Origin of the sequence: Actinokineospora spheciospongiae, from assembly GCF_000564855.1 — a bacterium.
In the GTDB taxonomy this organism is placed as follows: domain Bacteria; phylum Actinomycetota; class Actinomycetes; order Mycobacteriales; family Pseudonocardiaceae; genus Actinokineospora; species Actinokineospora spheciospongiae.
On record NZ_AYXG01000005.1, the window covers coordinates 1 to 49,457 of the forward strand.

The 49,457-nt window shown below is 73.2% G+C and carries 39 protein-coding genes and 2 pseudogenes; 27 read left to right on the top strand and 14 right to left on the bottom strand.

Features of this window, described 5'->3' with window-relative positions:
• Positions 1-337: 337 nt before the first annotated feature.
• Both UO65_RS01170 and UO65_RS35335 read right to left on the bottom strand, forming a co-directional pair.
• Positions 338-1,867, bottom strand: coding sequence for a recombinase family protein (locus UO65_RS01170; RefSeq protein ID WP_084175210.1), 1,530 nt, complete (start codon positions 1,865-1,867; stop codon positions 338-340).
• A gap of 23 nt (positions 1,868-1,890) precedes the next feature.
• Positions 1,891-2,025: pseudogene (locus UO65_RS35335) on the bottom strand (NADPH:quinone oxidoreductase family protein); the annotation flags it as partial.
• A 677-nt stretch (positions 2,026-2,702) separates the two neighbouring features.
• Here UO65_RS35335 and UO65_RS01175 point away from each other — a divergent pair.
• From UO65_RS01175 to UO65_RS01200, 6 genes are all read left to right on the top strand, one after another.
• Complete coding sequence (locus tag UO65_RS01175) at positions 2,703-4,400, top strand: S8 family peptidase (protein ID WP_035277860.1); 1,698 nt, start codon at positions 2,703-2,705, stop codon at positions 4,398-4,400.
• An 87-nt stretch (positions 4,401-4,487) separates the two neighbouring features.
• Positions 4,488-7,082: a CHAT domain-containing protein gene (locus tag UO65_RS01180; protein ID WP_035277862.1), complete on the top strand. Its 2,595-nt coding sequence runs from the start codon at positions 4,488-4,490 to the stop codon at positions 7,080-7,082.
• A 134-nt stretch (positions 7,083-7,216) separates the two neighbouring features.
• On the top strand, positions 7,217-9,010 hold the full coding sequence (locus UO65_RS01185; RefSeq protein ID WP_035277863.1) for an AMP-dependent synthetase/ligase: 1,794 nt from the start codon (positions 7,217-7,219) through the stop codon (positions 9,008-9,010).
• Positions 9,011-9,150: 140 nt separating this feature from the next.
• Positions 9,151-10,149, top strand: a complete 999-nt coding sequence (locus tag UO65_RS01190) for an efflux RND transporter periplasmic adaptor subunit (protein ID WP_052020398.1) — start codon at positions 9,151-9,153, stop codon at positions 10,147-10,149.
• A gap of 1 nt (position 10,150) precedes the next feature.
• Positions 10,151-10,849 carry an ABC transporter ATP-binding protein gene (locus UO65_RS01195; protein WP_035277864.1) on the top strand — a complete coding sequence of 233 codons (699 nt, stop codon included), beginning with the start codon at positions 10,151-10,153 and terminating at the stop codon, positions 10,847-10,849.
• Complete coding sequence (locus tag UO65_RS01200) at positions 10,849-12,168, top strand: ABC transporter permease (protein ID WP_035277865.1); 1,320 nt, start codon at positions 10,849-10,851, stop codon at positions 12,166-12,168. The genes UO65_RS01195 and UO65_RS01200 overlap by 1 nt, the downstream gene beginning before the upstream one ends.
• A 75-nt stretch (positions 12,169-12,243) precedes the next feature.
• Here the strand turns inward: UO65_RS01200 and UO65_RS01205 are convergent, their stop codons facing one another.
• From UO65_RS01205 to UO65_RS01215, 3 genes are all read right to left on the bottom strand, one after another.
• Positions 12,244-13,479 carry an MFS transporter gene (locus UO65_RS01205; protein WP_084175211.1) on the bottom strand — a complete coding sequence of 412 codons (1,236 nt, stop codon included), beginning with the start codon at positions 13,477-13,479 and terminating at the stop codon, positions 12,244-12,246.
• Between the two features lie 35 nt (positions 13,480-13,514).
• Positions 13,515-13,895: a MerR family transcriptional regulator gene (locus UO65_RS01210; RefSeq protein WP_035277904.1), complete on the bottom strand. Its 381-nt coding sequence runs from the start codon at positions 13,893-13,895 to the stop codon at positions 13,515-13,517.
• Positions 13,896-14,028: 133 nt separating this feature from the next.
• Positions 14,029-14,922 (bottom strand): serine/threonine dehydratase, encoded by an 894-nt coding sequence (locus UO65_RS01215; protein ID WP_035277867.1) that lies wholly within the window; start codon positions 14,920-14,922, stop codon positions 14,029-14,031.
• Positions 14,923-14,988: 66 nt separating this feature from the next.
• On the opposite strand from UO65_RS01215, the gene UO65_RS01220 reads away from it, so the two are divergent.
• Positions 14,989-16,020 (top strand): methionine synthase, encoded by a 1,032-nt coding sequence (locus tag UO65_RS01220; protein ID WP_035277869.1) that lies wholly within the window; start codon positions 14,989-14,991, stop codon positions 16,018-16,020.
• A gap of 85 nt (positions 16,021-16,105) precedes the next feature.
• Here the strand turns inward: UO65_RS01220 and UO65_RS01225 are convergent, their stop codons facing one another.
• Positions 16,106-17,032 (bottom strand): LysR family transcriptional regulator, encoded by a 927-nt coding sequence (locus UO65_RS01225; RefSeq protein WP_035277870.1) that lies wholly within the window; start codon positions 17,030-17,032, stop codon positions 16,106-16,108.
• Between the two features lie 70 nt (positions 17,033-17,102).
• Between UO65_RS01225 and UO65_RS01230 the strand changes: the two genes are divergently transcribed.
• The 3 genes from UO65_RS01230 to UO65_RS01240 are packed head-to-tail and all read left to right on the top strand — an operon-like array spanning position 17,103 to position 20,514.
• Positions 17,103-17,828, top strand: coding sequence for a succinate dehydrogenase cytochrome b subunit (locus tag UO65_RS01230; protein WP_084175212.1), 726 nt, complete (start codon positions 17,103-17,105; stop codon positions 17,826-17,828).
• Between the two features lie 2 nt (positions 17,829-17,830).
• Complete coding sequence (locus UO65_RS01235) at positions 17,831-19,771, top strand: fumarate reductase/succinate dehydrogenase flavoprotein subunit (protein ID WP_035277872.1); 1,941 nt, start codon at positions 17,831-17,833, stop codon at positions 19,769-19,771.
• Positions 19,768-20,514, top strand: coding sequence for a succinate dehydrogenase/fumarate reductase iron-sulfur subunit (locus tag UO65_RS01240; protein ID WP_035277873.1), 747 nt, complete (start codon positions 19,768-19,770; stop codon positions 20,512-20,514). The genes UO65_RS01235 and UO65_RS01240 overlap by 4 nt, the downstream gene beginning before the upstream one ends.
• 66 nt (positions 20,515-20,580) lie before the next feature.
• On the opposite strand, the gene UO65_RS01245 is transcribed toward UO65_RS01240, so the two are convergent.
• Both UO65_RS01245 and UO65_RS01250 read right to left on the bottom strand, forming a co-directional pair.
• Positions 20,581-20,766, bottom strand: coding sequence for a DUF397 domain-containing protein (locus tag UO65_RS01245; protein WP_035277875.1), 186 nt, complete (start codon positions 20,764-20,766; stop codon positions 20,581-20,583).
• Positions 20,756-21,694: a DUF5753 domain-containing protein gene (locus UO65_RS01250; RefSeq protein ID WP_152551918.1), complete on the bottom strand. Its 939-nt coding sequence runs from the start codon at positions 21,692-21,694 to the stop codon at positions 20,756-20,758. The genes UO65_RS01245 and UO65_RS01250 overlap by 11 nt, the downstream gene beginning before the upstream one ends.
• On the opposite strand from UO65_RS01250, the gene UO65_RS01255 reads away from it, so the two are divergent.
• From UO65_RS01255 to UO65_RS01270, 4 genes and pseudogenes are all read left to right on the top strand, one after another.
• Entirely contained in the window at positions 21,683-21,934 is a 252-nt protein-coding gene (locus UO65_RS01255; protein ID WP_152551919.1) for a hypothetical protein, read from the top strand. The two genes, UO65_RS01250 and UO65_RS01255, sit on opposite strands and share 12 nt — an antisense overlap.
• Positions 21,935-21,952: 18 nt before the next feature.
• A complete protein-coding gene (locus UO65_RS01260) occupies positions 21,953-22,597 on the top strand; it encodes a hypothetical protein (protein ID WP_035277877.1) in 645 nt (214 codons plus the stop codon).
• A gap of 59 nt (positions 22,598-22,656) precedes the next feature.
• Positions 22,657-24,813: pseudogene (gene ligA / locus UO65_RS01265) on the top strand (NAD-dependent DNA ligase LigA); the annotation flags it as partial.
• 495 nt (positions 24,814-25,308) lie between these two features.
• A complete protein-coding gene (locus UO65_RS01270; protein ID WP_035277907.1) occupies positions 25,309-25,809 on the top strand; it encodes a GNAT family N-acetyltransferase in 501 nt (166 codons plus the stop codon).
• Positions 25,810-26,538: 729 nt separating this feature from the next.
• On the opposite strand, the gene UO65_RS01275 is transcribed toward UO65_RS01270, so the two are convergent.
• Positions 26,539-27,189, bottom strand: coding sequence for an ACT domain-containing protein (locus UO65_RS01275; RefSeq protein ID WP_035277878.1), 651 nt, complete (start codon positions 27,187-27,189; stop codon positions 26,539-26,541).
• A 292-nt stretch (positions 27,190-27,481) separates the two neighbouring features.
• Here UO65_RS01275 and gatC point away from each other — a divergent pair, with 292 nt between their 5' ends.
• From gatC to gatB, 4 genes are read left to right on the top strand one after another with little or no spacing between them, the layout of a single operon-like run.
• Entirely contained in the window at positions 27,482-27,781 is a 300-nt protein-coding gene (gene gatC / locus UO65_RS01280) for an Asp-tRNA(Asn)/Glu-tRNA(Gln) amidotransferase subunit GatC (RefSeq protein WP_035277879.1), read from the top strand.
• Positions 27,778-29,292 (top strand): Asp-tRNA(Asn)/Glu-tRNA(Gln) amidotransferase subunit GatA, encoded by a 1,515-nt coding sequence (gene gatA, locus UO65_RS01285; RefSeq protein ID WP_035277881.1) that lies wholly within the window; start codon positions 27,778-27,780, stop codon positions 29,290-29,292. Before gatC ends, gatA begins: the two co-directional genes overlap by 4 nt.
• Entirely contained in the window at positions 29,292-29,486 is a 195-nt protein-coding gene (locus UO65_RS01290) for a hypothetical protein (protein WP_035277883.1), read from the top strand. The genes gatA and UO65_RS01290 overlap by 1 nt, the downstream gene beginning before the upstream one ends.
• Positions 29,483-30,988, top strand: coding sequence for an Asp-tRNA(Asn)/Glu-tRNA(Gln) amidotransferase subunit GatB (gatB, locus tag UO65_RS01295; RefSeq protein ID WP_035277884.1), 1,506 nt, complete (start codon positions 29,483-29,485; stop codon positions 30,986-30,988). The genes UO65_RS01290 and gatB overlap by 4 nt, the downstream gene beginning before the upstream one ends.
• Before the next feature lie 128 nt (positions 30,989-31,116).
• Here the strand turns inward: gatB and UO65_RS01300 are convergent, their stop codons facing one another.
• Together UO65_RS01300 and UO65_RS01305 are read right to left on the bottom strand one after the other, a co-directional pair.
• Positions 31,117-32,313, bottom strand: a complete 1,197-nt coding sequence (locus UO65_RS01300; protein WP_110081750.1) for a PQQ-dependent sugar dehydrogenase — start codon at positions 32,311-32,313, stop codon at positions 31,117-31,119.
• 11 nt (positions 32,314-32,324) lie between these two features.
• Positions 32,325-33,257 carry an alpha/beta fold hydrolase gene (locus UO65_RS01305; RefSeq protein WP_035277885.1) on the bottom strand — a complete coding sequence of 311 codons (933 nt, stop codon included), beginning with the start codon at positions 33,255-33,257 and terminating at the stop codon, positions 32,325-32,327.
• A 41-nt stretch (positions 33,258-33,298) separates the two neighbouring features.
• Here UO65_RS01305 and UO65_RS01310 point away from each other — a divergent pair, with 41 nt between their 5' ends.
• Both UO65_RS01310 and UO65_RS01315 read left to right on the top strand, forming a co-directional pair.
• Positions 33,299-34,219 (top strand): 2-hydroxyacid dehydrogenase, encoded by a 921-nt coding sequence (locus tag UO65_RS01310; protein ID WP_035277886.1) that lies wholly within the window; start codon positions 33,299-33,301, stop codon positions 34,217-34,219.
• 139 nt (positions 34,220-34,358) lie between these two features.
• Positions 34,359-34,997, top strand: a complete 639-nt coding sequence (locus UO65_RS01315; protein ID WP_052020409.1) for a DoxX family protein — start codon at positions 34,359-34,361, stop codon at positions 34,995-34,997.
• A 61-nt stretch (positions 34,998-35,058) separates the two neighbouring features.
• Here UO65_RS01315 and ilvD read toward each other — a convergent pair whose 3' ends face one another.
• Together ilvD and UO65_RS01325 are read right to left on the bottom strand one after the other, a co-directional pair.
• On the bottom strand, positions 35,059-36,903 hold the full coding sequence (ilvD, locus tag UO65_RS01320) for a dihydroxy-acid dehydratase (protein ID WP_035277888.1): 1,845 nt from the start codon (positions 36,901-36,903) through the stop codon (positions 35,059-35,061).
• Between the two features lie 93 nt (positions 36,904-36,996).
• On the bottom strand, positions 36,997-37,509 hold the full coding sequence (locus tag UO65_RS01325; RefSeq protein ID WP_084175213.1) for a PH domain-containing protein: 513 nt from the start codon (positions 37,507-37,509) through the stop codon (positions 36,997-36,999).
• 323 nt (positions 37,510-37,832) lie between these two features.
• On the opposite strand from UO65_RS01325, the gene UO65_RS01330 reads away from it, so the two are divergent.
• From UO65_RS01330 to ilvC, 3 genes are all read left to right on the top strand, one after another.
• Complete coding sequence (locus tag UO65_RS01330) at positions 37,833-39,659, top strand: acetolactate synthase large subunit (protein ID WP_035277889.1); 1,827 nt, start codon at positions 37,833-37,835, stop codon at positions 39,657-39,659.
• A gap of 139 nt (positions 39,660-39,798) precedes the next feature.
• A complete protein-coding gene (gene ilvN / locus UO65_RS01335) occupies positions 39,799-40,305 on the top strand; it encodes an acetolactate synthase small subunit (RefSeq protein ID WP_035277890.1) in 507 nt (168 codons plus the stop codon).
• A 47-nt stretch (positions 40,306-40,352) separates the two neighbouring features.
• Positions 40,353-41,366 (top strand): ketol-acid reductoisomerase, encoded by a 1,014-nt coding sequence (ilvC, locus tag UO65_RS01340; RefSeq protein ID WP_035277892.1) that lies wholly within the window; start codon positions 40,353-40,355, stop codon positions 41,364-41,366.
• 61 nt (positions 41,367-41,427) lie between these two features.
• Here ilvC and UO65_RS01345 read toward each other — a convergent pair whose 3' ends face one another.
• Positions 41,428-42,144, bottom strand: a complete 717-nt coding sequence (locus UO65_RS01345; RefSeq protein WP_035277894.1) for a hypothetical protein — start codon at positions 42,142-42,144, stop codon at positions 41,428-41,430.
• A 117-nt stretch (positions 42,145-42,261) separates the two neighbouring features.
• Here UO65_RS01345 and UO65_RS01350 point away from each other — a divergent pair, with 117 nt between their 5' ends.
• The 4 genes from UO65_RS01350 to UO65_RS01370 all read left to right on the top strand — a co-directional run bounded on the left by UO65_RS01350 (position 42,262) and on the right by UO65_RS01370 (position 48,973).
• Positions 42,262-42,537, top strand: a complete 276-nt coding sequence (locus UO65_RS01350; RefSeq protein WP_035277895.1) for a DUF397 domain-containing protein — start codon at positions 42,262-42,264, stop codon at positions 42,535-42,537.
• A gap of 2,955 nt (positions 42,538-45,492) precedes the next feature.
• Positions 45,493-45,999: a hypothetical protein gene (locus UO65_RS35340; protein ID WP_152551920.1), complete on the top strand. Its 507-nt coding sequence runs from the start codon at positions 45,493-45,495 to the stop codon at positions 45,997-45,999.
• A 109-nt stretch (positions 46,000-46,108) separates the two neighbouring features.
• Positions 46,109-47,704 (top strand): phosphoglycerate dehydrogenase, encoded by a 1,596-nt coding sequence (gene serA, locus UO65_RS01365; RefSeq protein ID WP_035277900.1) that lies wholly within the window; start codon positions 46,109-46,111, stop codon positions 47,702-47,704.
• Between the two features lie 231 nt (positions 47,705-47,935).
• Entirely contained in the window at positions 47,936-48,973 is a 1,038-nt protein-coding gene (locus tag UO65_RS01370; RefSeq protein ID WP_035277901.1) for a 3-isopropylmalate dehydrogenase, read from the top strand.
• Positions 48,974-49,457 lie beyond the last annotated feature (484 nt).

The window sequence follows — 49,457 nt, forward strand, 5'->3', positions numbered from 1 at the left end:
CATCCGGTTGAACACCTGTCCAGCGTCCTGGAGCTTGTCGGCGATTCGACAGCGAGTAGGGCGGCCACGTCGGATTAGTTCAAGGGAGACGGCGTGAACTGGCCGCGGACAGCCGCAAGTGATTTACCTGCCTGCTCACCGCGGCGCCGGAGGAGGCGTGAGCCCAGCGCGACCCCCCGACGACGGCAGCGCCCGCACGCCGGTCGCCCGCGTCTACGCACGTCTCAACGACTCTTCGCGGCCGTGATCGCCGCCCCGCTTGGTGGGGAGGAGTAGATCAGGACAAAGAAGAGCCCCGCCCGTGCGAGACGGGCGGGGCGGGGTGTGTTCGAGCTGATCAGGAGGCCCAGAAGTACACGCCGGAGGTGGTCAGGTCAACGACGTCCTGGACTGGGGCGGGGTGGCTGATAATTTCGAGCCTGGCGGGGTCGATTCCGTGCCGCCCCCGGACACCCTTCTTGACCGTCACCGCGGAGATCACTCCGCGCAGCAGTGCGGCCTTCCCGTCGTCGTCCGCCCGTTGCCACTCCTCGGCGAAGGTCGTCCCGGTGTTCCTCTGCATGGCACCTCGGGCAGCGGGACGCCTGTGAATCTCCCGGAGTCTCGCTCGCAGCGCTCGCCGCTGAGTCAGGAGGATTGCCTCCTGGTCGTCGTCCGCATCACGGAATCGGGCCACGACAGCGTCGAGAGCGGCCTCCAGTTCGAGCGCCTCGTCATCCTCTTGGTCATCCACGATGATCTCGACCCCTTGGACGTCGCCGACGGCTGAGAGCACGCGCTCTACCAGGTACTCCTCAAGTCTGGCGCGGGAGATCACGACCCCCGGGCACTTCTGGCCGTCCGCGAGTCGGGGCCTCCGTGTGCAAGACCAGACGGGCGGTTTGCCCGGTTGGCTGACCGCGTGGAGGGTCGAAGTGCAGTAGGCGCACGAGACCAGCCCCCGGAGAAGCATGTAGGGCGCGTCCACGGTCTTGGTAGACGGTAGCGAGCGCTTGTCAAGGGCGCTCTGGAGCCGCGCCCACTCGCTGGGCGACGTCACCACCGCGTCGTGCGGTTGGGTGGGGAGCCCGTCCTTTCCCCGCACGACCTCGCCTCTGTGCACCTGCCACCCTCGGAGGATGGGACGACGGAGAAGACGTCGAAGAGCGATGTCGGTCCAGCCTCGGCGGTCAGTCTCGGAGGGTGCCGACCGACGACGCCCGCCCTTGCCTCCGGGTGCTGGGAGACCGCGCTCGTTGAAGTCGTCCACGATGGCGGAGATCGGCTCGCCCGCGCAGACGCGATCCACGGCCTCCCGGACCACGGGTACCCGCTCGGGATCGAGTTCCAGGCGGTAGCCGGGTCCGTCCGGCCGGGGGGCAGCCCGCCAGCCGAAGGCGGCGAGCCCCCCGCGGTGGCGTCCCTCACGAACCATGTAGGCGACCGCCTCGGTCGTCCGGGCGGAGATCATGGCGGCTTCCATCGCGGCGAACGCTTGAAGAATGGTCGCCACAAATCGGCCACTCGGAGTGGACAGGTCGAGATTCTCAGCGACCGACACCAGCGCCACGCCGTTCCGGTCAGCCTCCTCGCGGAGGGCCTCCCAGTCGGCGACGTTGCGCGCGATGCGGTCGAGCTTGGCGAAGATCAAGACGTCCGTCAAACTCCACTGGTCGCGGACTTCACGGAGGCCGGGTCGGCCGAGACGGAGCCCCTTGTCTGAGCCGGACACGTCGAGGTCGGAGACCACCCCCGTGACCTGCCATCCGTGCGCCGCGGCGTAGGCCCGGCACACCTCCTCTTGACGCGCGGGTGATGTGGTCGTGTCGGTATCTCCGACGTAGGACGAGAGTCGGACGTAGATTAGAGCGCGGCGCGGGGCTGTCATATAGGCAAAATAACATTTCGGTTGTGCGTGTCCGCGTAGTTGATGCCCGCGCGCGAGACCTCCACCAGCACCTGGCCCGCGCCCGCGGTGGGGTCGGGGAGGTCGGCGGGGACGAGCACCTCGGGTCCGCCGAACTCGGTGATCTGGATGGCGCGCACGGGTTCCTCCTCGGCTCGACGACTGCCAGGGAACCCTAACCCCGGGTCTCAGCCCTGGCCCGCCCACGGCCAGTCCGCCGGTCTGTCGTCCTGCCCACCGGCTCCGCCCAGCATGACCAACCCCCTCCGCCCGACCCGCCTGCGCATTCCGGGGCTCAGCCTAGGGCGCCGCACCCGCGTCGTGATTCCCTTGTGGAGCCCGCAACCGCAGGTGGTGCGGCGGACCCGCGTCAAGCTCACCCTGGGTGACAGGTGTCCCGGTCCGCCTGGGCGCCCGGTCCACTCGAACAGCCGTTGTGATCACGGCGGGTTGCGCCAACTGCCCCACAGTCCGCCTCGCCATCGGTGAGCGGCGGCGGAAAAGGTTGACCCGGTCGGGGGGAATGCGGATTCACCCTCACCCCGGGCCGAGTCACCGGAATTACCCGGGTGGGCCGCCGGTCCGTGGGGGATTCACGCACGTCAGCCCGCATTGGGCTGTTCGGGTGGGTGAGTGAGTTGATCACTCACGTTTGGTGATCGGGTCAGAACGAGAGCTTCTGCACGTTCACCCGTTACGCAGGGACTCTCCACATCGACGTATCTGATGCCCACACCTTTGCTCTACTACCAATGAGCAGGTCGGTGTGAGTGCACATACCGACCGTGACCGACGACCTGTACCGGGGTGGCACTTCATGGCGAGCATGGACCCATACGGCGATCAGCACACCACAGACCTGGGCGGCGGGGAGGCCGACGGGGTCTGCGAGGTGGCCGGTCCCCCGCCAACCGTCCTCATGCGTCACCGGGCGAGGTTCCTCGACCCGTCCACCGCGCTGCCCGGCCGCGGCCACCGGCGGCCGGATTCCACGGCGTACCGCACCGACACCCTGCTGGTGCCGCTGCGCCTGGCCCGCGACGCCGCGCTGATCGCCCGGTTCAACGAGGCCATCGCCTCGCTGGGCGCCGAACTGGTGGTGCGCCTGCCGCGCACGCCGCGGTGGGCCGCCGCGCTGGAGTCCTTCGACGACGGGTTCGCCGTGCCGGTGCTGGTGCGCTGCCTGGAGGACTCCGACGCCGACGAGAGCCCGGACCCGTGGTGCGTGCTGGTGCGGCTGCGCCGCCGGTTCCCCGACGCCGACCTGGAGGGGATCGGCCTGGAGCACCTGGCGCTGGCGGCGTCGGTGCGGATGGAGGGCGCACCCTTCGGCAGCGGGGTCCCCTTCGGCAGCGGCGTGCCGTTCGGCAGCGGCGTCCCCTTCGGCAGTGGTGTTCCGTTCGGCAGTGGAGTCGGGGGTGGCGGCGTGGCGTTGGCGACCGGGAACCGCAATCCGGTCCGGGTGTTCCTGCCCGAACCGCGCCGGGTGGCCGACCCGGCCGATCTGGTCGCCGGGCGGCGGCCGGTGGTGGCGGTGCTCGACACCGGCATCGGCGAGCACCCGTGGCTGACCGTCGGCGACCCCTGCGACGACCCGGTGGTGCAGGTGTCCGTGGAGTTCCAGGGGCTGCTGGCCGACCTGGAGGCGACCATGGTCGACGCCAGCGGCGCGGTCATGCCGCCGCTGGTGTCCCCGAACGACCAGCGCGACGTGCTGCAACCGCTGCTGGGCGTCACCGACTCGCACTCCGGGCACGGCACGTTCGTCACCGGCCTGGTGTTCCAGAACTGCCCGGACGCGCGCATCCTGTCGCTGCGGGTGCTGCACACCGACGGCATCACCACCGACGCGTCGGTGCTGCTGGCGCTGGAGTGGCTGCGCGAGCGGGTCCGCAACGCCCTGGACAACGGGATCGCCGAGGACCTCGTCGACGTGGTGTCGGTGTCGCTGGGCTTCTACCCGGAGCACGCCGACCGGCAGACCGGGCTGCTGCTGGCCGAGGCGGTGCGCAAGCTGACCGACCTCGGGGTGGTCGTGGTCGCCGCCGCGGGCAACGACGCGACCACCCGCCCGTTCGTCCCGGCGGCGCTCGCGCTCAACCCGGACGGTTCCAACACCGGCAACCCGCTGCTGGTGGCCGTCGGCGCGCTCAACGCCTCCGGCCGCACCGTCGCCGCGTTCTCCAACGAGGGCGACTGGGTCACCCGGTGGGCGCCGGGCAACGCCGTGGTCAGCACCGTGCCGCTGTGGCAGGGCCCGGAGGGCTCGGGCCTGGGCACCCCGGGCGACGGCACGCCGAACATGACCCGCACCTCCCCCGACCCCGACGACCTGACCACCGGGTTCGCCGTCTGGGCCGGGACCTCCTTCGCCACCCCGGTGGTGGCCGGGATGCTCGCGGCCAACCTGGCCGTCGCCAAGGACGCCACCACCGACCAGGACCGCTGCGTCCGGGCGGCCGACGCGCTCGCCGCCACCGACGAGCAGTTGCGGAAGCTGGGCTGGCTGTCCTGACCGCCGGTGCCGCCCGCGCGGCGGGACTGATCCCGCCGCGCGGGCAGTACTGTCTACTGCCATGGCCGGTCGTCCCAGGGCAGCGCGGTGAGCGCGGGGAACGCGCGCACCCTGCGCCGGGCGGGCGCGCTGTGGCGGCGGGCCAGGGTGGCCGTCTACGCCTACGAGTTCGCCAGGGCCCGGTCGCTGTCGGAGCAGGCGCTCGACGCCCTGGACAACGCCCCGGAGCCCACCGACCAGGACCTGATCCCGATGCGGGTCCGGGTGCTGGTCACCGCCGCCTACGCCGACACCGAGGTCGGTGAGGTCGAGCGCGGCCTGGGCAGGCTGGACACCGCGGGCGGGCTCGTCGCGGCCATCGCCGACCCGGCCAGCCGCTCGGAGCTGGAGCTGCTGTCCCGGGAGCAGCGCGGTTTCCGGCTGATCCGGGTCGGCCGCACCGAGGAGGGGCTGCGCACCCTCGACGAGATCGCCGACAAGCTGGAGCGGGAGCTGGCGACCGGGGTGGGGGAGCCCAGCGTGCTGGCGATCCTGCACCTCAACCGCAGCCTGGCCTACATCGGGCAGGCGCACACCGCCGCCGCGGTGGCCGAGGTCAACCGGTGCATCGAGCTGACCGAACAGTACGAGATGGACCCGACCATCGCGATCAAGGCCAGGCACAACCTCGGCTACGTGGCCTACATGTCCGGGGACATGCCGACCGCGCTGCGGCTGTTCGAGGAGTCGGCTCGGACGTGCACCGAGCAGGCGCCGACGCTGCTGCCGGTCGTCCGGCTCGACCAGGCCCGCGCGCTGCTGGCCGCCGGGCTCGCCGAGGAGGCCGCGCGCAGCCTGGACGAGGCGCTGCCGGTGCTGCGCAAGCAGCGCGGCGGGCAGGACGCCGCCGAGGCCGAGGTGGCCCGGGCGGCGGCGGCGCTGCTCGACGGCGACGCCGCCTTCGCCCACCGCCGGGCCACGTCCGCGCACACCAGCTTCACCAAGCGCGGCAACCGGCGCTGGGCGGCGATCGCCCGGCTGGCCGCGGTGCGCGCGCAGGCGCAGTCCGCGCTCGACGACCGCGGGCGCACGGTGCGGCGCACCCTGGTCGACACCGCGGTCCGGCTGGCCGACGACCTGCGCGAGCTGATGCTGGAGGACGAGCGGGCGCTGGCGCTGCTGCTGGCCGCCCGGTTGCAGATCCGCCGCCGGGACCTGGGTTCCGCGCGCGAACTGCTCGACGCGGTGCCGCCGCCGCGGTCGACGACCCCGATCGACCACCGGATGCTGCTGCGGCTGTGCCGGGCGGAGCTGGCCATCGCCGCGGGCAGCCCGCGCCGCGCGTTCGCCCAGGCCCGGTCCGGGCTCACCGAGCTGGGCCGGGTGCGCGACAAGATGGGCGGGATGGAGCTGGTGTGCGGCACCGCCGTGCACGGGCAGGAGCTGGGCGAGCTGGCGGTGCGGCAGGTGCTGCGCAGGCCCCGCCCGGACGCGCGCGGCCTGTTCGGCTGGCTGGAGCGGACCCGCGCGCAGGTCTACCGGTACGAGCCGCTGCCGGTGTCGCTGCCGCGGGAGGTGGCGGCGAAGGCGGCCGAGCTGCGCAACGTGCGCCGGGCGGTGCAGTCGGCCCGGGTGGCGGGGCAACCGGTGGCGCAGTTGGAGAAGCAGACCGCGGCGCTGGAGCGGGAGGTGTCGCGGCAGGGCTGGTCGGCCGGGGCGCTGGGCAGCCCGCGCCCGGTGGCGGCGCTGGGCGAGGTGGCCGAGGCGCTGGGGCAGCGGGCGCTGGTGTCGTTCGCCAAGCCCGACGGCGCGGTGGTGGCCGTGGTGGTGACCGCGAACAGCACCAGGATGGTGCGCCTGGGCGACTCGGCCACCGCCGCGGAGTGGGCCGCGCGGCTGCACGCCGACCTCGACGCGCTGGCCCCGGACACGCTGCCGCCGCCGGTGGTCGAGGTGGTGAAGGCGTCCGCGGCGCGCAGCGCGGGCGCGCTGGACGCGCAGCTCATCCGGCCGCTGCTCGACGCGGTCGGCGACCGGGACCTGGTGGTCGTGCCGACCGGGCCGCTGTACGCGGTGCCGTGGGGGAGCCTGCCGTCGCTGCGCGGCCGGTCGGTGGTGGTCGCCCCGTCGGCGACCGCGTGGCTCTCCGCCGAGCGCGCCGACCCGCCCGGGGGCAGCACGCTGCTGGCCCGCGGCCCCGGCCTCACCGGGCTGGTGGCCGAGGAGGAGCACCTGCTGGCGGTCTACCCGGGCGCGGTCACCCTCGACGGCGGTCGGGCGACCGTGGCGGAGGTGCTGGCCGCGCTCGACGGCGCCGACCTGGCGCACCTGGCCGCGCACGGCGAGCACGAGCCGACGAACGCGCTGTTCTCCCGGCTGGAGCTGGCCGACGGCCCGCTGTTCGCCTACGAGGTGGCCCGGCTGCCGCAGCCGCCCCGGCAGGTGGTGCTGGCCGCCTGCGAGCTGGCGCTGAACTACGTGCGCCCCGGCGACGAGGCGCTGGGCTACGCGGGGGCGCTGCTGGCGGGCGGGGTGCGCACGGTGGTGGCGGCCACCAGCCGGGTCGGCGACGAGGCGGCGGCGACCGCCATGGCCGACTACCACCGCGGTCTGGCCGAGGGGGTCACCCCGGCCCGCGCGCTGGCCGCCTCGGTGGCCCGCGACCCCTACCGCAGGCCGTTCATCTGCCTCGGCGCGGGCTGAGCGCGGCGCCCGCGGCCCGCCTGTGGACAGGCGGTGGACAGCCGGTCGCCCGGCTCCCTACGATCATCGAACTGTGTTGTGGGCCACACCGACGTGGCCCGCGTCCCGCCCCGAATCCCCATGGAGGCAGTGCGATGAGCAGCCCTGTCACGCTCTGCGCGGCTTTCCAGGCCACCGCCGAGCGCAACCCCTACCTGGTGGCCCTGCGGACCCCCGGGGACGCCGTGTCGATCACCTGGCGCGAGTACGGGCGCCGGGTCCGCCGGATCGCCGCGGGCCTGGCCGCCCTCGGGGTGCGCCGCGGCGACGCGGTGGGCCTGATGCTGACCAACCGCCCGGAGTTCCACCTGATCGACGCCGCCGCGCTGCACCTGGGCGCGGTGCCGTTCTCGGTCTACAACACCAGTTCCGCCGAGCAGTTGGAGTACGTGTTCTCCAACGCGGGCAACGGGATCGTGCTCACCGAGCGGGCCTTCGTGCCGGTGCTGCGCGCCGCGGGGCCGAGCCTGGACGTCATCTGCGTGGAGGAGGGCGTCGAGGGCACCACCCCGCTGGCGGAGCTGGAGGCGGGCGGCGCCGAGGACTTCGACTTCGAGGCCGCCTGGCGCGCGGTCGAGCCGACCGACCTCGCGACGATCATCTACACCTCGGGCACCACCGGCCCGCCCAAGGGCGTCGAGCTGACCCACGCGAACGTCCTGGCGGTGTCCGGGGCGCTGGACGACGCCTACGACATCACCGCGGGCGACCGGGTGCTGTCGTTCCTGCCCTCGGCGCACATCGCCGACCGGGTCGTGGCGCACTACGCGTCGATGCTCTACGGCACCCTGGTGACGACGGTGGCCGACGCCAGGCAGCTCGCCGCCGCGCTGCCCGACGCGCGGCCGAACGTGTTCTTCGCCGTGCCCCGGGTGTGGCAGAAGTTCACCCTGGCCATCGACACCGCGCTGGCCGCGGAACCCAGTGCCGCCAAGCGGAAGCTCGCGCGGTGGGCGATCGGCGTGGGGATCAGGCGCAGCGCGCTGGTCCGCGCGGGCAAGCCCGTCCCGCCCGCGTTGGCGTTGCAGCACCGGATGGCCGACGCGGTCGTGCTGTCGAAGCTGCGCGAGAAGCTGGGCCTGGACGAGGCGAAGCTGTGCCTGTCCGGCGCGGCGGCGATCCCCGTGGAGACGCTGGAGTTCTTCTGGGGACTGGGGATCGAGGTCTACGAGATCTGGGGCATGTCCGAGACGGCCGGGCTGGGCACCTCCACCCGGCCGGGCAAGCTGCGGTTCGGCACCGTGGGCATGGCCGTGCACGGCACCGAGGTGCGCCTGGCCGCCGACGGCGAGCTGCTGATCCGCGGCGGGTCGGTGATGCGCGGTTACCGCAACGACCCGGTGCGCACCGCCGAGGCGGTCGACGCCGAGGGGTGGGTGCACACCGGTGACATCGGGGTGGTCGACGGCGACGGGTTCGTCACCATCGTCGACCGCAAGAAGGAGCTGATCATCAGTTCCTCGGGCAAGAACATGTCGCCGACGAACATCGAGAACGCGGTCAAGGCGGCGAGCCCGCTGATCGGGCAGGTGGTGGCGATCGGCGACGACCGGCCGTACGTCTGCGCGCTGGTCGTGCTCGACGCCGACGCCGCCGCCGGGCTGGCCGCCAAGCACGGGCTGCCCGCGGACTCGCCCGCCGCCGTGGCCGGGGACGAGCGGGTCCGGGCGCTGGTCGCCGACGCGGTCCGCGCGGGCAACGCGAAGCTGTCCCGGATCGAGCAGGTCAAGCGCTTCCGCGTCGTGCCGGGCTTCTGGGAGCCGGGCGGCGACGAGCTGACCCCGACGCTCAAGCTGCGCCGCAAGCCGATCGCGGAGAAGTACGCGCACGACATCGACGACCTGTACGCGGGCTCGCCGACCGGCGAGACGGTCGACCTGGGCGGCTGATTCCCGCTCGGCGGCAACCTCGGTGGGGTGACCGGCGTCTTCCTCGGTGGAGACGCCGGTCCCACCCGTGCGACCGCCTCTATCCCCCTTGTGTATACACTCGGTGTGTACCGGTTGACATCGACCTCTGGGGGGTACCGGTGACCACACGTCCACTGATCCCGCTCTTCGCTTCGCTCGTCTTCTCCGCCGTGCTGTTCACGGCGGGCTGCTCCACGGCGGACTCCGCCACCCCGGTCCCCGAGCTGGCCGAGCGCGGGACCACGCTCACCTCGGCCAAGCTCGGCAGGCAGGACATGACCAACAAGGTCAGCCTGACCGGCAAGGTGACCATCAACCCGATCTTCGGCCTGGTCGCGCCCGCCGACGGCGAGATGCGCTACGTCGAGGTCAAGGACGCCAAGGGCACCCCGACCAAGCCGACCCGCGCGGGCGCGGTGTGGGTGGGCGGCAAGCCGACCAACGTCGACGTGCCCGCGGGGGCGACCTTCGCGGGCAGGCTGGTCGACGACCGGGCCAAGGTGACCGCCGGGATGCCGGTCGTGTCGGCCAAGTTCGGCGGCTACGGCATCGTCGCCGACATCGACGGCGCGCAGGCCTACACGCTCTCCGACGGCCTGGCCGCGATCAAGGCGCAGATCAAGAACGGGCCCGGCCCGTTCGACTGCGCCGTGCTGGGCACCATCGCCGCGCTGCCGCCGGGCACCATCCCCGACCCGCCCGCGCCGCCCGCCGCCCCGCCCGCGCAGTCGAACCCGTCCGGCCCCCCGCAGGCCCCCGTCGCCCCGCCCGCCGAGCAGCCCAAGGACACCCGCTCGCCGTCGGAGGCCACCGGGATGCGCCTGGTGTGCACCCCGCCCGCGGACGTCAAGCTCATCAACGGCGCCGAGGCGACCCTGGAGGTCATCACCGCGCGGGCCACCGGCGTGCTGGTCGCCCCCGTGGAGGCGGTGGCGGGCAGGCAGGGCGCGGGCAAGGTCGACGTGCTCGGCCCCGACGGCGCCCGCCGCACCGTGGACGTGCGACTGGGCCTCACCGACGGCCGCGTGGTCGAGATCCGCGGCGGGCTCACCGGCGACGAGACCCTCGCGGTCCCCGGCCCGAACCTGCCCGAGGCGCCGCAGAAGCCGGGGAACTGACGTGACGCCCCTCATCCAGATCTCCGGCCTCACCAAAACCCTGACCGGACAGGGGGAACCGCGCCCGATCCTGTCCGGTGTGGACCTGACTGTCCACTCGGGGGACAGCGTGGCGATCCTCGGTCGCTCCGGCTCCGGCAAGAGCACCCTGCTGAGCCTGATCGGCCTGTTCGACCGCCCCGACGGCGGCCAGTACCTGCTGGGCGGCAAGGACATCACCCGCGTCCCCGAGCGGCGCGCGGCCCGGCTGCGCAGCGAGGAGTTCGGCTTCGTCTTCCAGCGCTTCTTCCTGCTCAAGCACCTCACCGCCGCGCAGAACGTGGCCATGGCCCTGGTCAACGGCCAGGGCTGGGCCGCTCGCCGCAACCGGCGGGCGAAGGTCATGGCGGCGCTGGAGCAGGTCGGCATCGCGCACCTGGCCAAGCAGCGCCCACCGCGGATGTCCGGCGGCGAGCAGCAGCGGGTGGCCATCGCCCGCGCCCTGGTCCGCCAGCCGAAGATCCTGCTCGCCGACGAACCCACCGGCGCCCTCGACACCGAGACCGGCGCGCTGGTCATCGACGTGCTGCACTCGGCCACCGACCGAGGCTGCGGGCTCATCCTGGTCACCCACGACCACGCGCACGCCAACCGGATGCGGCGCGTCGTGCGGCTGACCGACGGGGTGCTGCGGCCCGAACCCAGGGGGGTGCTGATCTGATGGCGCTCTCCGGGAAGCTGCGCTCCGCGGTCGTCATCGGCGGCCAGGGCATCCGCGCGCGCAAGCTGCGCACGTTCCTGTCCATGATCAGCCTGTTCCTCGGCGTGCTCGCGGTGGTGGCGGTGCAGGCCGGGTCCGAGATCGCCAACCGCGCCCTGCTGGCCGACATCGAGCTGCAGCAGGGCAAGGACGGCAGCGTCAACGTGAGCCTGCCGCAGCACGCCAAGACGGTGGAGATCACCCAGGAGGTGCTGCGCGGCCACCCCGAGGTCGTCGGCGCCACCGGCACCAAGGCCACGATCGGCGAGCCGGGGGTCATCGCGATCAACCCCGGGCCCGTGCCGTTCAAGTACGCCGACCGCTCCCAGGGCGCGTACGAGGTCGTCTGCGAGTCGAACGGCTACTGCGAGCAGCGCAGGGTCGAGAACCCCGCCCCGCCCGGGCAGGCGATCGAGCTGCAACTGGTCGGCCTGACCGGTGACATCCGCCAGTTCCGCCCGTTCCAGGTGCGGGCCGGTCAGTGGCTGGACTTCGGCGGCGAGCCGTCGCTGTCGCCGGGGCTCGTGCTGAACAAGGAGGCCGCCACCGGCTTCGCCCAGAACCGCGTCCCCGCGCAGATGCGCGTCGAGGGCGGCACGGCCGACGCCACCCCCCGCATCCTCGGTGTCGTCGACGACGGCTCGTCCACGCCCACCGCGTACGTGCGCGCCGACGAACTGTTCACCTGGCTCTCCCCGGGCGCGGCCACCCCGGACCCGCGCATGGGCGGCGGCGCGTCGATGACCCTGTACATGTGGCCGTCGAGCCAACCGGTGGTCCAGACCCTCACCGCCCGCCTGACCGGGGCGGGGGCGGACCCGTCGCAGGTCTACAGCAACGCGGTCGACTCCCGCGAGCGGATCGGCTCCGAACTCGACCTGATGCGGTGGATCTTCCTCGGCATGGCCGCGCTGGTGCTGCTGATCGGCGTCGCGGGCATCCTCAACGTCGGCCTGGCCACGGTCGGGGAGCGCATCGAGGAGTTCGCCCTGCGCCGCGCGGTCGGCACCCCGAGGCTGCTGCTCGCGGGCATCGTGCTGGCCGAGACCCTGATCATCGGCCTGCTCACCGCCGCGGCGGCCATCGGGGTGGGCGTGGTCGGGCTGCAACTGGCGGGGAAGGTCCTCGGGTCCCGGACCCAGTTGTTGCAGGACGTGGCGTTCCCCTGGCAGGCGGGCGTGGCCGGGGTCGCCGCCGGTCTGATCGCCGGAATCCTGGGCGGGTTGCTCCCGGCCATCCGCGCCGCCCGCATCCCGATCGCCACGGTCATGCGCGCCTGAACCAGGACCCGCCCCGGAACCCGCTTCCACAGCCGTTCCGGGGCGGGTCCCAGCGGCCCGCCCACCCCGCGTGGCCTACAGCCCCGTGTCAGACCCGGTGGGCTCAGCCCGTTCCCGGTGCTGCTGCTCGACGAGCCGTTCCTGACCGGCACGGACCGACCGCGCCGGGGGGAAACCCGTCCGGCGGGCCAGTGCCACGACCACGACACCGACGGTGGCCAGACCCGCGGCGACCCAGGGTGTCGCGGCCACCCCCGCGGTGTCGAGCACCGCACCGCCGAGCAGGGAACCCCCCGCCATGCCGATGTTCCACCCGGTGACCCAGATGGAGTTCGCGGTGTCGGCGGCGTGTGGGGCGGCGCGGACCCCCGCGGTCTGCATGAGGACGGGCACCGCGCCGTGGGTGAGGCCCCACAGCGCCGCGCACCCGAGCAGCGCGGGCGCCGACGACGCGACCACCCCGAAGCCCGCCAGGCACAGCGCGCACAGGCCCAGCACGGTGAGCGTGGTCAGGCGCGGCGCGCGGTCGGCGGTCGCCCCCGCGGCCCACACCCCGGCCAGGGACCCGAGGCCGAAGACGAACAGCACCGTCCCCGCCGCGACGCCCCGGCCCGCCACGAACGGCGCGATGTAGGTGTAGAGCACGTAGAAGCCGAGCACGACCGCCACGGACGCGCCGTTGACCGCGGCCACACCGGGGGTCCGCAGGACCGCGGCCATGCCCGCGCCGCGGGTGGGCGGGGGTGCCGCGACGGGCGGCAGCACGCGGAGCCCGACCACGGCGAGCACCGCGGCCATCCCGCTGAGCAGGCCGAAGGTCACCCGCCAGCCGACGAGGTCGGCCAGCGCGGTGCCCGCCGGGATGCCCAGTGACAGCCCGATCGTCATGCCCGCCAGGGCCGTGGCGATGGCCCGGCCGCTCCGCTGCGGGTCCAGCCGCGCCGCGTAGCCGGGCACCAGCGCCCAGAGCACCCCCGCCGCGACCCCGGAGAGGACGCGGGCGGCCAGCGACAGCGGGAAGGACCCGGACACCGCGGTGACGAGGTTGGTCGCCGCGAACGCGACGAGCAGGGCCACGAGCAGCGCCCGCCGGGGAACCCGCAGGGTCAGCGCCGTCACGGGGATGGCGGTGACGGCGGCGGCCAGCGCGTAGCCGGTCACGAACAGCCCGGCGCGGGACTCGCCGATCGCGAGGTCGGCGCTCAGCGCGGGCAGCACGCCCGCGGGCAGCGCCTCGGTCAGGATCGTCACGAACGAGGCGGCGGAGAGGACCAGCAGACCGGTGCGGGACCGGGGTGGAGGTGGAGTCATGCCCCGACGGTGCAACCCTCACACTCGCGTGAGGGTCAAGCGGGTGTGAGCCGCGTCGCGGCCGCGCGCGCGTCGCGCAGGTAGGCGTCGAGCGCCTCCCGGTTGCGCGTCAGGCACCGGATGCGCCGGTCCAACTGCTCCCGCTGCGCGGCCACCTGGTCGATCATCTCCTGGCACGGGACCCGCGGCAGCAACGCGGCCGGGCCGTCGAGGTAGGGCAGGATGTCGCGGACGATCCGGGTGGGCAACCCGGCTTCGATGAGGCCGCGGATCTGCCGGACCACGTCCTCCGCGCCCGCGCAGTACTCCCGGTAGCCGTTGTCCCCGCGCGCGGGGCGGATCAGGCCCTCGTCCTCGTAGTGGCGCAACGCGCGGACGCTGACCCCGGTGGCCCGCGCCAACTCACCGATCCGCATGCGACCCACCCCCGCCGTCGTGCCCACGCCAGGGCTCCACCGTACTCGCCAGATCCGACAACGAAAGCCGTTCCGGGATGAGCCCCCACCCGCCGTCGGGCTGCCACACGCGTGACCGCGTCGTCTCCAGAAGTCACGCCTCGGCGGGTTCCCAATCGGAATTGGCGCCGCACAGGACGAGGGCGGGGACCTCGGCATCGATGTCCCCGCCCAGCCACGCCGCGAACGGCGCCGCCGCCGCGGGTTCCACGGCCAACCGGAACTCGTCCCACAACCGGTCCCGGGCGGCGAGGATCGCGCCGTCGTCGACGAGCACCGACCGGGCGCCCGCCGCGCGCAGGACGTCGAACGGCAACTCCCCGACCCGGGTGGCCCCCAACGCCGAAGCCGCCACCGAATCGGTGGGGGAGTCCACCGGCCGCCCCGCCGCCAGCGCGTCGTGCAGGGACCGGCACCGCGTCGGCTCCACCGCGAACACCGGCAACCCGGTCAACGCCGACCCGGCGGCCAACCCGCCCCCGCCGACGGCCACCACCACCGCGTCCACGTCCGGCGCCTCGGCGACGACCTCGGCCACGCAGGTCCCCTGTCCCGCCACCACCAACGGGTGGTCGTAGGCGGGCACGTACAGCGCCCCCGCCGACCCGGCCTCCGCCAGCGCGGCCCGCGCCGCCTCGGCGTACCCGGCGCCGTGGCGCACCAGCTTGGCCCCCGCCGCCTCGATCCGCGCCGCCTTCGCCGCGGGCACCGCCTCCGGCACGAACACCGTCGCGGGAACGCCGAGCAACCGGGCCGCGGTGGCCACCGCCGCACCGTGGTTGCCACCCGAAGCCGTCACCACGTGCGCGGGCAACTCCCCACCGAGCAGGGCGTTGAGCGCACCCCGCAGCTTGAAGGACCCGCTGAGCTGCAGGTGCTCCAACTTGAACACCACCGGCCGCCCGTCCACCTCCGCCCGCAGCAGCGGCGTCCGCCGGGCGTAGGGGGCGATCCGCCCGGCCGCGGCGGTCACGTCGGCGTGGTCCACGGGGCTCCTCGGGTCCGATGAGGGGTGGCCCCCACTGTAAGCCGACCGATCCACCACACTGCAGCGGTGACCACCGCACCCTGGGCTCCCGGCTCCGCCACCGGCGTCGGCTCCCTCCCCGGCCAGGACCCGCGCGAGGCCGCCGCCGTGGTCCTCGGCGAACTGCCCGACCTCCCGCACCTGCCCGAACTCCCCGGCCGGGGCACGGGCTCCGACACCATCGGCCGCACGGCGGCGCTGCTGGTCGACCTGGCGGTCGAACTCGTCCCCTCCGGCTACCGGGTCACCGCCCACCGCGGCATCGACCACCGCCGCGCCGAAGACCACCTCCGCCGCGACCTCGACGCCATCGAGGAGGCGGCCGAGACGACCGGGCCGAAGCTGCTCAAGCTCCAGTTGGCAGGCCCCTGGACCCTCGCCACCGGCGTCGAACTCCCCCGGGGCCACCGCGTCCTCACCGACCGGGGCGCCCTCCGCGAGTTCGGCGAATCCCTGGCCGAGGGCCTGACCCGGCACGTCGCCGAGGTCCGCCGCCGCACCGGCGCCGAGGTCGTGGTCCAACTCGACGAACCCAGCCTCCCCGCCGTCCTGGCGGGCTCCCTGCCCACCCCCTCCGGCTACGGCATGGTCCCCCCGGTCCCCGCCCCGGACGCCCGAGACACCCTCGCCACCCTCGTCGACGCCGCCAAGTCCGCCACCGGCCACCCGGTGGTCGTCCACTGCTGCGCCCCCCGCCCCCCGGTCGCCCTCCTCCGCTCAGCGGGCGCCGAAGCCCTCTCCCTCGACGCCACCCTCCTGGCCACCATCCCCGCCACCCTCTCCGACGACATCGGCGAAGCCTGGGACGCGGGGACCACGTTCTTCCTCGGCCTGGTCCCCAGCACCGACCCGACGTCCCCGGTCACCCTGCGCGGCCTGGCGGACCCGGCCCTCAAACTGGTCGACCGCCTGGGCTTCCCCCGCACCCTGCTCGCGGGTTCGGCGGTCGTCACCCCCACCTGCGGCCTCGCCGGGGCCACCCACGCCTGGGCCCGCCGGGCGCTGTCGCTGTCGAGGGACCTGGGCAAGGCCTTCGTGGAACCCCCGGAATCCTGGTAGCCCCACCCACGGCGAACCCGGCGACCACCGCACGGGAGGTTGCCGGATCGGCGGTGCCCGATCCGTCCACAGCGGTCGAGCCGCGTCAGCGCAGCGGCTCGACCCCCACCGGCAGCGCCCCCGCCGCCACCAGTCCGTCCAGGTGTCCCAGCAGCACCGATCGGAACGCCCGGGCCGCCGCCGTGGGTGGCACGTCCGTCCGGTGCGCCAGCGCCACCGTCCGCCGGATGCCCGCCCCTGCCAGCGGTGTCGCCCGCAGCCACGGCCGCCCGGGCAGCACCAGGCTCGGCACGATCGCCAGCCCCAACCCCGCTTCCACGAACCGCAGCACCGCGTCCATCTCCCCGCCCTCCACCGCGAACAGCGGTTCGAACCCGGCGGCGCGGCACGCTTGGAGGGTGGTTTCCCGCAGGTCGTAGCCCACGCGGAACATCACCATCGGCCGGTCCCGCAGGTAGTCCAAGGGCACTGACGCGGGCAGCGGGGCGGCGTCGGCGGCTGAGGCCACCACCAGGTGTTCGCGCAGGATCGGGGTCGACGTCAGCGCCGGGTCGATCCCCTGCGGGGGGACGATCACCAGGGCGAGGTCCAGTTCCCCGCCGAGCAGGGCCGCCGTCAGGTCGCGGGAGCCGCCTTCCTCGACCACCAGCCGCACCCCCGGGTACGCGTCGTGGAAGGTGCGCAGGACGTCGGCGAGGACGCCGACGCAGACGCTGGGGGTGGCGCCGAGGCGGATGCGGCCCCGGCGCAGGCCCACCAGTTCCGCGACCTCCAGGCGGGCGGTGTCCACGTCGGACAGGATGCGCTTGGCGACGGGGAGCAGCGCCTCCCCGGCGGGGGTGAGGGTGACGTTGCCGCGGGCCCGGTTGAACAGGGGGGCGCCCAGTTCGGCTTCGAGGCTGTGGATCTGCTTGCTCAGTGAGGGCTGTGCCACACGCGCGCGCTCGGCGGCCCGGGTGAAGTGGCGGGTGTCGGCCACTGCCAGGAAGTATGCGAGCTGCTGCAACGTCATAGTCTGAGGCTATCGTGTCCAGCACATTCATGTATTGGACGACTTGTGGGGCCGCTCCTACGTTGGCGGCATGGCAGTCAGCACCGCGCCGGGAACCCCGGCGCCGCAACGGGTTCGGCGGTCGACCGCGGGGCGGGTGTGGTCGTCGACGGTGGGCAAGAAGGCCGTCATGGCCGTGTCCGGGGCGATCCTCTTCCTCTACGTCGTCGCGCACATGGTGGGCAACCTCAAGGCGTTCGCGGGGGCCGGGGCGCTCGACGACTACGGGGTGTTCCTGCGGGAGTTCCTGTCCCCGGTCCTCGGCTACGGCGGGTTCCTGTGGGTGGTGCGGGTCGTTCTCCTGCTCGCCGTGGTGCTGCACATGGTGGCCGCGGTCCAGCTCGCGCGGCGGGCGCGGAAGGCGCGGCCGGTCTCCTACGCGCACCGGCCGAAGGTGCAGGGGAGCTACGCCGCGCGGACCATGCGGTGGGGTGGGGTGATCATCGCCCTGTTCGTGGTCTACCACCTGCTCGACCTGACCGCGGGCGTGCTCAACCCGAACGGCGTCGAGGGGGCGATCCACGCCAACGTGGTGGCCGACTTCCAGCGCTGGTACGTGGTGCTCGCCTACACCCTGGCCGTGGTGGCGCTGGGGTTCCACCTGCGGCACGGGCTGTTCAGCGCGCTGCGCAGCCTCGGTGTGGCCAGCGCCCGCCGGGCCGCCGCCGTGCGGGGCACCGCGCTCGGTGTGGCCGTCGTGATCACCGTGGGCTTCCTCGTCGTGCCGTTCGGCGTCCTCTTCGGAATCGTGAGGTGACCATGTCCTGCTCCGACTACACCAACTACTCCGAGGGTGAGCCGATCGCCGACACCCGGGCCCCGGACGGCCCGCTGGAGACCCGCTGGGAGCGGCGGCGGTTCGCCGCCCGGCTGGTCAACCCGGCCAACCGGCGCAAGCTGACGGTGATCGTCGTCGGCACCGGCCTCGCGGGCGGCTCGGCCGCCGCGACCCTGGGCGAACTGGGCTACAACGTCCTGTCCTTCTGCTACCAGGACAGCCCGCGCCGCGCGCACAGCATCGCCGCGCAGGGGGGCATCAACGCCGCCAAGAACTACGCCGGCGACGGCGACAGCGTGCACCGCCTCTTCCACGACACCGTCAAGGGCGGCGACTTCCGCTCCCGGGAGTCCAACGTCCACCGGCTCGCGCAGGTCAGCACCCAGATCATCGACCAGTGCGTGGCCCAGGGCGTCCCGTTCGCCCGCGAGTACGGCGGCCTCCTGGACACCCGCTCCTTCGGCGGCGCCCAGGTCTCCCGCACGTTCTACGCGCGGGGGCAGACCGGGCAGCAGTTGCTCCTGGGTGCCTACCAGGCGCTCTCCCGGCAGATCCACGCGGGCACCGTGCGGATGCACCCCCGCACCGAAATGCTCGACCTGGTCGTCGACGACGGCCGCGCGCGGGGTGTGGTCGTGCGGGACCTGGTGTCCGGCGAGGTGAGCACGCACCTGGCGGACGCCGTGGTGCTCGCCACGGGTGGCTACGGCAACGTCTTCCACCTGTCCACCAACGCCAAGGGCTGCAACACCACCGCGATCTGGCGCGCGCACAAGAAGGGCGCCCTGTTCGCGAACCCGTGCTACACCCAGATCCACCCCACGTGCATCCCGGTCAGCGGTGAGCACCAATCCAAGCTGACCCTGATGAGCGAGTCGCTGCGCAACGACGGCCGTGTCTGGGTTCCCGAGCGGGCGGGTGATCCGCGTGCCCCGCGCGACATCCCCGAGCAGGAGCGCGACTACTACCTCGAACGCCTCTACCCCGGTTTCGGCAACCTCGTCCCCCGCGACATCGCCTCCCGGGCGGCCAAGACCGTGTGCGACGCCGGGCGGGGCGTGGGGCCGGGCGGTCTGGGTGTCTACCTGGACTTCGCCGAGGCGATCGAGCGCCTGGGCCGCGACACCGTGTCCGCCCGCTACGGGAACCTCTTCGAGATGTACCAGCGCATCACCGACGAGGACCCCTACGAGGTCCCCATGCGCATCTACCCGGCCGTGCACTACACGATGGGCGGCCTCTGGGTCGACTACGACCTGCGCAGCACCATCCCCGGCCTGTTCGTCATCGGCGAGGCCAACTTCTCCGACCACGGCGCCAACCGGCTCGGCGCGAGCGCGCTCATGCAGGGCCTCGCGGACGGCTACTTCGTCCTCCCCGCCGTCATCGGCGACTACCTCGCCGACGGCCCGTTCGGCCCGGTGCCACCCACCGCCGTCGAGGACGCCGAGGACGAGGTGCGCCAGGGCATCGCCGCGCTGCTGGCGGTGGACGGCGACCGCACGGCCGAGTCGTTCCACCGCGAACTGGGCAGGCTCATGTGGGAGCTGTGCGGGATGGAGCGCAGCGAGGAGGGCCTGCGCAAGGCCCTGGAGCAGATCCCGCAATTGCGCGGGGAATTCTGGCGACGGGTCAAGGTGACCGGTGCGGGCGGGCAGCTCAACCAGGAGCTGGAGAAGGCGGGCCGGGTGGCCGACTTCCTCGAACTGGCCGAGCTGATGTGCCTGGACGCCCTGCACCGCACCGAATCCTGCGGCGGCCACTTCCGGGTCGAGTCGCAGACCGCCGAGGGCGACGCCCGCCGCGACGACGACGCGTTCTCCTACGTCGCCGCCTGGGAGCACACCGGCGGAGCCCCGGTCCTGCACCGCGAACACCTGGAGTTCACCGCCGTCCGACCGAGTGTGAGGAGCTACAAGTGAGGTACACGCTGCGGGTCTGGCGCCAGCGCGGCCCCGAGGAATCGGGCGGGCTGGTCGACTACGACGTCGACGGCATCAGCCCGGACATGTCGTTCCTGGAGATGCTGGACGTCCTCAACGAGCGCTTGGTCCTCGACGGCGAGGAGCCGGTGGCCTTCGACCACGACTGCCGCGAGGGCATCTGCGGCATGTGCGGCCTGATGATCGACGGCGTCGCCCACGGCCCCGAGCGCGCCACCACCACCTGCCAGCTCCACATGCGCCACTTCGACCCGGCCGAGCCGATCGTGGTGGAGCCGTGGCGGGCCGCCCCCTTCCCGGTGGTGCGCGACCTGATGGTGGACCGCTCGGCGCTGGACCGGATCGTGGAGGCGGGCGGCTACATCAGCGCCCCGGCCGGCGCCGCCCCCGACGCGCACGCCGTACCCATCCCCAAGGCCGACGCCGACGCCGCGTTCACCGCCGCCGCCTGCATCGGCTGCGGCGCCTGCGTGGCGGCCTGCCCCAACGGGTCGCCGATGCTGTTCACCGCCGCCAAGGCCACCCACCTCGGGCTGCTGCCGCAGGGCCAACCGGAACGCTTGTCCCGGGCCGAGGACATGCTCACCGCCCAGGACGACCTCGGCTTCGGCGGCTGCACCCAGACGGGCGAATGCACCCTGGTCTGCCCCAAGGGAATCCCCCTGGAAACCATCGCCACCCTCAACCACGACGTGCTCACCGCCGCCCTGCGCGGGCGCTGAGGCGCCACCGGCGTGGAGAGGCCCCGCCCGGTTGTCCCGGACGGGGCCTCGCTGTTCTGCTTCGGGCTACTCAGCGCCCACGCGCTTGGCAACCGCGAGGAAGGCCGCGAACCCCCCGGCCGGGATTGTCAGGGAGCCACTTTCCCGGCTCTTGGTGTCGCGGATGCCCGTCGCCGTGGCCGTGACCCGCAGCTCCACACAAGAGGCCAGGTTGCCGCTTCGGGTGCTCTTGCGCCACTGGTCAGTGTTCACTGTCCCTCACCTCTCGGATGAACCGGCGTGATTCGTCCGCCGGAAGGCATTGCTGTTGGACGTCGAGCCACGCGTCGGAGAAGCGCTTGACGTCGTCCTCATCCTCCACCGTGGAGGTGCCGCCGCCTTGCAAGTCCATGTGGACTGAATCGGGTTCGTCCGCTTCGGGGAAGCTCAGGATGAGGAGTTGACTGACCATCGTTTCATAGGCCCCGGCCACGAACGGCAGGACCTGGATCGTGATGTTCTCGGCCTCGGACATGGTGAGCAGGTGGTCCAACTGCTCGCGCCACGCTGCTGTCCCGCCAAGTCGGCGCCGGATGGCCGCCTCGTCGATCAGGGCGTGGAGTTCGAGCGGGTGGGGTTTCCTGGTCAGCACCGCCTGGCGTTCCCGCCGCTCGGCTGTCGCGCGATCTGCCTCCCAGTGGCTGGGGGACAGGATTCGGGAGCGTTCGGACAGTGCTGCCACATAGCCCGTGGTTTGCAGCAGGCCGGGGATCAGGACGGTGTCCACTGTCCGTGCGCGTGACGCCTCGGACTCGTCGGCGCGCAGGCGCGCGTACGCCTTCGGCAAGCTCTCCGCGTCGCTGATCTCGGCGGTGGCCGCCTCGGCGAGGTGGTAGACCTCGATCGCCTTCTCCCGCTCCGCCCTGTCCATGCCGAGCGCGGTCAGGACGCTGATGAACCGGTGGTAGCTGATGAGGTTGTCGCCGTTGAGCAGGCGGTAGATCGACTGTCGCGAGACGCGGGTCTCGGCGGCCAGTGCCGCGATGTCGTCGAGGTACCCGGCCCGTTCGACGTACGGCTCCTGAACGAAAGGCCTGCCATGCAGTACGGGTACTTCCTGCTGAAGATCGTCGGCTCCGACGGCGCCAAGATCGAGGAGTGGGACCTCCTCGACTTCTCGGAGGTGCCGTTGGACGGACACGACCCGAACGGCCCGGCCGTGTCGGAGGCCATCGCTTCGCTGTCCCGGTGGGGTGACGAGCGATTGGCGGCGCACTCGGGCTACTACGAGCTGTTCAACATCTGCCTCGCCTCCCGCGCGGAAGGCGAGGAGGGAGAGGGCTACCCGCACGAGGTGATCGCGGAGGAGTACCGGGTCATGTTGTCCGGCAAGCGCTTGGACACCGCCGGTGTCCTGGATGTGCGCCCCGGCAAGGGGTGATCCGGCGATACTGGGCGCATGAAGTGGTTCCGCCGCGCAGCACCCGAGCCCGCCCCGCAGCCGACCCCGGACCCGGCGGCGGCCGCGGCCCGGTTCTGGGCGGACTGGCACGAGCTACTGCCCGAGATCTCCGCCGCCCTGGGCGACAACGAGCCCAACCGGGTGGAGAACGCGCTGTGCGAGCTGGTCGCCGCCCTGCACCCGGACCTGCACTTCTCCCTCGACCGGGGGCACCGGTCGATCTACTCGTTCGTGGTGTCCGGCCAGGAAGACCCGCTGCTGCGCCCCACCACCGACGCGTGGAAGGCCGCCGCGCCGCCGGACACCGCGATCTGGGAGTTCCACGACTCGGTGCCCCCGGTGCCGGACCCGACCGGGGTGACGGTGAACCTCGGCCCGCACCGGGTCGCGCTCGCCGACATCCGGGTGCACGCCCAGGTCGACCGGGCGGCGGGGCTCGTCGACGTGGCGGTGCACCACCCGGTGCTGGCCGTGCTCGACCCGGCCGCCCGGGCGGCGATGACCTTCCTGCCGCTGGACGCCACCCTGGGCGAGCGCGTGGCGGGCGCCCGGCTGCGCCGCGTCGAGGCCGCCGACGTCGAGCCCGAGGACAGCATCGACCTGCTTGAGCTGCGCAGACTCGTCGACACCCTGGACGGCTGAGCACGCGGATTGTCGGACCCTGTCGATAGTCTGTCCGCGTGACCGGAGTTGATCAGGACCTGCCGCAAACCACCGCCGCCGAGGCCGCGGACAGCGTCGAGGGCGTCGAGGACGTGCCCACCGACGTCCGCGAGCGGCACGCCGCGCTGAGCGAGGAGCTGCTGGGCCACCAGTTCGCCTACTACGTGCGCGACTCGCCGACGATCACCGACGGCGAGTTCGACGCGCTGCTGCTGGAGCTGGCGGGCATCGAGGAGCGGCACCCGTCGCTGGTCACCCCGGAGTCGCCCACCCAGCGGGTCGGCGGCACCTTCTCCACCGAGTTCGCCGCCGTCGACCACCTGGAGCGGATGCTCAGCCTGGACAACGCCTTCGACGTGGACGAGCTGGGGTCCTGGGTCGACCGGGTGCGCAAGGAGGTCGGCGACGCCGCGCACTACCTGTGCGAGTTGAAGATCGACGGCCTGGCGATCAACCTGCTGTACCAGGACGGCCGCCTCGTCCGGGCGCTGACCAGGGGCGACGGCCGCACCGGCGAGGACGTCACGCTCAACGTGCGCACCATGCGCGACGTGCCGGAGCGGCTCACCGGCACCGACGAGTTCCCGGTGCCGGAGCTGGTCGAGGTGCGCGGCGAGGTGTTCTTCCGGGTGGAGGACTTCCTCGAGCTCAACGCCGGGCTGGTCGAGGCGGGCAAGCCGCCGTTCGCCAACCCGCGCAACACCGCCGCCGGGTCGCTGCGGCAGAAGGACCCCAAGGTCACCGCGAGCAGGCCGCTGCGGATGATCTGCCACGGCCTGGGCAAGCGCGCGGGCTTCGAGCCGACCGCGCAGTCGGAGTCCTACCGGGCGCTGGCGGCCTGGGGGCTGCCGGTCTCCACCCACACCAGGGTCATCACCGACCCCGAGGGCCTGGCCGAGCACATCCGGTACTGGGGCGAGCACCGCCACGACGCCGAGCACGAGATCGACGGCGTCGTCGTCAAGGTCGACGAGGTCTCGCTGCAACGGCGCCTCGGCACCACCTCCCGCGCCCCGCGCTGGGCGATCGCGTTCAAGTACCCGCCGGAGGAGGCCACCACCACCCTGCTCGACATCCGGGTCAACGTGGGCCGCACCGGCCGGGTCACCCCGTACGCGGTGATGACCCCGGTCAAGGTCGCCGGGTCCACCGTCGAGCTGGCCACCCTGCACAACGCCTCCGAGGTCGAGCGCAAGGGCGTGCTCATCGGCGACCGGGTGGTCATCCGCAAGGCCGGTGACGTGATCCCCGAGGTCCTGGGCCCGGTCATCGACGCCCGCCCGGCCGACGCCCGCCCGTTCGTCATGCCCACCGAGTGCCCGGAGTGCGGCACCACCCTGCGCCACGAGAAGGACGGCGACGCCGACATCCGCTGCCCCAACGCCCGCTCCTGCCCGGCGCAGCTGCGGGAGCGGCTGTTCCACCTGGCCGGTCGCGGCGCGTTCGACATCGAGGTCCTGGGCTACGAGGCCGCCACCGCCCTGCTGTCCTCCGGCGTGATCACCGACGAGGGCGACGTGTTCACCCTCGACGAGGACCAGCTCGCCGAGGTGGAGCTGTTCCGCACCAAGGCGGGCGAGCTGTCGGCCAACGGCCGCAAGCTGGTGGCCAACCTGGAGACGGCCAAGGACCGTCCCCTGTGGAAGGTGCTGGTGGCGCTGTCCATCCGGCACGTCGGCCCGACCGCCGCCCGCGCCCTGGCCCGCGAGTTCGGCTCCATCCAGGCCATCGCCGACGCCGACGAGCAGGCCCTCGCCGACGCCGAGGGGGTCGGCCCCGCCATCGCCACCTCGGTGTACGAGTGGTTCGAGGTCGACTGGCACCTCGACGTGGTGGAGAAGTGGCGGGCCGCGGGCGTGCGCATGGCCGAGGAGCGCGACGACTCCACCCCGCGCACCCTGGAGGGCCTGTCCATCGTCGTCACCGGCAGCCTCGACGGCTTCTCCCGCGACGAGGCCAAGGAGGCCATCGTCAGCCGGGGCGGCAAGGCCTCCGGCTCGGTCTCGAAGAAGACGGCCTTCGTCGTCGTCGGTGAATCCCCCGGCTCCAAGCACGACAAGGCCATGCAGCTCAAGGTCCCGGTCCTGGACGAACAGGGCTTCGGTGTCCTCCTGGCGGACGGCCCCGAGGCCGCCGCCGCGGTCGCCACCATCGGCGACCCCGACGCCCCGGTCGAGGAGGAACCCGCCGCCGAGGAGAAGCCCAAGCGCAAGCCCGCCAAGCGCAAGCCCAAGGCCACCCCGCCCGATGAGGACCGGGCAGCGGACGAGCGGGCCCAGGAGGAGCAGCAGGCGGAAGAACAGGCGGCAGAGGGGCCCCCGGCAGAGGAATCGCCGGTGGGGGAGCCGGTACTGGAGGAGCCCGCCGGAAAACCCTCAGCCCGCGCCAAGAGCACCGCCGCCAAGAGCACCGCCGCCAAGAGCACCGCTGCCAAGAGCACTGCCGCCAAGAGCGCTGCCGCCAAGAGCGCTGCCGCGAAGGCTGCCACCGGGGACACCGCCACCGGAGATGCCCCAGCGGCCGATCCCGCTGAGGCGGAGTAGGCCACCACCCGAGAAAAAACCCCCGAACGGGGTATGTCCCGACGAGCGCCTTCCCACTACGGCGGGGAGCGCCCACCCGGCTGAGCCGACTCGGCCCGCCGGGCGCAGAGCAGGGCAACAGCACAACCGGAGGAGTTGGTGGTCGAGTTGGGCGACGTGTCCGTCAGACCAGCGCGGGTGGACGAACTGGACCGGGTGGGCGTCCTCACCACCGAGGCCTACCGGGCCGACGGCTACATCGACGGTTCCACCACCGGCTACGCCCAACACCTCGCCGACGCCGACTCCCGGATGCGCGCGGCCGAACTGCTGGTCGCGGTGGACGACACCGGCACCCTGCTGGGCACGGTCACCATCGCCCTCCCCGGCACCCCCTACGCCGAGATCTCCCGCGAGGGCGAACTGGAGTTCCGGATGCTCGCCGTCGGCGTCGAGGCCCGGGGGCGCGGGGTGGGCGAACAGCTCGTCCGAGCCGTCTTCGCCCGCGCCCGCGAACTCGCCCTGCCCCGGGTGGTCCTGTGCACCTCGTCGCAGATGGCCACCGCCCACCGCCTCTACGAACGCCTCGGCTTCACCCGCCTGCCCGACCGGGACTGGAGCCCCGGCCCCGAGGTCCGCCTGATCGCCTTCGCCACGGACACGCCCTGAGGCGCCACCGCCCCACTCCGAGGCCACCCGGACCAACGAGGCCCCGACCACCCCGAAAACCGCCGCCGCCCAGCCGCCAGCCACCCGAACACCGCGGCACAGCCGCCGACCACCCCGAAAACCGCCGCCGCCCAGCCGCCAGCCACCCGAACACCGCGGCACAGCCGCCGACCACCCCCGAAACCGCTGGCCCGGCCACCAGCCGCCCGACGCCACCAAGCGCAGCGACAACCAACCACCCGGCAAACCGCCGCCCCGGCTACCAGCCGCCGAACCCCACCGACTCAGCAACAACCAGCCAGCCACCCACCCACTCCTACAAGCCGCCGACCCGGCTACCAGCCACGCCGATCCCCACCGGCGCAGCCGCCGACCACCCCAAAACCGCCGGCCGGCTACGGCCATGCCCGGGTGGGTGGATGTGTTTGGCCGGGGGTGGCGATCATGTGCAAGCCTGCCTGGGCGGTGGGGCATCCCTTCAGCCCCACCCTGTCACGCTGGGCCACATGATCGCCGTAGGGGCCCCGGCCAAGCACATCCACCCAGCCGGGCACCCCACAACAATGACCGGGCTCGGCCAGCCGGGCACCCCACAACAATGACCGGGCTCGGCCAGCCGGGCACCCCACAACAATGACCGGGCTCGGCCAGCCGGGCACCCCACAACAATGACCGGGCTCGGCCAGCCGGGCACCCCCAACAATGACCGGCACCGAGGAGCACACAGCCTCAGTCCGGCAGGACCACCGCGACGATCCCCGCCAGGTGGGCCAACCGCGCCACCTCGGCGGCGCGGAACATCGGCCCGCCCGGCCGCCCCACCAGCAGCACCCGGTCCGGCTTCCCCAGCGGCGTGGCCGCCAGTTCGGTCCCCAGCTCCCGCCACGTGTCCGGCACCCACGGCTCCTCGCCGTCGAGGACCGTGGCCCTGGCCAGCGGCATGAACGGCAGTTCCAGCCGCTCGATGTTCGGTGCGGCCGTGGAGGCGGCCAGCTTCGCCCCGCCGGAGTCGGTGCCGACCACCAGCGCCCACCCGGCGCGGACGATCTTCGGCACGCCCTCGGTGAAGATCGCCAGCCCGTTCTTGGGTTCGGCGGCGACGTCCTCGACCAGTTCCAGCTCGCGGTGGGTGTCCAGCACCCCCGCGTACGGGCGCACCGCGTCGACCTCGACGCCCTCGATGGACTCGGCCGCGGTGATGAGGACGTCGGGGAGTCTGCCGCCGGGGAGTTCGACGACCAGGTCGTCGATGGCGGTCCCGCCGACGCGTTCGACCACGTCCACGCTGAGGATGTCGGCCCCGATCGCCCCGAGGGCGGTGGCGACCGCCCCCAGGGTGCCTGGGCTGTCCGGTAGCTGGACCCGGATCAGGAACGACAAGGCGAACGCCTCCCGCTACCCACTCGGTGCGCGGAACCCTGCCGCCCACGCCCTACGCCGATCGCCGATTGTCGCAGACCAGGTCACGCGCGTCCGGGCGGACCGGATCGCGGTATCAGGGGACCGGTCTAGCACCCCGGCCGCCGGGGAACAACCCGTGCGGGCCTTCCGCGACCCGCGAAATAGACTCCCGTGGTCAGGTCGGGACCTCTCCCGGCGTGGCGGACCCGAGCAGCGCCGCTGCCCAGACCGAACGCACACCGCAACGCAGACAACCCCGGGGGTTCGTCGAGTGCCCAGCATTTCCCGCAGCGAGGTCGAACACCTCGCCCGACTGGCCCGGTTGGCCGTCACCGAAGAAGAACTCGACCTGTTCGCGGGTCAGCTCGAGAAGATCGTGCAGGCGGTCGCCAAGGTCGGGCAGGTCGCCGACCAGGACATCCCGCCGATGTCGCACGCCGTCCCGCTGACCAACGTGTTCCGCAGCGACGTGGTCCGCCCCGGGCTGACCCCGCAGCAGGCGCTCGCCGCGGCCCCCGCCGCCGAGGACGGCCGCTTCCGCGTCCCGCGCATCCTGGGAGAAGAGGCATGAGCGACCTGATCCGCCTTCCCGCCGCCGAGCTGGCGGCGAAGATCCACGCCGGGGAGGTCTCCTCGGTGGGGGCCACCCAGGCGCACCTCGACCGGATCGCCGCGGTGGACCCCGCCGTGCACGCCTTCCTGCACGTCGACGGCGAGCGCGCGCTCCAGGCCGCGAAGGCCGTCGACGAGGCCGTGGCCGCGGGCCGCACCCCCGCGTCCCCGCTGGCCGGGGTGCCGATCGCGGTCAAGGACGTGCTGACCACCCAGGGTTCGCCGACGACCTGCGGGTCGAAGCTGCTGGAGGGCTGGCACGCGCCGTACGACGCCACGGTCACCCGCAAGCTGCTGGACGCGGGTCTGGTGATCCTCGGCAAGACCAACATGGACGAGTTCGCCATGGGGTCCTCCACCGAGAACTCCGCCTACGGCCCCACCCGCAACCCGTGGGACCTCGACCGCATCCCCGGCGGCTCCGGCGGTGGTTCGGCCGCGGCGCTGGCCGCGTTCGAGGCGCCGCTGGCCATCGGCACCGACACCGGCGGCTCCATCCGCCAGCCCGGGGCGATGACCGGCACCGTGGGCGTCAAGCCCACCTACGGCACCGTCTCCCGGCACGGTCTGGTCGCCTACGCGTCCTCGTTCGACCAGGCGGGCCCGTGCGCGCGCACCGTGCTGGACGCGGCGCTGCTGCACGAGGTCATCGCCGGGCACGACCCGATGGACTCCACCTCCATCGACGCGCCCGTGCCGCCGGTGCTGGCCGCGGCCCGCCAGGGCGCCGACGGCGACCTGCGCGGCGTCAAGGTCGGCGTGGTGCGCGAGCTGGTCGGCGAGGGCCACCAGCCCGGCGTGCTGGCCTCCTTCGAGGCGGCCGTGGCGCAGCTCCGCGAGCTGGGCGCCGAGGTCGTCGAGGTGTCCTGCCCGAGCTTCGACCTGGCGCTGGCCGCCTACTACCTGATCGCGCCGAGCGAGGCGTCGTCGAACCTGGCCCGGTTCGACGCGATGCGCTACGGCCTGCGGGTGGGCGACGACGGCTCGCACAGCGCCGAGGAGGTCATGTCGCTGACCCGCGAGGCCGGGTTCGGCCCGGAGGTCAAGCGGCGCATCATGATCGGCACCTACGCGCTGTCGGCCGGGTACTACGACGCCTACTACGGCTCGGCGCAGAAGGTGCGCACCCTGGTGGCGCGGGAGTTCGACGCCGCGTTCGCGCGCGCCGACGTGCTCGTCAGCCCGACCAGCCCGGTGACCGCGTTCCGCATCGGCGAGCGGGTCGACGACCCGGTGGCCATGTACCAGGTCGACCTGTGCACCATCCCGTCGAACATGGCGGGCAACGCGGCGATCAGCGTCCCCAGCGGGCTCTCCGCCGACGACGGCCTCCCCGTGGGGCTCCAGGTTTTCTCCCCGGCTCTGCAAGACCACCGGGGTTATCGGGTGGCCGCCGCCTACGAGGCCGCCCGAGACGCCGCACAGGGCGGCGCTCTCATCCACCGTGTTCCCGAACTGGAGGTCGTGTGATGGCTGCTCCGAAGAAGGTCAAGGGCGTGTTCGGCATCGTCGGTTCCGTCGCCGCGGCGTCCAGCGCGATCAACGGGCTCAAGACCGCCCGCGCCGACAACGACAAGCTCGCGCTGCTCAACGCGCTGGCCGGGGGCATCGCCGCGATCACCGGCGTGCTCATCGCGGTCCGCGCGCTGCGGAGCGGCAAGTGACAGCGGTCGTCGAACTGATGGACTACGACGAGGTGCTGGAGCGGTTCGACCCGGTCCTGGGCCTCGAGGTCCACGTGGAGCTGTCCACGAAGACCAAGATGTTCTGCGGCTGCCCCACCACCTTCGGCGGGGAGCCCAACACCCAGGTGTGCCCGGTGTGCCTGGGGATGCCCGGGGCGCTGCCGGTGGTCAACGGGGCGGCGGTGGAGTCGGCCATCCGGATCGGCCTCGCGCTCAACTGCGAGATCGCCGAGTGGTGCCGCTTCGCGCGGAAGAACTACTTCTACCCGGACATGCCGAAGAACTTCCAGACCTCGCAGTACGACGAGCCGATCGCCTTCAACGGTTGGCTCGACGTGACCCTCGACGACGGCGAGGTCGTGCGCGTGCAGATCGAGCGCGCGCACATGGAGGAGGACACCGGCAAGTCGCTGCACGTGGGCGGGGCCACCGGCCGCATCCACGGCGCCGACCACTCGCTGCTGGACTTCAACCGGGCGGGCGTGCCGCTGGTCGAGATCGTCACCAAGACGATCGAGGGCACCGGCGCCCGGGCGCCGGAGGTGGCCCGCGCCTACGTGCGCACCCTGCGCGAACTGCTCCAGGCGCTCGACGTGTCGGACGTGCGGATGGACCAGGGTTCGCTGCGCTGCGACGCGAACGTGTCGCTGATGGCCAAGGGCGCCACCGAGTTCGGCACCCGCACCGAGACCAAGAACGTCAACTCGCTGCGCAGCGTCGAGCGGGCGGTGCGGCACGAGATGACCCGCCAGGCGGCGATCCTGGTCGAGGGCGGCACCATCCGCCAGGAGACCCGGCACTTCGAGGAGGTCTCCGGCACGACCCGCGCGGGCCGGGCGAAGGAGACCTCGGAGGACTACCGGTACTTCCCGGAGCCCGACCTGGTGCCGATCGCGCCGTCGCGGGAGTGGGTCGAGGAGCTGCGCGGCACCATGCCCGAGCCGCCCGAGGAGCGCCGCAGGCGGGTGCAGGCGGAGTGGTCGCTGTCGGACGCGGAGCTGCGCGACCTGGTCAACGCCGGGGCGGTCGACCTGGTCGCGGCCACCGTCGCGGCGGGCGCGCCCTCGGGTGAGGCCCGGTCGTGGTGGGTGTCGTACCTGGCGCAGTCGGCGAACACCCGGGGCGTGGAGCCGGCCGACCTGCCCATCACCCCGGCCCAGGTCGCCAAGGTCATCGCGCTGGTGGCCGACGGGTCGCTGACCAACAAGCTGGCCCGGTCCGTGGTGGACGGGGTGCTGGCCGGCGAGGGCGAGCCGGAGCAGGTCGTGGAGTCGCGCGGGCTCAAGGTCGTCTCGGACGACTCGGCGCTGTACGCGGCGGTCGACGAGGCGCTGGCGGCCCAGCCGGACGTCGCGGACAAGATCCGGGACGGGAAGGTCGCCGCCGCCGGTGCCATCGTCGGCGCGGTGATGAAGGCGACCCGGGGGCAGGCGGACGCGAAGCGGGTCCGTGAGCTGGTCCTGGAGCGCTGCGGGGTCTGAGCGGTGTGACGGGAAGGGCCGGTCTCCGCACGGGGGACCGGCCCTTCCGCGCGTCGCGTGCTGCCGACCGCCGAGGTTCCCGGTCGCGGCCTGCGGTCCGGGGTGATCAACCGTTCCCGGGCCGAGCCCTAGTCGACCCCGCCGCCGCCCGCCTGGGGCTGGACGAGGATCGCCACCGCGCGGTCGTCGCTGGAGAGGGGGGTGCCGCCGCGCTTGTTGACCGTGCCCGCGACCGCCACCTGGTCGGTCATCAGGTCCAGGCCGTCGACGCGGCCGTAGCCCTCGGTGTCGGCGAAGGAGACCGTGGGTTTGCCGGTGAAGGAGCCGTCCGGGGCCTGGGGGAGGCTTTGCAGGTGGCCCGCGGTGGACATGGCCACCCACAGCAGTTGGGTCGTGGCCGCGCAGCCCGCCACGCCGGGGCGGTCGGTCCACTTCCAGGCGGGGGTGCCCAGCGGTTTGCCCGCCTCCACCTGGTAGATCACGTCGGCGGCCGGGGTGCGGTCGGTGACCCAGGTGCGCGACCCGTCCAGGGAGGCGCAGACGCCGCCGGGGGAGACCAGGCCCGCGGCCAGGACCGGGCTGCCCGGGGTGGGGTTGTCCGCGGCGGGTTTGCCCTCGCCGGTGAGGCGCAGGACCTTGCCCGCCAGTGAGGCCGGGTCGGCCGCCGCCGTGGGGTTGCCCGCGGTGCCGGTGGCCAGGAGCAGGGCGCCCCTGTGGTCGTTGGCCAGGGAGCCGCGGTTGCCGGTGGTGCCGCGCGGGATGCCGGTGAGGACCGGTTTGGGGGTGTCGCCGGGGGCGATGCGGACCACGCGGTTGTCGGTGGGGGTGGTGACGTAGGCGAAGACGAGTTGGTCCTCGGCGTAGGTGGGGGACAGCGCCAGGCCGGTGAGGCCGCCGTCGCCGGTGCCGTCGACCGGGACGGTGGCGAAGAGCGCGGGTTCGGTGTCCTTGCGGACCAGCAGGATGCGGCCGGTGGTGCGCTCGCCGACCAGGGCGGTGGGGTTGGTGCCGTCGCCGGGGAGGGCGGCCACGGCCATCAGCGTGTCCAGGCAGGTGGCCAGCACCGAGTCGTGGAAGTCCTTGCAGCCGTCCGGTGGGGGGACGGAGGTCTGCGGGCCGCTCGGTGCCCCGCCGCCCTGGCCGCCGCCACCGCCGCCGGAGCCGCCCTCCTGGGGGTCGGGTGCGGCCTGCGGGCTGAGCTGCGGCGCTTCCGACCAGTTGCCGGGGGCGGGCTGGTCGGTGAAGGAGGCGCACGAGGACAGCAGCAGTGCCGCCGCCGCGGTCGAGGCCGCGAGCACGCGGGACCCGCGCGGCATACCGGACATGCTCACCGACCCTAGGCGGGGGGTCGTGAACCCGGGGTGAGCGCGGCGGGGTCCGCGTCGGCCCTGGCCCGTTCCACCGCCGCCACCCGCCGCACCAGCATCCCCAGTTCCGCCACGATCACCTCCGGCGCCTCCAGCGGCATGAAGTGGCTGGTCGGCACCACCCTGGTCCGCGCGTGCGGCAGCCCGGCCACCGACTCCAGGGCCCGCCGGGGGTCGGCGACGACGTCGTACTTCCCGGCCAGCACGGTCACCGGGACGCCGATGCCGGTCAGGTCCCGCTCCGGCACGTCGGCCAGGGCCAGCGCCAGGGTGACGTACCAGCGCGAGTCGTGGCCGAGGAAGCGGCGCACCGCCTCGGCCACCTCGTCCGCCTCCGCCCCGCCGGGCAGCATGAAGCCGGTGTGCTGGAGCAGCGTCGCCGTGGCGCGGTTGACCGGCACCCGGTGCAGCACCGCGTCGACCAGCGGGCCCAGCCCCTTGACCGCGTGCGCGGCCAGCAGCCCCAGGGCGCGCCCGAGCGGCCGGGGGACACCGGCCACCCCGAGCAGCGCGCCGAACATGTCCCCGGGCACCCCCGCGGCGAGCATCAGCCCGGACACCCGGTCGGGGTACCGCTGGGCCAGCTCCGTGGCCACCATCACACCCATCGACCAGCCCATCACCACGCACCGCCGCACGCCCGCCGCGTCCAGCACCGCGAGCGCGTCGGCGACGTGGTCGGCGAGGGTGATCCGGCTCTCGTCGGCCGGGCGGTCCGAGCCCATCGTCCCCCGGTGGTACCAGCTCAGCACCCGCACGCCGGAGTCCGGCAGCAGCAGGGCGGGCCAGGCCTCGGGGATGGTGCCCAGGCCGGGGCACAGCAGCACGACCGGCCCGGTGGAGTCGGTGTGCCAGCCGCGCACGCGGGTGCCGTCGGCGGAGAGGACGTCGTGTTCGCGCACGAGAACCGAGTCTGCCGCACCGGCCGCCGCCCGCGCTTAGTGTGTGTGCTGTGACAACCACCGTTCTGGTACCGGACGAGCAGGGACTGGTCACCCTCGGCGCCCTCGACGGCGTCCGGGCGGTCCGCTACGCCGCGGGGGCCGACCTGCCCCCGGAGGCGGCCGACGCCGAGGTGCTGGTGCCCGACTTCCTCGCCGCCGACCAGGCCGCGCTCGTGGCCGCGCTGCCCAGGCTGAAGCTGGTGCAGTTGCTCACCACCGGTGCCGACGCCTGGATCGGCAGGCTGCCCGACCACGTGATGCTCTCCACCTGCCGGGGCGCGCACGGCGGCAGCTCCGCCGAGTGGGTCGTCGGCGCCCTGCTGACCGTCTACCGGGACCTGGTTGGCTTCGCCGACGCGCAGCGCGCCGGGCGGTGGACCACGCACGTCACCGAAACCCTCCAGGGCAAGCGGGTGCTGGTGGTCGGCGCGGGTGACCTGGGCAGGCAGTTGGAGCGGCGCCTGCTCGCCTTCGACGCCGAGGTCACCCTGGTCGCCACCTCCGCCAGGCCCGGGGTGCGCGCGCTCGCCGAGCTGCCCGCCCTGCTGCCCGAGCACGACGCGGTGGTGCTGGTCGTTCCGCACACGCCCGCCACCAGGGGCATGGTCGACGCGGGGTTCCTGGCCCGGATGCCCGACGGCGCGGTGCTGGTGAACGTCGCCCGTGGCCCGGTCGTGGACACCGGCGCCCTGCTGGCCGAGCTGACCTCCGGGCGGTTGCGCGCCGCGCTGGACGTCACCGACCCCGAGCCGCTGCCCGAGGGCCACCCGCTGTGGTCGGCACCGGGCCTGCTGCTGACCCCGCACGTGGCGGGGAGCTGCACCGGGCACCGCGAGCGCGCCTACCGGGTCGTCGCGGAGCAGGTCGCCCGGTTCGCGGCGGGCGACAAGCCGCAGAACCTCGTGCAGGGCGACTACTGACCGCGTTCTTGTCATCCCGGCCACATCCGCCCCGGTCGGGAAGTCGGCAAAAGGCGAGGTCAGGTCAGGCAGGCGGGAATCGGCGATCGAGGTCACGCCTGGTGGGCACCGGCCTCCCCCATCGTTTAGTGTCCGGCCCGTGAGCACCGATGACTTCTACCGGGCCTCGGAGTCGAAGACCTCCGGACCCGGCTACGACAAGGTCGCCTACGACGACGGGGCCACGGCCGCGTTCAAGGCCCCGCACGACGAGGTCTACCCGGAGGAGCGCAAGCCCGCCCGGGAGCCGCACGAGTGGCACTTCGGCGCGGACCTCGCGCTGTTCGTGCTGCGGGTGACCCTCGGCGCGCTGATCCTCGCGCACGGCCTGCAGAAGGTGTTCGGGCTGATGGGCGGCCCCGGCATCGGCGGGTTCGCCGAGTTCCTGGGCACCCAGGGCTTCCAGCAGACGACCCTGCTGGCCTGGGTCACCGGCGGTACCGAGCTGGGCGCGGGCGCGCTGCTCATCCTGGGCCTGTTCACCCCGGCCGCCGCGGCGGGCGTGCTGGGCGTCATGGCCAACGCGATCTGGATCAAGGTCGAGCCGCAGGAGTTCGTCGGCGCGGTGGAGCTGGAGGTGCTCTACGCCGCCGCCGCGTTCGCGCTGCTGTTCGCGGGCGCGGGCAAGATCTCCCTCGACCGCAACACCCCGTGGTTCCGCCGGGCCCCCGCGTTCGGGTTCATCTTCCTGCTCATCGCCGCCGGGCTGTCCGTGGTGACCCTGGTCGTCCTGCGGTAGGAGTGCCGACGAGAAGGGCCGCACCCCCACGGGGGTGCGGCCCTTCTCGCGTCTTCGCCGACTACCGCGACGGGTCGCGCACCGCGCCGGTGGAGGCGTCGGTGGCCATCCGCGCGTAGGCGCGCAGCGCGCTGGTCACCGGGCGGTCCCGGTCGACCGGCTGCCACGGGCGCTCGCTGGCGTCCATCTTGGCCCGGCGCTCGGCCAGCACCGCGGGCTCCACCAGCAGCTCCAGCAGGCGGGCGTGCACGTCGATGCGGATCTGGTCACCGTCCTCGACCAGGCCGATCGCGCCACCGCCCGCCGCCTCCGGGGAGACGTGGCCGATGGACAGGCCGGACGTGCCGCCGGAGAAGCGGCCGTCGGTGACCAGCGCGCACTTCTTGCCCAGGCCGGTGCCCTTGAGGTACGCGGTCGGGTGCAGCATCTCCTGCATCCCCGGCCCGCCCGCCGGGCCCTCGTAGCGGATCACCAGCACCTCACCCGGCTGGACGACCTTGTTGAGGATGACCGACACGGCCTCCTCCTGGCTCTCCACCACCCGGGCCGGGCCCTGGAAGGTGAACAGCTCCTCGTCGATGCCCGCGGACTTGATCACCGCGCCGCGCTCGGCCAGGTTGCCGTGCAGCACCGCCAGGCCACCCTCGGCGGTGTGGGCGTGCTCGACGTCGTGCACGCAGCCGTTCACCGCGTCGGTGTCCAGCGACGACCAGCGGTTCTGCGTGGAGAACGCCTGCGTGGTGCGCACCCCGCCCGGGGCGGCGTGGAACAGCTCGATCGCGGCCTCCGACGGCGACTCGGCGCGGATGTCCCACGCGCCCAGCCACTCCTCGATCGTGGCGCTGTGCACGGTGTGCACGTCGGTGTTGAGCAGCCCGCCGCGCCACAGCTCGCCCAGGATGGCGGGGATGCCACCGGCCCGGTGCACGTCCTCCATGTGGTAGTCGGAGTTCGGCGCGACCTTGGACAGGCAGGGCACCCGCCGGGAGATCGCGTCGATGTCGGCGAGGGTGAAGTCGACCTCGCCCTCCTGCGCCGCGGCGAGGATGTGCAGCACGGTGTTGGTGGACCCGCCCATGGCCATGTCCAGCGCCATCGCGTTCTCGAACGCCTTGCGGTTGGCGATGGTGCGCGGCAGCGCGGTCTCGTCGTCCTGCTCGTACCACCGCCTGCACAGCTCGACCACGGTCCGGCCCGCCTGCTCGAACAGGGTGCGGCGGGCGGCGTGGGTGGCCAGCGTGGAGCCGTTGCCCGGCAGGGCCAGGCCCAGCGCCTCGGTGAGGCAGTTCATCGAGTTCGCGGTGAACATGCCCGAGCAGGACCCGCAGGTCGGGCAGGCCGAGCGCTCGACCAGGTCGAGCGCGGCGTCGTCGACCCCGCTGTTGGCCGAGGCGGAGATGGCGGTGACCAGGTCCGACGCGGGGTGCGCGACGCCGTCGACGACGACCGCCTTGCCCGCCTCCATCGGCCCGCCGGAGACGAACACCACCGGGACGTTGAGCCGCATGGCCGCGTTGAGCATCCCCGGGGTGATCTTGTCGCAGTTGGAGATGCACACGATCGCGTCCGCCTGGTGGGCGTTGACCATGTACTCCACCGCGTCGGCGATGACCTCCCGCGAGGGCAGCGAGTAGAGCATCCCGCTGTGGCCCATGGCGATGCCGTCGTCCACGGCGATGGTGTGGAACTCCCTGGGCACCCCGCCCGCCGCGCGGACGCCCTCGGCCACGATGTCGCCGAGGTCGCGCAGGTGGACGTGCCCGGGCACGAACTGGGTGTAGGAGTTGGCGATGGCCACGATGGGCTTGCCGAAGTCGCTGTCGGTCATGCCCGTGGCGCGCCACAGGGACCGGGCTCCGGCGGCGTTGCGGCCGTGGGTGGTGGTGCGGGAGCGCAGCGCTGGCACGGCTCCTCCAGATCTCGTCAGTACTCGGGGGGCGGAAAGCGGGGACGGCGGCCGGGTCGGCGGTCGTCGGTGCCGGGAGCGGTACCCGACAGGTTACTCCGGTCCGGCCGCCCGCTCGCCCCGCGCGGCGCCCGGTTCCGCCGCCCCGACCACGGGGGCGGACTCGTCCACCGGCTCGGCGTCGGGTTCGGGCACGGGGTCGGCGCCCGGTTCCGGCGCGCGCTCGGTCGGGTCCGGGACGAGGCCGCCGCTGATGAACGACAGGGCGGGCAGGTGCCGCACCCGGACCTGCGGCAGGGCCACCTCGGTGCCGTCGTCGAGCACCGCGGTCACCCCCGCCTTCCCGGTCAGCCGCAGGCCGCGCAGCAGCCGCCACGGCACCCGGCGCGACCCGGTCAGGGTGTTGGCGACGAGGCCCTCGGTGTCGGCCACCGTGCGCACCCGCAGCACCCACACGATCAGGGCGACCGGGATCAGGTAGATCCACAGCAGGTACGGCGCGGCGGCGGCCACCGGTGTGGCGCAGATCGCCAGCAGCAGCGCGGCGAGCACCGCGATGCCGGGCACGCGGAACACGAGACGGGTCGGGACCTGCTGTTCAGCCACCCCCTGATGGTGCACCGGGCGCCCGCGCGCCCCGCGCCCGGGTCCGCGCGCGTCCCAGGACGCGGTCCAACATCCGAGACACGCGTCTCGCAGAGTTGACGCTCTACTGCGAACGAACTAACGTCCCCGACGTGCCTGCTCAGTCCATTCTCGTACTTCCGCCGCGCGTTCGCCGCTGACGGAAGCCGACTCAGCATCGAACGCGCGACCCTCGTGCGACCTTTGAGGTCGACGGGGGTTTTTTCGTGCCCAGAGCCGCCCCACCCGACCGACGACCGCCCCCGCACCGCCCACTGGAACCACGAACCCACGAGGCAGAACCGATGACCAGCGCAACTTCTCGGCCCAGCGCGGCCGCGGCGAACCCCGCCACCGCGCACGCCCCCCGACCCAAGCCCGCGCCGCCGACCGGCACCCCGGTGCGGGTCACCGGGGCGCAGTCGCTCGTCCGGTCCCTCGAGGCGGTGGGCGCCGAGATCGTGTTCGGCATCCCCGGCGGCACCATCCTCCCGGCGTACGACCCGCTGCTGGACTCCACCAAGGTCCGGCACGTGCTGGTCCGCCACGAGCAGGGCGCGGGCCACGCGGCCACCGGCTACGCCCAGGCCACCGGCAAGGTCGGCGTCTGCATGGCCACCTCCGGCCCCGGCGCGACGAACCTGGTCACCCCGCTGGCCGACGCCAACATGGACTCGGTCCCGGTCGTGGCCATCACCGGCCAGCAGACCCGCGCGCTCATCGGCACCGACGCGTTCCAGGAAGCCGACATCTGCGGCATCACCATGCCGGTCACCAAGCACAACTTCCTCGTCACCGACCCCGCGGACATCCCGCGCACGATCGCCGAGGCGTTCCACCTGGCCAAGACCGGTCGGCCCGGCCCGGTCCTGGTGGACATCCCCAAGGACGTCCTGCAGGAGCTGACCTCCTTCTCCTGGCCGCCGGAGCTGCGGCTGCCCGGCTACCGGCCCACCACCCGCCCGCACGGCAAGCAGGTCCGCGAGGCCGCCAAGCTCATCCGCGCCGCCAAGCGCCCGGTCCTCTACGTCGGCGGCGGCGTCATCAAGGCCGAGGCGTCCCCGGAACTGCTGGAGCTGGCCGAGCTGACCGGCATCCCGGTCGTCACCACGCTGATGGCCCGCGGCGCGTTCCCCGACTCGCACCGGCAGAACCTGGGCATGCCCGGCATGCACGGCACCGTCCCCGCCGTCGGCGCCATGCAGTCCTCCGACCTGCTGATCGCCCTCGGCGCCCGCTTCGACGACCGGGTCACCGGCGCGCTGGACAGCTTCGCCCCGCACGCGCAGGTCGTGCACGCCGACATCGACCCGGCCGAGATCTCCAAGAACCGCCGCGCCGACGTGCCGATCGTGGGCGACTGCAAGGAGATCATCACCGAGCTGATCGCCGCGGTGCAGGCCGAGGCCGAGCCCGCCCAGGACCTGGCGCCGTGGTGGGCCACCATCGACGAGTGGCGCCGCACGTTCCCGCTGGGCTACGAGTGGCCCGAGGACGGCACCCTGTCCCCGCAGTACGTCATCGAGCGCATCGGCGCCATCGCCGGACCCGACGCCGTCTACACCGCGGGCGTGGGCCAGCACCAGATGTGGGCCGCCCAGCACATCCGCTACGAGAACCCGCGCACCTGGCTCAACTCCGGCGGCCTGGGCACCATGGGCTACTCGGTGCCCGCCGCCATGGGCGCCAAGTTCGGCCGCCCGGACGCGGTGGTGTGGGCCATCGACGGCGACGGCTGCTTCCAGATGACCAACCAGGAGCTGGCCACCTGCGCCATCGAGGGCGCCCCGATCAAGGTGGCCGTCATCAACAACGGCAACCTGGGCATGGTCCGGCAGTGGCAGAACCTGTTCTACTCGGAGCGCTACTCCCAGACCGACCTGGGCACGCACAAGCACCGCATCCCCGACTTCACCCTCCTCGCCGAGGCCCTGGGCTGCGCCGGGCTGCGCTGCGAGACCAAGGAGGACGTCGACTCGGTCATCCAGCGGGCCATGGAGATCAACGACCGCCCGGTCGTGATCGACTTCGTGGTCGGCAAGGACGCCCAGGTGTGGCCGATGGTCGCCTCCGGCACCGGCAACTCCGAGATCATGGCGGCCCGGGGCATCCGCCCCCTGTTCGACGAGTGAGCGAGCGGAGAGCTGTGTTGAATTTCTCCCACCACCCGCCCCCTCGTCCCCGCCCGGCATCGTCCCCGACTCGCGTCGGCGGACTGCGGACCGGGGCCGCGGACCTGGACAGCCCGAAGCGTGAAAGCGGAGAGAGCGCATGAGCACCCACACCCTGAGCGTCCTGGTCGAGAACAAGCCCGGCGTGCTCGCCCGCGTCTCGGGCCTGTTCTCCCGGCGCGGGTTCAACATCGAGTCGCTGGCCGTCGGCCCGACCGAGCACCCGGACGTGTCCAGGATGACGATCGTGGTCGCGGTCGAGGAGCTGCCGCTGGAGCAGGTCACCAAGCAGCTCAACAAGCTGGTCAACGTCATCAAGATCGTCGAGCTGGAGCCCTCGGTCGCCGTGCAGCGCGAACTGCTGCTGGTCAAGGTCCGGGCCGACGCCACCGTGCGCAGCCAGGTGCTGGAGACCGTGCAGCTTTTCCGGGCCAAGGTCGTCGACGTGTCCCCGGAGGCGCTGACCATCGAGGCCACCGGCACCCACGACAAGATCGAGGCGCTGCTGCGGATGCTGGAGCCCTACGGGGTGCGCGAGATGGTGCAGTCCGGCATGGTCGCCATCGGCCGCGGCCCGCGCTCCATCACCGCCACGGCGGTCCGCTAGACCCCCTGTTTTCTCGCGAGTTCCACCGAAGGGAAGTACTGAGCACCATGTCCGTCGAGATCTTCTACGACGCCGACGCCGACCTGAGCATCATCCAGGGGCGCAAGGTGGCCGTCATCGGTTACGGCAGCCAGGGCCACGCCCACGCGCTGAGCCTGCGCGACTCCGGCGTGGACGTCCGGATCGGCCTGCCCGAGGGGTCCAAGTCCAAGGCCAAGGCCGAGGAGCAGGGGCTGCGCGTGCTCACCCCGGCCGAGGCGTCCGCCGAGGCCGACCTGATCATGGTCCTGGCGCCGGACACCAAGCAGCGCTTCATCTACAGCGACGACATCGAGCCCAACCTCAAGGACGGCGACGCGCTGTTCTTCGGCCACGGCTTCAACATCCGCTACGACCTGATCAAGCCCCCGGCGGGCGTGGACGTGGCCATGGTCGCCCCCAAGGGCCCCGGCCACCTGGTCCGCCGCCAGTTCGTCGACGGCAAGGGCGTCCCCGCACTCATCGCCGTGCACCAGGACGCCACCGGCGGCGCGCAGGCGCTGGCCCTGTCCTACGCGGCGGCCATCGGCGGCGCCCGCGCGGGCGTCATCAAGACCACCTTCACCGAGGAGACCGAGACCGACCTCTTCGGCGAGCAGGCGGTGCTCTGCGGCGGCGCGTCCGCCCTGGTGCAGACCGGCTTCGAGGTGCTGACCGAGGCGGGCTACGCCCCCGAGATCGCCTACTTCGAGGTCCTGCACGAGCTCAAGCTCATCGTCGACCTGATGTACGAGGGCGGCATCGCCCGCCAGCGCTACTCCATCTCCGACACCGCCGAGTACGGCGACCTCACCCGCGGCCCGCGCGTCATCACCCCCGCGGTCAAGGAGGAGATGAAGAAGATCCTGGGCGAGATCCAGGACGGCACCTTCGCCCGCGAGTGGGTGGCCGAGGACGAGAACGGCCGCGAGAACTACCGCAGGCTCCAGCAGGAGGGCGAGGCCCACCCGATCGAGGAGACCGGCAAGAAGCTGCGCGGCCTGATGTCCTGGGTCGACCGGCCGATCACCGAGACCGCCTGAGCGGTTCTCGACGGGGGAGGGGTCCGCGGCGGTGGCGCCGCGGACCCCTCCGCTGTCCCGGTCAGAAGTCGGGGTGCGTCCGCAGGGTGATCAGGGCCTCCGGGGCCAGCTCCGGCTCGAAGGACCAGCCGGGGAACCCGCCCCAGGCGATCGACTCGCGCAGGTACTCCACCAGGGTGATCCCCGGCCGCCCCGCCACCCCGTGCAGCTCGACGTCGGCGTGCAGGGACGGCAGCCGCACGTCGTGCGTGCCGCCGCTGAGGTTCGCCTTGCGCAGCTCGTCCGGGGCCAGCGGGAAGGTCAGGTCGTCGCCCTGGTCGAGCTGCTCAAGCTCGTAGGCCAGGTGGTAGGCGTTGCCCAGGCACAGCGGGTCGGGGAAGTCCGGCCCCGGCGGCACCGTCGTCGGCGCGGGCTCCTGGTGGTGGGTGAGGAACAGCAGGTCGCAGTCCCCGGCGAACCACACCTCCCCCACGTGCCGCAGGCACGCCTCCAGCGACAGCGGCAACCCGCCCACCCGCTCCACCAGCGAGTCGACCAGCGCGTTGTCCGAATCCGTGGGCGGCTGGTGCGGCCGCACCATACGATCGGAGGACACCCAGCCGAGTTCCGGCAGGGCGGCCGCGAGCCGGGACACGTGCTGCGAAACCCGCACCATCGTCTCCTCCGCCACGGCGGCGGCGTCCTCCAGCAGGTCGTCCGGCACCGGACCGAGCGCCCGCAGCTCAGCCCACACGGTGACGTGCTCGCCGCGCAGATATCGCCCGTAGTAGGAGGTCACCCGTCGTACGCTACTGAGCGCAACCGCACACCCCCGCCAACGACACGTCCCCACCCGGGTGACGGCCAACCGCGAACGGTATACCTGACCCCCGACACAGAGCTTGAGGAGACGGTGATGGACAGCGCCCCGATCTACGACGACAAGGCCGAGGTCCGCGGCAGGCTGGACCTGACCAAGGCCGACTGGCAGCGAGCCGCCGAACCCGACGCCGACCCCGACGGCGAGTACGTCGAGATCGCCTTCGTCCCGCACACGGACGGCAAGACCTACATCGCCATGCGCAACTCGAAGTTCACCGGCCCGGACGACACGGTCCTGGTGTTCACCGAGTCGGAGTGGGACGCCTTCGTGGCGGGCGCCAAGGCGGGGGAGTTCGACGAGCCCTGGTGAGCACCGGGGGAGCAGGTTTGGGGGAACTGGCAGGTGGGGACTGAACGCCCGGTGTGGCTGACACCCGAGGAAGTGGCCGCGAGCGGGCCGGAGCACGCCCGGGAGCCGTCAGCCGCACCCGGTCCGGCACCCGCGACGCCCTCCGGTTCGGAGCTCGGGTCGTCCCCCGGGTCGGCGACGGTCTCCGGGCACCTGCCGATCCCACCGCACACCACGGCCTCGGCACCCGACCCCGCCGCGACCGCCGCCGCGGACCCCCGTGCCGCTGCGGTTGCGCGCCCGGCTGCGGATTCCGGCGCCGCTGCGGTCGCGGGCCTGACCTCGGATTCCGGCGCGGTCCCGGCCGCTGCGGAAAGCCGGGCTCAGGAGTCCGCCGCAGCGGCCGCCGTCGAGGGCGAGGTGGTGGGTTCCGGTGCTGCTCCCGCCGTTGCCGGGGGCCCGGCCGCGGGCGCCACTCCGGCCGCCACCGGGAGCCCGGCAGATCCCGGCGTGCCCGCGACCGCGGGTTCGACCCCCACCCCGACCGCGGGTGCGAACCCCGGCACCGCTCCGGCCTGCCCCCCTGAAGCAGCCCCGGAGCCGAGCGCGGCGAGGCTTCCGCTGCCGAGCGCGGCGCCCGCCGCGGGAACCGGCGCCGGGCAGGCCGACGCGTCGGCGCCGGCGCGTTGCCCGCTCGAAGCCGGCTCGCCTGGTGTGGCATCTGTTGCGGGGGCTGGTGCCGGGTCAGGTGGGGCGCGGGTGGTGGCATCTCGTTCGTTCGACGCCGATTCACCCGGCGCGTTCGCCGTGCCGCAGGGTGCCGATGGGTTCGCCGGTGCCGGGACCGTCGTGGCGTCCGTCGTCGTGCCGATGCCGGGCGAGGCGATCACCGTGGCCGCGATGGCGGCGGATCAGCGGCCGGACTCCGGCTCCCCCGCGCCTCCCGTTCCGGTCGCGGAGCCGGTGGGCGCGGGTCTCCAGCTTGCCCCGGTCGCGGTTGCGACATCCGGGGAACCGGCCGCCCCACCGCTCACCCAGGGACCGCGAATGCCGTCGACCCCGAGACCCGGACCACCCGGCGAGGCACCACTCACCCCCGCCGAACCGTTCGGACCACCACTGGACGAGTCCCCACCCGCCGCGTCCACCGAGCAGCCGGACCGCCCCGCCGACGCCCCCGACCCGCGTCCCGGCACCGAGCCGAGCGTCGCATCACCGGCCTCCACCCCGCCCTCGGACGCCGTCAGCCCATCCGAACCCCCGAGGCCCGCAGCGGCATCAGTGTGGACGTTGCCGGAAGACCTCCCCGCGAAGCCTCCCGCCGATCCCCCCGCACCCAGGCCCGTCCGCACAGACCCGTCCTTCTCAGGGGAACTCCTCCTCCCCGCACCGGACCGCCACCGTCCGCAACAGCACCAGCCCGGAACCCCTGTGCCACAGGGCTTCCCCACGCAGCCCGGTACCACCGCGCCCCCGCCCCGCGCGCAGCAGAATCCACCGCACCACAACCCCGGATGGCAAAACCCGCACCAGCCCCCCGGTTCGCAAAACCTCCCGCAGCAGCCCCAGGCACAGCAGAACCCGTCGCAACAGCCCCCCGCGCAACGAACCGGCCCCCACCACAACCCGGACCGCCGCGACCCCGTCCACCCCGGCCCCGGTCCGCGACAACGCCAAGGCGAACAGCCCCCCGCCCCACCGGGCTTCCCGCCCGACCCCGGCTCGCCCCGGCAGAACCCGGGCCCGCACAGCGCCGGGCAGCGGAGCCAGGAGAGGCAGAACCCGCCGCGCCGAAACCCCGGCAACCCCGGCCCGGGCAACCCCAACCCGGCGCAGCCCGCCCCGCCGTGGCCCAACCCCGGCAGGCCGACCCCCGCGGAGCAGGACCGCGCGCACCGGGGCCTGCCCCCGCAGGACCCCCGGCAGCACCCCGGTCAACCGGGTGCTTCGCCGCGGAACCCAGACCGGGTGAACCCGGCGCACCAGGTGCCGCCCGGGCGGCAGGATTCCCCGAACCACCGCCCCGAACAGCGGAACCCCGCCCAGCAGAGCGCGGGCAACCAGCCCCCTGGCAACCAGCCCCCGCCCCGGCCGGAACCCCAGCAGCAGTCCGGCCAACGGCCCACCCCCGGAAGGCCCACCGGCCCCCACCCGACCCCGCCGCAGCCCGGCCGAACCGCGCAGCACCAACCCCCACCGCAATCCACCGGCACCGCCCGCTCACCCCAGCCCCCGCCTCAGCCCAGCGGAGCCGTGCAGCCACCCCAACCGGGCGGGACCACGCAACAGCCCGCACCCCGGTCCAGCAGGGCTGCGCAGGCGCAACAGCCCGCACCCCAGCCAGGTGGGGCCGTGCCTGCGCACCAATCCCCGCCGCAGTCGGGTGGGTTCGCGCAGCCGCAGCAGTCTGCGTCCCAGTCCGGTGGGGGTGCCCAGGCGCACCAGTCCGCGCCCCAGTCGGGTGGGGCTGTGCCGACGCAGCAGTCTCCGCTGCAGTCGGGTGGGTTGGTGCAGCCTCAGCAGTCCGTATCCCAGTCCAGTGGGATTGCGCAACCGCAGCAGCTCGCGCCTCAGTCGGATAGGGGCACTTCTGCGCAGCAATCCCCGCCGCAGTCGGGTGGGTTCGTGCAGCCGCAGCAGTCCGTATCCCCGTCCGGTGGGGGTGCCCGGGCGCACCAGTCCGCGCCCCAGTCGGGTGGGGCTGTGCCTGCGCAGCAGTCTCCGCTGCAGTCGGGTGGGTTGGTGCAGCCTCAGCAGTCTGCGTCCCAGTCTGGTGGGGGTGCCCAGGCGCATCAGCCCGCGCCCCAGTCGGGTGGGGCTGTGCCTGCGCAGCAGTCCCCGTCGCAGTCGGGTGGGTTCGCGCAGCCGCAGCAGTCCGCCCCCCGGTCCAGTGGCGGCGCCCAGCCGCAGCAGTCCGCGCCCCAGCCGGGTGGGGGCGCCCAAGCGCATCAGCCCGCACCCCAGTCGGGTGGGGCCGTGTCCGCGCGTCAATCCCCGCTTCAGCCGGGCGGGGTCGCGCAGCCGCAGCAGTCCGCACCGCAGCCCAGCGGCACCGCGCAGCGGCCCCGACCCGGCAGGCCCGCGCAGCAGCACCCCCCGCGACCCGGCGGTTCCGCGCAACCGACCGGCGCGCAGCGCACCCCACCCAACCCCGCCCAGTCGCGCCCCGCCCCGCCCCAACCGTCCCGCCCGGCTCCGCGCCCGGCCCCGCCGCCCCGCGCCCTCCCGCCCCCCGCCGTCATCTCCACCCTCCCGCCGCCACCCCCGGTGACCTCCTTCGGCCCCGGCGGCTTCGGCCCGGCGGGTTCCGGTGCGGGCGTCACCGGCACGACCCCCGTCCCGCTCCGGCAGGACGCGGCGGAGGCCGATCCGGGTCCGGCGGTGGAGACGCGCCGGAGCAGGCCCGCGTACCTGGTGGAGGGCGATGACGACGAGATGTTCGGCAACGCCGACTTCACCGCGCCGCCCGTCATCGGGGAATGACGTGTCTCGTGGCTCACCCTGCGGTGGAACGGTTCAGTGACCGGCCTAGACTCCCTGTGGTTACAGAGTGGTAACCGCACCCAAAAATGCTGTCAGCACAGGAGCCCGCGTGACAACTACGAGCCGCCCCGTCGTCCTCATCGCCGAGAAGCTCGCGCCGTCCGTGCTGGACGTCTTCGGCGACGAGTTCGAGGTCCGCCACGTCGACGGCACTGACCGCCCCGCCCTCCTCGAGGCCGTGGCCTCCGCCGACGCGCTGCTCGTGCGCTCCGCGACCCAGGTCGACGCCGAGGTGCTCAAGGCCAGTGACACCCTGAAGGTCGTCGCCCGCGCGGGTGTCGGCCTGGACAACGTCGAGGTGCCCGCCGCCACCGATCGCGGTGTGCTGGTGGTGAACGCGCCGACGTCGAACATCGTCTCCGCCGCCGAGCACGCGGTGGCGCTGCTGCTGGCCACCGCCCGGCAGATCCCGGCCGCGCACCAGACCCTGCAGGAGGGTCAGTGGAAGCGCAGCTCGTTCTCCGGGGTCGAGGTGTCCGGCAAGACCGTGGGCGTCGTCGGCCTGGGCAAGATCGGGCAGTTGTTCGCGCAGCGCCTCGCCGCGTTCGGCACCACCCTGATCGCCTACGACCCGTACGCCTCGCCCGCGCGCGCCGCCCAGCTCGGCATTGAGCTGGTGGAGCTGGACGACCTGCTGGCCAGGGCGGACTTCATCTCCGTGCACCTGCCCAAGACCCCGGAGACCAAGGGGCTGATCAGCGCCGAGAAGCTCGCGCTGACCAAGAAGGGCGTCATCATCGTCAACGCCGCGCGCGGCGGCCTCATCGACGAGCAGGCGCTGGCCGACGCGGTGCGTTCCGGCCAGGTCGGCGGCGCAGGCATCGACGTCTACACCAAGGAGCCCACCACCGAGTCGCCGCTGTTCGGCGTCCCGGGCGTCGTGGTGACCCCGCACCTGGGTGCCTCCACCGCCGAGGCGCAGGACCGGGCGGGCACCGACGTGGCCCACTCGGTGCGGCTGGCGCTGCGCGGCGACTTCGTCCCGGACGCGGTCAACGTGGCCGGTGGCGTCGTCGGCGAGGAGGTGCGCCCGTACCTGTCGCTGACGCAGAAGCTGGGCACCGTGCTGACCGCGCTGGGCAGCAAGGCCCCCACCGCGATCACCGTGCTGGTGCGCGGCGAGCTGTCCTCCGAGGACGTGTCGGTGCTGTCGCTGGCCGCGCTGCGCGGGGTGTTCACCGGGATCGTCGAGGACCAGGTGACGTTCGTGAACGCCCTGCAGATCGCCGAGGCCCGGGGCGTGGCCGTGGAGGTCGCCACCGAGACCGAGAGCGCCAACCACCGCAGCGTGGTGACCCTGCGCGGCGCGTACGCCGACGGGTCGGTGGTGACCGTCAGCGGCACCCTGTCCGGCCTGGACCAGGTGCAGAAGCTCGTGGAGGTGCACGGCCGCGCGTTCGACCTGCGCGCCGAGGGCGACGTGCTGCTGCTGGAGTACGCCGAGCGCCCGGGCGTGATGGGCGCGGTCGGCACCCTGCTGGGCGAGTCCGGCATCAACATCGACGCCGCGCAGATCAGCCAGACCGCGCAGGGCTCCGACGCCGTCATGCTGCTGCGGGTGGACCGCGCGGTCGACCCGTCGGTGCTGGAGTCGATCGGCGCCTCGGTCGGGGCGAGCATCGTGCGGGCCATCGACTTCGGCTGAGTCGACCGCTCCACCCGTCCACGGGTTGGGACGCGGCGGAATTGCCGAACGGTGCCCGGATCGGTTGGTTGACAACCCTTCCGGGCACCGTTCGTGTCATATATCGGCCCAGAAGACATCTCGAAACCACCCGAACAGGTGGCGCGATGCGGCATCCGGGCGGCTTCCCGGTAGCCTTCGTTCGACTACCAGGCCCTGACAGTTCGGGCCGATACCCCGGGAGGTGTGTGCATGCGGCTCGCGGTGATCCCAGGTGACGGGATCGGGCCGGAAGTGATCGCCGAGGCACTGAAGGTGCTGGGCGAGGTCATACCGACCGCCGAGATCACCCGCTACGACCTGGGCGCGGCGAGGTGGCACGCGACTGGTGAGCTGCTGCCGGAGTCCGTTCTCGGTGAGCTGCGGGACCACGACGCCATCCTGCTCGGTGCGGTGGGGGACCCGTCGGTCCCCAGCGGCATCCTGGAGCGCGGGCTGCTGCTGCGGCTGCGCTTCGAGCTCGACCACCACGTCAACCTCCGCCCGGCCCGGCTGTACCCGGGGGTGAAGAGCCCGATCGCCGACCCCGGCGAGATCGACATGATCGTCGTCCGGGAGGGCACCGAGGGCCTGTACGCGGGCAACGGCGGCCTGCTCCGCAAGGACACCCCGCACGAGATCGCCACCGAGGTCAGCGTCAACACCTCCTTCGGCGTCGAGCGCGTCGTCCGCGACGCGTTCACCCGCGCGGCGGCCCGCCCCCGCAAGCACCTGACCCTTGTCCACAAGACCAACGTGCTCACGCACGCGGGTTCGCTGTGGTCGCGCGTGGTGGAGGAGGTGTCGTTGCAGCACCCGGACGTCACCGTCGCCTACCAGCACGTGGACGCCACCACCATCCACATGGTCACCGACCCCGGCCGCTTCGACGTGATCGTCACCGACAACCTGTTCGGCGACATCCTCACCGACCTCGCGGCCGCCGTCACCGGCGGCATCGGCCTCGCGGCCAGCGGCAACCTCGACATCACCCGCCGCAACCCGAGCATGTTCGAGCCGGTCCACGGCAGCGCCCCGGACATCGCGGGCCAGGGCATCGCCGACCCCACGGCGGCCGTCCTGTCCGTCGCCCTGCTCCTCGACCACCTCGGCGAGCACGAGTCGGCCCGCCGCATCGAGGCGTCGGTCGCCTTCGACCTCGCCACCCGCGACCACAACTCCCCCGGCGGCACCTTCGCCATCGGGGACCGCCTCGCGGCCCTGGTGTCCTCGAACGTCCGCACCGGCTGACCCGGCCACCGCACCACCCGCGAAGGCCCGCTCCCACCCGGAGCGGGCCTTCGCCGCTTCCCGGGCTCGACCCGGCGAAAGCGCTTGCCCCGCCCATCGCGGACGGCGTGTGCGCCGAGTGCGGAAGCGCCGGATCACCCCGGCTGAGCGCGAGCGGGGCAGCGGCGTGCCAGGGCTAGCGTCAGCCCGAGCGCCCGCTCGGAGCGGGCAGGACCGAGCCGCCGGCCCGGCGCCCGGCGCGGCCCAAGGCGCGGTGGGTCGAGCGGCCTGCCGCGCGCAGCACAGCGCTGGATCACCGCCGCACGCAGCCAGGAACCTCGGCGGCCGGACCGGCCTGCCGCGCGCAGCACTGCGGTGGGTCACCGCCGCCCGTCTCCGAAGCGTCCACGTCGGCGCGAGCAGGCGGCCGGATGCAAGCAGGGCGGTGGAACGCTGGATCGGGTGGTTGTTCTTGGTTGGGGGAGAAGACCCTCTGCCAAGCTGG

What these genes read in the sequence shown, in the direction of transcription:
- UO65_RS01170 (WP_084175210.1), bottom strand. Translation starts at nt 1,867, where the DNA reads ATGACAGCCCCGCGCCGCGCTCTAATCTACGTCCGACTCTCGTCCTAC.
- UO65_RS01175 (WP_035277860.1), top strand. Translation starts at nt 2,703, where the DNA reads ATGGCGAGCATGGACCCATACGGCGATCAGCACACCACAGACCTGGGC.
- UO65_RS01185 (WP_035277863.1), top strand. Translation starts at nt 7,217, where the DNA reads ATGAGCAGCCCTGTCACGCTCTGCGCGGCTTTCCAGGCCACCGCCGAG.
- UO65_RS01200 (WP_035277865.1), top strand. Translation starts at nt 10,849, where the DNA reads ATGGCGCTCTCCGGGAAGCTGCGCTCCGCGGTCGTCATCGGCGGCCAG.
- UO65_RS01205 (WP_084175211.1), bottom strand. Translation starts at nt 13,479, where the DNA reads ATGACTCCACCTCCACCCCGGTCCCGCACCGGTCTGCTGGTCCTCTCC.
- UO65_RS01210 (WP_035277904.1), bottom strand. Translation starts at nt 13,895, where the DNA reads ATGCGGATCGGTGAGTTGGCGCGGGCCACCGGGGTCAGCGTCCGCGCG.
- UO65_RS01225 (WP_035277870.1), bottom strand. Translation starts at nt 17,032, where the DNA reads ATGACGTTGCAGCAGCTCGCATACTTCCTGGCAGTGGCCGACACCCGC.
- UO65_RS01230 (WP_084175212.1), top strand. Translation starts at nt 17,103, where the DNA reads ATGGCAGTCAGCACCGCGCCGGGAACCCCGGCGCCGCAACGGGTTCGG.
- UO65_RS01235 (WP_035277872.1), top strand. Translation starts at nt 17,831, where the DNA reads ATGTCCTGCTCCGACTACACCAACTACTCCGAGGGTGAGCCGATCGCC.
- UO65_RS01260 (WP_035277877.1), top strand. Translation starts at nt 21,953, where the DNA reads ATGAAGTGGTTCCGCCGCGCAGCACCCGAGCCCGCCCCGCAGCCGACC.
- gatA (WP_035277881.1), top strand. Translation starts at nt 27,778, where the DNA reads ATGAGCGACCTGATCCGCCTTCCCGCCGCCGAGCTGGCGGCGAAGATC.
- UO65_RS01290 (WP_035277883.1), top strand. Translation starts at nt 29,292, where the DNA reads ATGGCTGCTCCGAAGAAGGTCAAGGGCGTGTTCGGCATCGTCGGTTCC.
- UO65_RS01300 (WP_110081750.1), bottom strand. Translation starts at nt 32,313, where the DNA reads ATGTCCGGTATGCCGCGCGGGTCCCGCGTGCTCGCGGCCTCGACCGCG.
- UO65_RS01330 (WP_035277889.1), top strand. Translation starts at nt 37,833, where the DNA reads ATGACCAGCGCAACTTCTCGGCCCAGCGCGGCCGCGGCGAACCCCGCC.
- ilvN (WP_035277890.1), top strand. Translation starts at nt 39,799, where the DNA reads ATGAGCACCCACACCCTGAGCGTCCTGGTCGAGAACAAGCCCGGCGTG.
- ilvC (WP_035277892.1), top strand. Translation starts at nt 40,353, where the DNA reads ATGTCCGTCGAGATCTTCTACGACGCCGACGCCGACCTGAGCATCATC.
- UO65_RS01350 (WP_035277895.1), top strand. Translation starts at nt 42,262, where the DNA reads ATGGACAGCGCCCCGATCTACGACGACAAGGCCGAGGTCCGCGGCAGG.
- UO65_RS01370 (WP_035277901.1), top strand. Translation starts at nt 47,936, where the DNA reads ATGCGGCTCGCGGTGATCCCAGGTGACGGGATCGGGCCGGAAGTGATC.